This is a genomic window from Pseudomonas turukhanskensis, from assembly GCF_027922365.1.
Lineage (GTDB): Bacteria > Pseudomonadota > Gammaproteobacteria > Pseudomonadales > Pseudomonadaceae > Aquipseudomonas > Aquipseudomonas turukhanskensis.
In genome coordinates this window covers 1-56,466 of sequence record NZ_BSFN01000022.1, presented here as the reverse complement: position 1 = coordinate 56,466, position 56,466 = coordinate 1, and the positions used below count along the sequence as shown (strand labels likewise).

Here is a 56,466-nt window from a genome sequence, read left to right as displayed (position 1 = left end):
AGTCGCGCTGCAAAGCGCCGAGGCCAATTTGGCCCGCACCGTGCGCCAGGTCCGCGGCTTATACAGCAACGTCGATGGCCAGAAAGCCCAGGTGGTTGCGCAGAAAGCTGCCGTGCAAAAGGCACAGGAAAACTTCAACCGGCGCAAAACTCTGGCCGCCAGCGGCGCGATTTCCCAGGAAGAGCTGTCCCACGCCCGTGATGACCTGACCGCCGCCCAAGGCTCGCTGAACGATGCCTTGCAACGCCTGAACACCAGCAGCGCGCTGGTGGATGACACCAGCGTCGCTTCCCATCCGGATGTGCAATCGGCCGCCGCGCAACTGCGCCAGGCGTACCTGGAAAACGCGCGCACCACGCTGATTGCGCCGGTCACCGGCTACGTGGCCAAACGTACCGTGCAACTGGGCCAACGTGTGCAGCCAGGCACCGCGCTGATGGCCGTGATTCCGTTGGACCAGCTGTGGATCGACGCCAACTTCAAGGAAACCCAACTCAGCGAAGTGCGCATCGGCCAGGCCGTGGAGATTACCTCCGACCTCTACGGCGACGACGTCAAGTTCAGCGGCACCATCGACAGCCTCGGTGCCGGTACCGGCAGTGCATTCGCCTTGCTGCCTGCGCAGAACGCCACGGGTAACTGGATCAAGATCGTCCAGCGGGTGCCAGTGCGTGTGGTGCTCAACAGCGAGGAGCTGAGCAAGCACCCGCTGCGTATCGGACTGTCGACTCAGGTGGATGTCGACCTGCACGACCAGAGCGGCCCGGTGTTGGCACAAAAGCCGCCGCAAAAGCCGACGCTGGAAACCAATGTGTATCAGCAGCAGCTGGCCCAGGCCGATGCGCTGATCCAGCAGTTGATTGAGCAAAACAGTGCCGTGGCTAAAACCGCTCAGCGTTAAGCGCTGAGCTTTACCCCGCAGGACGTGCCATGGATACCAAAGCGTCATTCACGCCGCCCAGCCTGGTGCTCGCCACCATTGGCCTGTCGCTGGCAACCTTTATGCAGGTGCTGGACACCACCATCGCCAACGTGGCGTTGCCGACCATTTCCGGCAACCTCGGGGTGAGCTCGGAGCAGGGCACCTGGGTCATCACCTCGTTTGCCGTGAGCAACGCCATCGCCTTGCCGCTGACCGGCTGGTTCAGCCGCCGCTTCGGCGAGGTAAAGCTGTTTTTGTGGGCCACGCTGCTGTTTGTGCTGGCCTCGTTTCTGTGCGGTATTTCCCGTTCCATGCCGGAGCTGGTGGGTTTTCGCGTATTGCAGGGCGTGGTCGCCGGGCCGCTGTACCCGATGGCGCAAACGTTGTTGATCGCCATCTATCCGCCGGCGAAACGGGGGATGGCCATCGCCTTGTTGGCGATGGTGACGGTTGTGGCGCCCATTGCCGGGCCGATTCTCGGCGGCACCATTACCGACAGCTACAGCTGGCCGTGGATATTCTTTATCAACGTGCCCATCGGCTTGTTCGCCGCCTTTGTGGTGCGTCAGCAGTTGGCCGAGCGGCCGGTGGTGACCAGCCGCCAACCCATGGACTACGTGGGGCTGATGGCGTTGATTGTAGGCGTCGGTGCGTTGCAGATCGTGCTCGACAAGGGCAACGACGCGGACTGGTTCGAGTCCAACTTCATCATCATCGGCACGGCAATTTCGGTGGTGGCATTGGCCTTCTTCGTCATCTGGGAAATGACCGATGCTCACCCGGTGGTGAACCTGCGGCTGTTTGCCTACCGCAACTTCCGTTACGGCACCCTGGTGCTGGTGTTGGGCTATGCCGGCTTTTTCGGCATCAACCTGATTCTGCCGCAATGGCTGCAAACCCGGCTGGGCTACACCGCCACCTGGGCCGGTTTTGCCGCAGCGCCGCTGGGGATTTTGCCGGTGCTGATGTCGCCGTTCATTGGCAAGTACGCCCCGCGCTTCGACCTGCGCGTGCTGGCGGGCCTGGCGTTTCTGGCCATGGGCCTGAGCTGCTTTATGCGCGCCGGCTTCACCACCGATGTGGACTACCAGCACATTGCCCTGGTGCAACTGTTTATGGGCATCGGCGTGGCGCTGTTCTTTATGCCGACGCTGACCATTCTGCTGTCCGACCTGCCGCCGAATCAGATTGCCGAGGGCTCGGGCCTGGCAACCTTTCTGCGCACGTTGGGCGGCAGCTTCGCCGCCTCGCTCACCACCTGGATCTGGATACGCCGCGCTGATCAGCACCACGCCTATATGATCGAGAGCATCAACGTCTACGACCCGGCCACCCAGCAAGCGCTGCATAACTTGGGCGGGGCCAGTGCACAGGCATATACGCAGCTGGATCAGATGGTCACCAGTCAGGCGTATATGTTGTCGACGGTGGACTACTTCACCTTGCTCGGCTGGATGTTTATGTCACTGATTCTGATCGTCTGGCTGGCCAAACCACCGTTCACCGCCAAGGCCGGGCCGCAGGCGAGCGCGGGGCATTGATCGCTGCCCCTCTTGCGTCGTCCCCGCGCAGGCGGGGACCCAGATTAGTGAGCTGTGCGCAGTACCGAGCAAGACACGAGACTCTGGATTCCCGCCTGCGCGGGAACGACGGTGATTTGAAGGATAGTGGTCGCGCCTATTGTCATGATTCATACATCAAAAATTAATTCCTCCGTCACGGAACTCGGGCAGTTTGCAAGCCTGCGTTTACCCATGAGGAGTTGCCATGTTGTTTACCCCGTCGCGTTACATCAAACCCGTTGCCATTGCTCTGCTGGCCGCTGCTGTCAGCGCCTGCGCAAGTACGGCGCAGACGCCTGCCAAGCCCAAGGCACCGGACGTAGCGCTGAACAACACTGATTGGTATCAGGTGCGTACCCAGGACCAAGTGGTTGTGTTCGACGACTACGCCGTCTTTACCCAGTACCTGCAAACTGGCCAGGCGCCTGTGCTCAAGCCGCTGGACAAGAAAGACAACTTCGGTCGCACCCTCATCCTCGGCCTGAAAGCCGAAGACCAGAACCTGGCCCTGAAAGACATCGCGGCTGCTCGTTTCCTGGAAGTGAGCCTGGTGCCTGGCAACCCGTTCTACGGTGAGATTCGCAAAGACGGCGTGATCTACGTGTTCGCTCGTTACGGCGACATGATGGACATGTACAAAACCGGCGAGCCAACCTTCAGCTACACCGAAATCGGCGGTGGCCCAAAAGGCGAGCGCGTGGTGTACGGCCTGATGAAAGAAGAGAAAAAACCAGAAAAACAAATTGCGCTGTTCCACCAGAAGTACCCGCACTAAAAGCGCGGCCTTCTTGCTCTGGAAAGGCGACCTGCGGGTCGCCTTTTTTATGCCTGCCAATCAGGCTTCTGTTCTTGGCACCCTTGTTGCAATCCCCTGGTTACCCACCGCATTGCGTCAAAAAACTGCGGTCACCGGAGAAGTGTCATGAGTCAGGGTGTCGAGTTCAATCGCCTAATGTTGGAAATGCGCTCCATGCAAATGGAAGCCATGGCCCGTCCAAAAGTTGCGCCAGCGCCGGCAGAGATCGGTGCGCCGAGCTTTTCCGACATGCTCGGCCAGGCGGTCAACAAGGTTAACGAAACCCAGCAAGCCGCAGGCCAACTGGCCGAAGCCTTTGAAATTGGCAAGAGTGGCGTGGACATCACTGACGTGATGATTGCGTCGCAGAAGGCCAGCGTTTCGTTCCAGGCGGTGACGCAGGTACGCAACAAGCTCGTTCAGGCATACCAAGACATAATGCAAATGCCGGTTTAATTCCCCGCCCAACCCCGCGAAAACACGCAGGCCTGGACCTGGAATAGTGAGAGTGAGTTAAGAAATGGCAGAAGCAGCGATCAGCAACGTACCCGCAAAGACAGGCTCCGACGAACCGAAAAAGCCGCTGTTTGGCCTGACGTTCCTCGACAACCTGTCGCAGATGACCATGCTTCGGCAAATCGGCCTGTTGGTCGGTTTGGCCGCCAGCGTGGCCATTGGTTTTGCCGTGGTGCTGTGGTCGCAGCAGCCGGACTACCGTCCGCTTTATGGCAGCCTGGAAGGGATGGACGCCAAACAAGTGACGGAAACCCTGACTGCCGCCAATATTCCGTACACCATGGAGCCGAACTCTGGCGCGCTGCTGGTCAAGGCCAGCGACGTGTCCCGTGCCCGTCTGCAACTGGCCCAAGCCGGTGTGGCGCCGCGTGATGCCAACGTTGGCTTTGAAATTCTCGATGGCGACCAGGGGCTGGGCACCAGCCAGTTCATGGAAGCCACCCGTTATCGCCGTGGCCTGGAAGGCGAGTTGGCGCGCACCGTGTCCAGCCTCAACAACGTAAAAGCGGCCCGTGTGCACCTGGCTATTCCGAAAAGCTCAGTGTTCGTTCGTGACGACCGCAAGCCCAGCGCTTCGGTGCTGGTAGAGCTGTATCCAGGCCGTGCGCTGGAGCCAAGTCAGGTGATGGCAATCGTCAATTTGATCGCCACCAGCGTTCCTGAATTGAGTAAATCGCAAATTACGGTGGTCGATCAGAAAGGCAACCTGCTTTCCGACCAGCAAGAACTCTCCGAGTTGACCATGGCCGGCAAGCAGTTCGACTACAGCCGGCGCATGGAAGGCATGTTCAGCCAACGCGTGGACAGCATTCTGCAACCGGTGCTCGGCGCCGGCCGCTACAAGGCCGAAGTGTCGGCAGACGTGGATTTCAGTGCGGTTGAATCGACCTCGGAAATGTTCAACCCCGACCAGCCGGCACTGCGCAGCGAACAGAAAGTAAATGAAGAGCGCTCCAGCGCAGCCGGCTCCCAAGGCATTCCCGGCGCGGTGAGCAATCAGCCACCTGGCCCGACCACCACGCCGCAGACCGCTGCCGCAGGTGCTCCGGCGCCAGCCGGCCCGATTGCCGCTGGGCAACCGCTGCTCGATGCCAATGGCACGCAGATCGTCGACCCGGCCACTGGCCAGCCTAAACTTGCGCCATACCCGGCCGACAAACGCGAGCAAGCCACCCGTAACTATGAGCTGGACCGCTCCATCAGCCACACCAAGCAGCAACAGGGCCGTCTGCGTCGCCTATCGGTAGCCGTGGTGGTTGATGACCAGGCCAAGATCAATGCACAGACCGGCGAAGTGACCCATGTGCCGTGGAGTGCCGCCGACCTGGCGCGCTTTACCCGCCTGGTGCAGGACTCGGTTGGTTTTGATGCGGCCCGTGGCGACAGCGTCAGCGTGATCAACTCGGCATTCACCGCCACCCAGGGCGAAGAGATCGAGTCGATTCCGTTCTACACCCAGCCCTGGTTCTGGGACGTGGTGAAACAGGTACTGGGCGTGTTGTTTATCCTGGTACTGGTATTTGGCGTGCTGCGTCCGGTGCTGAACAACATTACCGGTGGCGGCAAAGGCAGCAACGCCCTGGGCCACGACGGCCGCGACGGCGACGTCGAGCTGGGCGCCATGGGCGGTCTGGACGGCGAGCTGTCCGCTGATCGTGTAAGCCTCGGTGGCCCGGCCAGCATCATGCTGCCGAGCCCGTCCGAGGGGTATGATGCACAACTGAATGCGATCAAGGGTCTGGTGGCCGAAGACCCGGGTCGCGTAGCACAAGTGGTTAAAGAGTGGATTAATGCCGATGAGTGAGAACCGCGCACCTGCAGGCAAGCTGAGCAAGGTCGATAAGGCCGCGATTCTGTTGCTCTCTCTGGGCGAAACCGACGCTGCGCAGGTGCTGCGGCACCTGGGCCCGAAAGAAGTGCAAAAGGTCGGCGTGGCCATGGCGCATATGCGCAACGTGCAGAAAGAGCAGGTTGAGCAGGTGATGGGCGAGTTCGTCGAAACCGTGGGCGACCAGACCAGCGTGGGCGTCGGCGCCGATAGCTACATCCGCAAAATGCTCACTCAAGCCCTGGGCGAAGACAAAGCCGGCAGCCTGATCGACCGTATTCTGCTGGGCGGCAGTACCAGCGGCCTGGACAGCCTGAAATGGATGGAACCCCGCGCCGTTGCCGACGTGATCCGTTACGAGCACCCGCAAATTCAAGCCATCGTGGTGGCCTACCTTGACCCCGATCAGGCTGGCGAAGTGCTCGGCCACTTCGACCACAAGGTGCGCCTGGACATCGTGTTGCGCGTCTCCTCGCTCAACACCGTGCAGCCGGCGGCGCTCAAAGAACTCAACCTGATTCTCGAGAAGCAATTCTCCGGCAGCGCCAACACCTCGCGCGCCACCATGGGCGGCGTGAAGCGCGCGGCCGACATCATGAACTTCCTCGACAGCTCGGTAGAAGGGCAGTTGATGGATTCCATCCGCGAAGTGGACGAAGACCTGTCCTCGCAGATCGAAGACCTTATGTTCGTGTTCGATAACCTGGCCGATGTCGACGACCGTGGTATCCAGGCGCTGCTGCGCGAAGTATCGTCCGACGTGCTGGTACTGGCGCTCAAGGGCGCCGACGAAGCGATCAAAGAAAAGGTCTTCAAGAACATGTCCAAACGGGCGGCCGAACTACTGCGTGACGACCTTGAGGCCCGAGGCCCGGTGCGCGTCAGCGATGTCGAAGGCGCCCAGAAAGAAATTCTCACCATCGCCCGCCGCATGGCCGAAGCCGGGGAAATCGTCCTCGGTGGTAAAGGCGGCGAAGAAATGGTTTAAGGCAAAACATGAGCAACAAGGAAGGTCCAAGCGAGCTGATTCGCGCCAAGGATGTCAGTGGCCTGGCCCGCTGGGCGTTGCCCAGTTTCGACCCCGAAGGCGAGGCACCAGCCGAAGAATTGACGCCGGCCGCGACCGAGCACAGCGCGCCCGCCGCACCTGAGCCGGAAGTAAACGCTCAGGGCGAAGAGGTGCAGCTCGAAGATGTCAAACCCTTGACGCTCGATGAGCTGGAGGTCATTCGCCAGGAGGCCTACAACGAAGGGTTTTCCACCGGCGAAAAAGACGGTTTGCGTTCCGGCCAGGTAAAAGCCAAGCAGGAGGCTGACGCCGCCCTGGCCGACAAGCTGGCCAGCCTTGAACGGCTGATGACGCAATTGATGGAACCCATTGCCGAACAAGATCAGCAACTGGAAGTGGCATTGGTGCAGCTGGTCAGCAATATGACCAAGCAGGTGGTGCAGCGCGAGCTGACCACCGACTCCACCCAGATCCGCCAGGTGCTGCGCGAAGCCCTCAAGCTGCTGCCCATGGGCGCGGCCAATGTACGCATTCATATTCACCCGCAGGACTTCGAGCTGATCAAGGCCCTGCGTGATCGCCACGAAGAAACCTGGCGCCTGCTCGAAGATGAAACCCTGCAGCCCGGCGGTTGCCGCGTGGAGTCCGAGCAATCGCAAATCGACGCCACCATCGAGACCCGCCTGGCGCAGATGCTCAAGCAGCTGTTCGAACAACAGCGCGAGCAAGCCACATCGCCGGCCGAGCCGGACATCCAGATCGATCTGGACAAGCCCGAGGTCATTCATGCGACTTAACCGGCTCAGCTTCGCCAAACGCATGGCGGGCTATAACGAGGCGGTCGAGTTGCCGGCACAACCCATTGTCGAAGGCCGCCTGTTGCGCATGGTGGGCCTGACGCTGGAAGCCGAAGGCCTGCGTGCTGCCCTGGGCAGCCGTTGCCTGGTGATCAACAACGGCAGCTACCACCCGGTGCAGGTGGAAGCCGAAGTAATGGGCTTTGGTGACGGCAAAATCTTCCTGATGCCAGTCGGCAGCCTGGCCGGCATTGCCCCGGGCGCGCGGGTAGTGCCGTTGCCGGACAGCGGCCGCTTGCCGATGGGCATGACCATGCTCGGTCGTGTACTGGACGGCACCGGTCGCGCGTTGGACGGCAAGGGCGGCATGAAGGCTGAAGACTGGGTGCCGCTGGACGGCCCCACCATTAACCCGCTGAACCGCCACCCCATTGATACCCCGCTGGACGTCGGCATACGCAGCATCAACGGCCTGCTGACTGTGGGGCGTGGCCAGCGTCTGGGCCTGTTTGCCGGTACCGGCGTGGGCAAGAGCGTGCTGCTGGGCATGATGACCCGCTTTACCAACGCCGACATCATCGTGGTGGGGCTGATCGGGGAGCGCGGTCGTGAGGTGAAGGAGTTCATCGAGCACATCCTCGGCGAGGAGGGCATCAAGCGTTCGGTGGTGGTGGCATCGCCTGCCGATGACGCGCCGCTGATGCGTCTGCGCGCCGCCATGTATTGCACCCGTATTGCCGAGTACTTTCGCGACAAGGGCAAAAACGTCTTGCTGCTGATGGACTCGCTCACTCGTTTCGCCCAGGCACAACGGGAAATCGCCCTGGCCATCGGCGAGCCACCAGCCACCAAAGGGTATCCGCCGTCGGTATTTGCCAAGCTGCCCAAGCTGGTGGAGCGGGCCGGTAATGCCGAAGCTGGTGGTGGCTCCATCACCGCCTTCTACACTGTGTTATCAGAAGGCGACGATCAGCAGGACCCCATCGCCGACTCGGCGCGGGGCGTGCTTGATGGTCACTTTGTATTGTCCCGGCGCCTGGCCGAAGAAGGCCATTACCCGGCCATCGATATCGAAGCCTCCATCAGCCGGGTGATGCCGGCGGTGGTGGACGCCGAACATATGCGCAATGCGCAACGCTTCAAGCAACTGTGGTCGCGCTACCAGCAAAGCCGCGATTTGATCAGCGTCGGCGCTTATGTGCCCGGCGGCGACCCGGAAACCGACTTGGCCATTTCCCGCCACGCCGCAATGGTCAGTTACCTGCGTCAGGGGCTCAACGACAATGAAAGCCTGCAGAAAAGCAAAGAAGCCCTCGCCGCGGTGTTTGGTCCCGCGCCGCCGCCCCGTTGATAGGCTGCCAAGGATTACGCGTTAAATGGCTTTGCCCAGTCGAGCTTCACGCCTGGCCCCGGTGGTGGACATGGCCGAACGCGAAGAGCGTGATGCCGCGCGCAACCTTGGCCAATGCCAGACCCAGGTCAACCAGGCCGAAGGCAAACTCCAAGACCTGCACCGCTACCTGGGCGACTACCAGCAGCAGTGGATTACCGAGGGCAAGAACGGGGTTTCCGGGCAGTGGATGATGAACTACCAGCGCTTTTTGTCGCAGCTGGAAACCGCCATCAAACAGCAGAACCAGAGCGTGGAATGGCACCGCAACAACCTCCATCAGGCGCGGGAACTGTGGCAGCAGAAATACGCAAGGCTTGAGGGCCTGCGCAAGCTGGTGCAGAAGTACATGGACGAAGCCCGTGTGGCCGCCGACAAGCGCGAACAGAAATTGCTCGACGAGTTATCACAGCGGCTGTTGCAACGTGAGCGCAATTGATTTCTGCTGCTAGAGTGTTTGAAGCTACAAGCGTTTGTGTTGTCAGGCTTTTTCGCGTTATCACTCACTTGGTTTTTTTTGGGGTAGAGGAGCTTCCATGGCCATCACTTCATTGCCGTCCAGCGACGGGCAAGAGCTGACCATTCGCATTCAGGGACGTTTCGATTTCGGCGCCCACCAAGCATTTCGCGATTCCTACGAGCGCATCAATTTCACGCCCAAGCGCTATGTGGTCGACCTCGATCACACCACCTACCTGGACAGCTCGGCGCTGGGCATGCTGCTGCTTCTACGTGACCACGCCGGCGGTGACCATGCGCAGATCAGCCTGGTGAACTGCAACGCCGACGTGCGCAAGATCCTCGCCATTTCCAACTTCGAACAATTGTTCAAGATCATCTGAGTTCCGTTGAGCATGGACGCACGTCTGTCCATCCTGATCGCCGAAGATAACGCCGCCGACCGCATGCTGCTGTCGAGCATCATCAGCCGTCAGGGCCATCGAGTGCTCACCGCCAGCAACGGGCTGGAGGCGGTGGCCATGTTCGACCAGGAGCAGCCGGACCTGGTGTTGATGGACGCCCTGATGCCGGTGATGGACGGCTTCGAAGCGGCGCGGCGCATCAAGCTCAAGGCAGGCGAAGCGCTGGTGCCGATCATTTTTCTCACCTCGCTCACCGAAGGCGAAGCCTTGGTGCGTTGCCTGGAAGCCGGCGGTGACGACTTTCTCGCCAAGCCTTACAACCGGGTGATTCTCGACGCCAAGATCAAGGCCATGGACCGCCTGCGCCGCCTGCAGGCCACGGTGCTTGAACAGCGCGACCTGATCGCCCGGCACAACGAGCACCTGCTCAACGAGCAGCGGGTAGCCAAGGCGGTGTTCGACAAAGTGGCCCATTCGGGCTGCCTGAATGCGCCCAATATCCGCTACCTGCAATCGCCGTTTGCCGTATTCAACGGCGACCTGCTGCTGGCTGCCTTCAAACCTTCCGGTGGAATGCACGTGCTGCTAGGCGACTTCACCGGCCACGGTCTGCCGGCGGCGATTGGCGCCATGCCGCTGGCCGAAGTGTTTTATGGCATGACGGCCAAGGGCTATTCGCTGTCGGAAATTCTTCGCGAGGTGAACGCCAAGCTCAAACGCATTCTGCCGGTGGGCGTGTTCTGCTGCGCCACGCTGCTTAACCTGAGCTTTCAGCGCCGTATCGTCGAGGTGTGGAACGGTGGCCTGCCCGATGGTTACGTGCACCGTATCGCCACTGGCGAGCGTTTGCCGCTGGTGTCGCGGCATTTGCCATTGGGCGTGTTGGAGCCGTCGGACTTCAACGACGCCTGCGAGATTTACCCGATGGAGTTGGGCGATCGGGTGTTTCTGCTCTCCGATGGTGTGCTGGAAACCAGCAACCCGGCCGAGCAGCTGTTTGGTGAGTCGCGCCTGCTGAATGTATTTGCTGCCAATCGCCAACCCGATTTGCTCTTCGATGAAATCCAACAGGCGCTCAGCGCCTTTCGCGGCAAGGCGCAAGACGATGTGAGCATGGTCCAGGTGTGCCTGGTGGAGGCCGAGTCCCTGCCACGTCCACCGCTGGCCTTTGCCGATAGCGGCCAGAGCAGCCCATTGGATTGGGCCGCCAGCTTCGAATTTCGCGCGCAGACCCTCAAACGCTTCAACCCGCTGCCGTTTCTGTTGCAGCTGCTGCTGGAAGTGCAGGGCCTGCGTCTGCAAGGCGGGGCGCTGTACAGCGTGCTGGCCGAGCTGTACTCCAATGCCCTGGAACATGGGGTGCTGGGGCTGGACTCGCAACTCAAATGCGATGCCCCAGGCTTTGCCCATTACTACCGCGAGCGCACGCGACGCCTGGCCGAGCTGGACCAGGGCTATGTGCGGTTTCACCTGCAACTGCTGCCCGAAGCGAGCGGCGGGCGGCTGGTGATCAAGGTTGAGGACAGCGGCACGGGCTTTGATGTGCAACAGGTGTTGGAACGCCAGCGCACGGCGCAGAGTCTATCGGGACGGGGTCTGGGTCTGATCCGCCGACTAACCGAGCGCTCTACCTGGGCCGCAGACGGACGTGGCGTGAGCGTGGAGTTCTCGTGGAACGATCAGGCATAATCGCTCGCGTGTTGCTCAGGGAGAGATCCGGTGGCTGATATTCATCTCGACAGCGCCGTACTGGCGGGTTTGCAAGACATCATGGAAGCCGAGTACCCGCTCTTGCTCGATACCTTTATCGCCGATTCCGAAGAGCGTCTGCGCCTGCTGCACGAAGCCCTGGCCAACAGCGACGCCCACGAGCTGCGCCTGGCCGCCCACAGCTTCAAAGGAAGTTGCAGCAATATGGGTGCGCCGGCCCTGGCGCTTTTGTGCAAGCAACTGGAAGACGACTCGCGCAACGCCGATGTACTGGTCGAGGCGCCAGCGGTGCTTGAGCAGATCGAACGCGAATTCGCCATTGTGCGCATCCTCCTCAAGTCCGAACGCCAGCGTTTTTCTTCGCTCTGAATTGAATTAGAAAACGTAGCGAGCGAAGGCCAGGCAAGGCAAAAGCAGACGAGTAAGCGGAGTTGGCTGTAGCCGATGAGCATTGCGAGTCTGTTTTTAACGCCGCATGGCCGAGCGCAGTAGTTTTCAAGGCTGATACAGAGTTGGCCCAAGGCTTGCTACCTCTCCTGCACGACCCATCCGCACGGAGAGAGTGCTAAATGTCCGTTGCCTCAGATCCACTCCTGAATTCCGCCCCGGTGGCCAAGCCACAGGCAGCGTCTGCCAAACCTCAGCCCAAACAGGCCGAGCCCAGCAAGGACGATGCTTCCAGCTTTGCCAACGTGTACGCCAAGGAACGTCAGGACAAGGCTGTCGACCGCCATGAAGCGGCGACCAAGGCCAAGAATTCCAAGGCCAATGACAAGGCTGACGATAAAGAACCGGCCGCCGAAACACCGGCAGCGGCAACCACTGCAGAGCCGGCAGTTGCCGATAGCGGCAATCCCTTGCCGACTGACCAGGCGCCGGCCGATCCGGTGATCGACCCGATGATTCTCCTGGCCATGGCCGGGCAGCAAATGCAGCAGCCGACCACCGAAGACAGCGCCTTGCCGACCACGGGCGAAGGCGATGCGGCGCTTGAGATTCCGCTGTCGCTCACAGGCCTGGCTACGCCCCAGATCACCCAGACTGAAGACAACGGCCACGACCCGCAGGTGGACGCCATGAGCGAGCTACCGGGTGTCGATCTGGTTTTGGACCTGGCAGCTAAAGCGCAAGCCGCCGTGCAGAAGGCTGGCACCAACCCGTCGGCGGCCCAGGCGGGGCAGACCGGGGGGCAGGACTTCGCTGCAGCCATGGCGCAGCTAACAGCCAACCCCGAAGGCGGGGAGAGCAAGGTGACTGATGAGCTGGCCCTGTTTGAACAAGGCAAAGACGGCATCGAGGCGTTGAAAGACAGCAATGCCGATCTGCATATCGACGCCTCCGCCAGCAAGCTCAATGCCCTCAACCAGGCGATAAACCAGCAGGTCACCCAGGCTCAGCGTACGCCGCTGGTGCCGGGCGCGCCGGTGTCCATGCAGCAAGGCGTATGGACCGACGAGGTGGTGGACAAGGTGATGTGGATGTCCAGCCAGAACCTTAAGTCGGCTGACATCGCCCTCGATCCGCCAGACCTCGGCCGCCTCGAGGTGCGCATCAACATGGCTCAGGACGCGGCCACTCAGGTGACCTTCGCCAGCCCCCATATGGCTGTGCGCGATGCGGTGACTGAATCGATGCAACGCCTGCGCGACATGTTCACCCAGCAAGGCATGACCATGGACGTCAACGTCTCCGACCAGTCGCTGAACCGCGGCTGGAACGGCCAGAACGGCAACGACGGGCAGCAGAGCCGGGGCGATTCGGGCCGTAACAGCTTTGGAGGGGGAGATGAGGACATCAGCATTGGTACCAGCGAAATCCGCAGCAGCGGTTCGGTGGCCGGTGGTCGCGGTCTGGTCGACTATTACGCCTGACCCTCGCCGCACCGGGGTGAACTAGACTGACAACGCCCGCTTGCCGTACTGGCAAGCGGGCGTTCTTGTTTCTGCGCCCCCAGCAAGCGCTGCGCTAGAAAAAAGGCCGGACGGAAAACCGGCGCAGGGCAAAGTTGCTGGTATATTCCCCGGCAATGTTGGTGGTATCCACTGGGGCGCAATTGTCGTGCAAAACAGCTTGTTAGCCAGCGTGCCTGGCAAGCTGGCATAACACTTGCTCCTAACCCTTTGAACACGGATAGAATTCCGATCAGTGACGGATTATTGGCATGGCTAAGAAAGAGAAAGCAGCACCACCGGCCGATGGCGCCGCGCCGGCGCCCGGCAAGGGCAAGCTGAAGCTGATCATTCTGATCGTGGTGGGTCTGCTGATTGCCATTGGTGGCTCCGTGGGCGCTACCTGGTTTTTCCTGCACAAGAGCGCACCGCCTGCAGCTGAAGTCGGCAAGGAAGGTGAACAAGCCGAGGGTGAAGAGGGTAAAGGCCCGGACGGCAAACCCCTCAAGAAAGAAGCGATTTACGAGGTGCTGGCCCCGGCCTTTATCGTCAACTTCAACGTTAATGGTCGTCAGCGCTATATGCAGGTCAGCGTCGCCCTGATGGCCCGCGATCAGGCCAAGCTCGATGCGCTCAAGGCCCATATGCCTGTGCTGCGCAACAACCTGGTGTTGCTGTTCTCCGGGCAAAGTTTTGACAACCTGGCAACGCCTGTCGGCAAGGAAATGCTGCGTCAGCTGGCCACCGCCAGCGTGCAGGAGTTGGCCAAGAAAGAAGTCGGCGACACCACCGTCGAGCAAGTGCTGTTCACTAACATCGTTCTTCAATAATCCCGTTTCCAAAAAACTGTCAGTAGGTAACTCACATGGCCGTCCAAGACCTGTTGTCCCAGGATGAAATCGATGCCCTGTTGCATGGTGTCGACGACGGCGCGGTGGAAACCGAAGACGCCGCCATCCCCGGCAGCGTCAAGAGTTACGACCTCTCCAGCCAGGACCGCATCGTGCGCGGGCGCATGCCCACCCTGGAAATGATCAACGAGCGGTTCGCCCGTTACACCCGCATCAGCATGTTCAACCTGCTGCGCCGCTCCGCCGACGTGGCGGTAGGCGGTGTGCAGGTGATGAAGTTCGGCGAATACGTGCACTCGCTGTACGTGCCCACCAGCCTCAACCTGGTGAAGATGAAGCCGCTGCGCGGCACCGGCCTGTTTATTCTCGACGCCAAGCTGGTGTTCAAGCTGGTGGACAACTTCTTCGGCGGTGACGGCCGCCACGCCAAGATCGAAGGCCGTGAGTTCACCCCCACGGAACTGCGCGTTGTGCGCATGGTGCTCGACCAGGCGTTTATCGACCTGAAAGAAGCCTGGCACGCGGTGCTGGATGTGAACTTCGAGTACATGAACTCGGAAGTGAACCCGGCGCTGGCCAACATCGTCAGCCCCAGCGAAGTGGTGGTGGTGTCGACCTTCCATATCGAACTGGACGGCGGTGGCGGCGACCTGCACGTGACCATGCCGTATTCGATGATCGAACCGATCCGCGACATGCTCGACGCCGGCTTTCAGTCCGACGTGGACGACCAGGACGAGCGCTGGGTCAAGGCCCTGCGCGAAGACATCCTCGACGTCAGTGTGCCCCTGGGCGCCACCATTGCCCGTCGTCAGCTCAAGCTGCGCGACATTCTGCATATGCAGCCGGGCGATGTGATTCCCGTGGACATGCCCGAAGAAATGATCATGCGCGCCAGCGGCGTACCGGCCTTCAAGGTCAAGCTTGGCGCGCACAAAGGTAACCTGGCTTTCCAGGTGCTGGAACCCATTGAACGCTGATTGCAGCACCCCTTTATTTAGCACCGCACCGGTTAAGGCAAGGCGAGGAACACATGGCAGACGAAGAAGAAACCTCCCCCGAAGAGCAGGCCCTGGCAGACGAATGGGCTGCTGCGCTCTCCGAGGCTGGCGACGCGAACCAGGACGACATTGACGCGATGCTCAACCAGAGCGCCGGCGCCTCCAATTCCGCGCCGCGTGCGCCGATGGAAGAGTTCGGCAGCGCGCCGAAGAACAACCTGCCGGTGAGCATGGAAGGGCCGAACCTGGATGTGATTCTGGACATTCCGGTTTCTATTTCCATGGAAGTGGGCAACACCGAAATCACCATTCGCAATCTGCTGCAGCTTAATCAGGGCTCGGTGATCGAGCTCGACCGCCTGGCCGGCGAGCCGCTGGATGTGCTGGTCAATGGCACCCTGATTGCCCACGGCGAAGTGGTGGTGGTGAACGAGAAGTTCGGCATCCGCCTGACCGACGTGATCAGCCCAAGCGAACGAATCAAGAAGCTGCGCTAACCCATGACCACTCTGTATTCACGTTTGCCGATGGCGCTGTTGGCCTCGGCACTGCCGCTGCTGGCGCAGGCCGCCGAGCCCGGCAAACCCATCGCCACGCCGATGGCCGAAGGGCATATGGGCGGCCAGCTGGTGCAGGTGCTGCTGGGCCTTTTGCTGGTGATCGGCATGATTTTCGTGCTGGCCTGGCTGCTGCGCCGGGTGCAGCAGATCGGCCCGCGTGGCGGCCAGGTGATCAAGCTGGTGGCCAGTCAAGCGCTAGGCCCGCGTGATCGGCTGGTGTTGGTGCAGGTGGGCAGTGAACAGATTTTGCTCGGCCTGAGTGCCGGTCGCATTACCCCGTTGCACACCCTGAAAGAGCCGGTGCACGTCGCCGATACCGAAGCGGCCACGCCAGAGTTCGCCCAGCGCCTGATGGAGCTGTTGGGCAAGGACCAGAAGGACAAACCTTGATGAGTGCGTTGCGTCTGCTGCTGGCCATTGGATTGAGCCTGGCGGCACCGATGGTATTGGCCGCCGACCCGTTGACCATGCCGGCCATCACCATGACCACCAACCCGGCAGGGCAGCAGGAATATTCGGTCAGCCTGCAGATTCTGCTGATCATGACGGCGCTGACGTTTATCCCGGCGTTCGTCATGCTGATGACCAGCTTTACCCGCATCATCATTGTGTTCTCGATTTTGCGTCAGGCCCTGGGCTTGCAGCAGACGCCGTCCAACCAGATCCTCACCGGCATGGCGCTGTTTCTCACCATGTTCATCATGGCGCCGGTGTTCGACCAGGTGAACAGGGACGCCTTGCAGCCGTACCTGAACCAGCAGATGACCGCACCGGAAGCGATTGCCAAGGCCGAAGTGCCGGTGAAGAACTTTATGCTGTCGCAGACGCGCTCCTCGGACCTGGAGCTGTTTATGCGCCTGTCCAAGCGCACCGATATTCCTTCGGCTGACCAGGCGCCGTTGACCATTCTGGTGCCGGCATTCGTGACCTCGGAGCTGAAGACCGCCTTCCAGATCGGTTTCATGATCTTTATTCCGTTTCTGATCATCGACCTGGTGGTCGCCAGTATCCTGATGGCGATGGGCATGATGATGCTGTCGCCGCTGATCATTTCCCTGCCGTTCAAGATCATGCTGTTCGTTCTGATCGATGGCTGGGCCCTTATCATCGGCACCTTGGCGAGCAGCTTTGGCGGCACGTAGCCGGCCCGAGCCAGGAGAACGCACATGACTCCCGAAGTAGCGGTAGACCTGTTCCGCGAAGCGCTGTGGCTAACCGCCGTGATGGTGGCCATTCTGGTGGTGCCGAGCCTGGTGGTGGGCCTGATAGTGGCGATGTTCCAGGCGGCCACGCAGATCAACGAACAAACCCTGAGCTTTCTGCCGCGCCTGCTGGTGATGCTGGTAACCCTGATCTGGGCAGGCCCCTGGCTGATCCGCTCGTTCATGGAATACATCACCAACCTGTACACCAACATTCCTTACGTCATCGGCTAGGCCATGTTCGAGCTGAGCAGTGAGCAAATCGGCGGCTGGGTGGGCGGTTTTATTCTGCCGTTCTTCCGTATCGCCGGCCTGCTGATGACCATGCCCATCATTGGTACCCAACTGGTGCCGATGCGCGTGCGTATCTACCTGTCGCTGGCCTTTACCCTGGTGATCTACCCCAACCTGCCGGCGGCCCAGCCGCTGGATGCTATCAACGTGGGCGCGGTGTTTCTGATCGCCAAGGAAATCCTTATCGGCGTGATGCTCGGCTTTGTGTTGCAGCTGTTTTTCCACGCGTTCGTGATTGCCGGGCAGATTCTGGCCACGCAGATGGGCTTTGGTTTTGCCTCGATGGTGGACCCCACCAACGGCGTGTCGGTGGCAGTCATCGGCCAGTTTTACACCATGATGGTGACCTTGCTGTTTCTGGCCATGAACGGCCACCTGGTGACCTTCGAAATCATGGCCGAAAGCTTTGTGACCATGCCCGTTGGCACCGGGCTTACCACCAACCATTTCTGGAATATCGCCACCAGCCTGGGCTGGGTGCTGGCCGCCGGCTTGTTGCTGGTGCTGCCGGCCATTACCGCGCTCTTGGTGGTGAACATCGCCTTCGGCGTGATGACCCGTGCGGCGCCGCAGCTGAATATTTTCTCCATCGGTTTTCCGCTCACCCTGGTGATGGGCTTTGTGATCATCTGGATCAGCCTGTCGGACTTTCTCTCTCACTATCAGGCGATGGTCACCGACTGTCTGCAGCTGCTACGTGAACTGGTACAGGCGAAATAAGCCATGGCCGAAAACGAGAATGGCGCGGAGAAGAGTGAAGAGCCCACGGACAAGCGACGCCGCGAGTCGCGAGAGAAGGGCCAGATTGCGCGTTCGCGCGAGCTCAATACCTTTGCCGTGCTGGTAGCAGGCGTTGGCGGGCTGATGAGTTATGGCGGCGCCATTGGCAACGCCATGATCGACATCATGAAAGACAACTTCACCTTGAGCCGCGAACTGCTGATGAACGACGGCAGCATGGCGCTGCAATTCGAAAACGCCGTATACATCGCCCTGATGGCGTTGTTTCCGTTGTTTATCGTGCTGCTGGTGGCTTCCATCCTCGGGCCCATCGCTCTGGGCGGCTGGTTGTTCTCGGCGCAATCGATGGCGCCCAACTTCGGCCGCATGAACCCGCTGCCGGGCCTCAAACGGATGTTCTCGGCCAAGGCTGGCCTGGAGCTGCTCAAAGCGCTGGCCAAGTTCGTGCTGGTGCTGATCGTGGCATTGGTGGTGCTCAAGGCCGATACCCGCGACTTGCTGGCCCTGGCCAATGAGCCGTTGGAGTCGGCGATTCTGCACAGCATCACGGTGGTGGGGCGCAGCGCCATGTGGATGGCGTGGGGGCTGCTGTTTATCGTCGCCGTCGATGTGCCGTTCCAGCTCTACGACAATCGGCAAAAAATGCTGATGACCAAGCAGGAAGTGCGCGACGAGTACAAAGACAGCGAAGGCAAGCCCGAGGTTAAACAGCGTATCCGCCAAATGCAGCGCGAGATGGCCGAACGCCGCATGATGGCCGCCGTGCCGCAGGCCGACGTGGTAATCACCAACCCGACGCACTTTGCCGTGGCGCTCAAGTACGACCCCTTGACCGGCGGTGCGCCGGTGCTTCTGGCCAAGGGCGGCGACTTTATGGCCCTGAAAATTCGCGAGATTGCCAACGAGCACAAGGTGATGGTGCTGGAATCGCCAGGCCTGGCGCGGGCGATTTTCCACTCCACGGAACTGGATCGGGAGATTCCCGCCGGGTTGTACCTGGCCGTGGCGCAGGTGCTCGCGTACGTGTATCAGCTTCGCCAATTCCGTTCTGGCAAGGGCAAGCGCCCCGATCCATTGAAAGACCTCCCCATCCCGCCAGATCTTCGTCGCGATGAGTAACTAACCGATTGGCTGCGCGTCGGCGGGGCTGCGTTAAACACACTTTTTGAATGCTCATTGGCTACAGCCAACTGCGCTTAAAAAACTGTTTTTGCCTTGCCCCGCTCTAGCTCGCTCAATCTCGATTTGCAGTGATTTTCCCGCTACCGCTGGATGCGCACAGCACACCCTGCGAAATCAAAAAAGTTACGGCGCCAAAGTTGGACGACTTCTTGCAAAAGCCCCGCTATCGACGCGTTTGCGTCAAAAGTTTGAATGGCGAGGAAAGGGCTTGTGGCAATAGATCGCACACAACTGATCGGTGATGTGAAGACCAACCTGGCGGGTTTGCGCCACGGCAACATCGGTATTCCGTTGTTGCTGATGGTGATGCTCGGCATGGTCATGTTGCCGGTGCCGCCGTTTTTGCTGGACGTGTTGTTTACCTTCAGCCTGGCCTTGGCCATCGTCGTGCTGCTGGTGGCGATCTACGCCTTGCGACCACTGGACTTCGCCGTATTCCCGACCATTCTGCTGGCCGCCACCTTGCTGCGCCTGGGGCTTAACGTAGCCTCCACGCGGGTGGTACTGCTGCACGGTCAGGAAGGCCACGACGCGGCCGGTAAGGTGATTCAGGCCTTCGGTGAGGTGGTGATCGGCGGTAACTACGTGGTCGGTATCGTGGTGTTCGCCATCTTGATGATCATCAACTTCGTGGTGGTCACCAAGGGTGCCGGGCGTATTTCCGAGGTAAGCGCACGTTTCACCCTGGACGCCATGCCCGGTAAGCAAATGGCCATCGACGCCGACCTCAACGCTGGCCTGATCGATCAGGTACAAGCCAAGCTGCGCCGAAGTGAAGTGGCGCAGGAAGCCGACTTCTACGGCTCCATGGATGGTGCGAGCAAGTTCGTACGCGGTGACGCCGTTGCCGGCTTGCTGATTCTGTTTATCAACCTGATCGGTGGTATGGCCATCGGTATCGTTCAGCACGACCTGAGTTTTGGCGATGCGGGCCGTATCTACACCCTGCTGACCATCGGTGACGGTCTGGTGGCGCAGATTCCGTCGCTGCTGCTATCGACCGCTGCTGCGATCATGGTGACCCGTGTTTCCAGCTCCGAAGACATGGGCCAGCAGGTCACCCGGCAGATGTTCGCTTCACCCAAAGCGCTGGGCGTTGCGGCCGGGCTGATCATCGTCATGGGCCTGGTGCCCGGCATGCCGCATTTCTCGTTTCTGAGCCTGGGCCTGATCGCCGCCGCTGGCGCCTACTGGATCGCCAACAAGCAGCGCAAAGTCAAAGTGGCTGAAGTGGCCGAGGTGCAACGCCAACAGGAGTTGCTGCCGGCCCAGCGTGCCCAGGAAGTCAAAGAACTGGGCTGGGATGACGTAACGCCGGTGGATATGGTCGGCCTGGAAGTGGGCTATCGCCTGATTCCGCTGGTGGACCGCAACCAGGGCGGCCAGTTGCTGGCGCGGATCAAGGGCGTACGCAAAAAGCTCTCGCAAGAGATGGGTTTTCTAATGCCCTCGGTGCATATCCGCGACAACCTCGACCTGCAGCCTAACGCCTACCGCCTGACGCTGATGGGCGTGAGCCTGGCTGAAGCCGAGATCTACCCGGACCGCGAGCTGGCCATCAACCCTGGCCAGGTATTCGGCACCTTGAATGGCGTGGCCGCCAAAGATCCGGCGTTCGGGCTGGAGGCAGTGTGGATCGACCAGTTTCAGCGCGATCAGGCGCAATCGCTCGGCTACACGGTGGTGGATGCCAGCACCGTGGTTGCTACCCACCTCAACCAGGTGCTGCATAAACACGCCCACGAGCTGTTGGGCCACGAGGAAGTGCAGCAGTTGCTGCAACTGCTGGCCAAGGCCTCGCCGAAGCTGGCTGAAGAGCTGGTGCCGGGTGCGGTGTCGTTGTCAACGCTGCTGAAGGTATTGCAGTCGCTGTTGCAAGAGCAGGTACCGGTGCGGGATATCCGTTCCATCGCCGAGGCGATCACCAATGTGAAGAGTCAAGATCCCGCCGCGATGGTGGCGGCGGTACGCGTCGCGCTGTCACGCTCAATCGTGCAAAGCATTGTGGGACTAGAGCCGGAGCTGCCTGTGATCACCCTTGAACCCAGGTTGGAACAGATATTGCTCAATAGCCTACAGAAGGCTGGGCAAGGCTCCGAGGATGGCATTCTCCTGGAGCCAAGCATGGCCGAGAAGCTGCAGCGTTCCCTGGTGGACGCTGCGCAACGTCAGGAAATGCTCGGCAAGCCAGCCATCCTGCTGGTAGCCGGTCCGGTTCGGGCGATGCTCTCGCGGTTCGCACGGTTGGCAGTACCGACCATGCACGTGTTGGCTTACCAGGAAATCCCAGACAACAAGCAGGTCACCATCGTTGCCACGGTGGGTCAGAACTGAACTGAGGCTTAGGTCATGCAAGTTAAACGCTTTTTCGCCGCCGATATGCGTCAAGTCATGAAATTGGTTCGCGATGAGCTGGGCGCCGATGCGTCCATCATCGGCACTCGCCGGGTAGCCGGGGGCGTGGAATTGACCGCCGCCCTGGACTACCAGGCGCCGGTGATGCCTGCGCGTCAGCCCAACCCTGAGCTTGAGGTGGAGCTGCGTCGTACGCAGTCGATGCTGGTGTCGGCCCACGCTGACCTGGCCACCCGTGTGTCTGGCGAAAAAATGAAAGACGGCCAGCTGTTTGCCAATGAGTCCATCGTGGCACCTGAGCTGCCGGCATCCTTTGTCCGTCCGGAGCGGCCAAAGCCTGCCGCTGCGCCGGCACCGGCACCGGCACCGGCACCTGCAATGGCGGTGGCAACCGACCAGCGCAGCCTGGATGCCGTGCGTTTCGAATTGAACGGCCTGCGTGAGCTGATTGAAGTGCAACTGGGCTCCATGGCCTGGGGTCAGATGCAAAGTCGCCGTCCGCAACAGGCTGCGCTGTGGCGCCGCCTGCAGCGCATGGGCCTGCCAGCCGAGCTGTCGCGCGTGCTGCTGGAGCGGGTGAGCAAGGTGCCGGAGCAGCGTCAAGCCTGGCGCATGATCCTCGCTCACCTGGCCCACGCGATCAAAACGCCCAAGGTCGAGCCATTGGAGGAGGGCGGTGTGATTGCCCTGGTGGGCCCGGCTGGTATGGGTAAAACCACTACACTGGCAAAAATGGCTGCCCGTTATGTACTGAAGTACGGCGCCCAGCACGTGGCACTGGTAAGCATGGACAGCTACCGCATTGGCGCTCAGGAGCAGTTGAAAACCTTGGGCCGCATTCTGAATGTGTCGGTGACTCAGGTAGACCCGGGCCAGTCGCTGACCCAGGCGCTGGAGCCCTTGGCGCGCAAGCGTGTGGTGTTGATCGACACCGCCGGCCTGCCTGGCAATGACCCGGCGCTGCACATGCAGTTGGAAACCTTGGCCGGTCGTGGGGTCAAATCGAGAAATTATCTGGTTTTGGCAGCTACCAGCCAGAGCCAAGTGCTCAAGGCCGCCTACCATAGCTATAAGCGTTGCGGTCTGACTGGCTGTATCCTTACCAAGGCCGATGAAGCGACCAGCCTGGGTGAAGTTATAAGTCTGGCTATAAGCCAGCATCTACCGGTAGCCTATCTGGCAGATGGCCCGCGGATTCCGGATGATTTGCACGTAGCGCGCAGTCACCAGTTGGTAAGCCGTGCAGTGAGCCTGCAAGCGCCGCAGGAACCGAGTGAAGATGCAATGGCCGACATGTTCGCCGGCCTGTATCAGAACCCGGCACGCCGGGCAGGTTGAACGCGCTTGTTGGCGCGTTGGTAATAAAGTTTTAAACCGTTCGGGTCGCCCTTTAAGGGCACCGGGGCGTAATCAGCCAAGTGGCCCCAGTCGAAGCTAGACAAGGTGTGTGGATAACATGGGTATGCATCCCGTACAGGTGATCGCGGTGACCGGCGGCAAAGGTGGCGTCGGCAAGACCAATGTATCGGTCAATCTCTCCCTGGCCCTGGCCGACCTCGGTCGGCGGGTGATGCTGATGGATGCCGACCTGGGCTTGGCCAACGTGGACGTGCTGCTGGGCCTGTCGGCCAAGCGCACGCTGGCAGATGTCATCAGCGGCGAGTGCGAATTGCGCGATGTGCTGCTGCAAGGCCCGGGCGGTATTCGCATCGTGCCGGCAGCCTCCGGTACACAAAGCATGGTGCAGCTCACGCCCATGCAGCACGCTGGCCTGATCCAGGCGTTCAGCGATATCAGCGATAACCTCGATGTATTGGTGATCGACACCGCCGCCGGTATCGGCGATGCGGTCGTGAGCTTTGTGCGCGCGGCCCAGGAGGTGATTGTGGTGGTGTGCGATGAGCCCACGTCCATCACCGACGCCTACGCCCTGATCAAGCTGCTGAACCGCGACCACGGCATGAGCCGTTTCCGCGTATTGGCCAACATGGCCCATAGCCCGCAGGAAGGTCGCAACCTGTTTGCTAAGCTGACTAAGGTGACTGACCGTTTTCTCGATGTCGCCCTGCAGTACGTCGGCGCTGTGCCTTACGACGAATCGGTACGCAAGGCAGTGCAGAAGCAGCGTGCAGTTTATGAGGCCTTCCCTCGTTCCAAGTGCGCACTGGCATTCAAGGCCATCGCGCAGAAGGTCGATACCTGGCCGTTACCAGCCAACCCACGCGGGCATCTGGAGTTTTTCGTGGAGCGTTTGGTACAGCAACCGCTAGCTGATACGGCCGTATGACATCAGGCAATGGGCTCCGTATGTATAGCAAGGCACAGGCGCAGGACTCCCAGCACCAGTTGATCGAGCGTTACGCCCCACTGGTCAAACGCATCGCCTACCACTTGCTGGCACGTTTGCCGGCAAGCGTGCAGGTGGAAGATCTGATTCAGGCCGGCATGATCGGCCTGCTCGAAGCCTCGAAAAAATACGACTCCAGCAAAGGCGCCAGTTTTGAAACTTTCGCCGGCATTCGCATACGCGGATCTATGCTGGATGAAGTGCGCAAGGGCGATTGGGCACCTCGTTCGGTGCACCGCAACAGTCGCATGGTCAGTGACGCAATCCGAAAAATTGAAGCCAGAACGGGTAGAGACGCTAAAGATCAAGAAGTTGCGGCCGAACTCCAATTGAGTCTCGAGGATTACTACGGCATTCTTGGCGACACTTTGGGCAGTCGCCTGTTCAGTTTCGACGACCTTCTTCAGGACGGCGAGCACACGGGTCTGCGTGAAGACGCTGGCATTACCCACTTCGAGCCTTCGCGCGATCTGGAAGATGAACGTTTCCAATCAGCATTGGCAGCGGCCATTTCCGGGCTGCCGGAGCGCGAACAGTTGGTGTTGTCGCTGTATTACGACGAAGAACTGAATCTCAAGGAAATTGGCGAAGTGCTGGGGGTCAGCGAATCGCGGGTCAGCCAGTTGCATAGCCAGTGTGCCGCTCGTTTGCGTGCACGCTTGAGCGAGTGGCGCGCTAGCTGAGCGGTACTGCCAGTTTCTCGATTCAACGCGCATCCAGGTGCTGGGTGCGTTTAGGACTGTACGGAGGTCGACTTGGACAAAAACATGAAAATCCTCATCGTTGACGACTTCTCAACGATGCGACGGATCATCAAGAACCTCTTGCGCGACTTGGGATTCACCAACACCGCTGAGGCAGATGACGGAACAACGGCTCTACCCATGCTGCATAGCGGCAGCTTCGACTTTCTCGTGACTGACTGGAACATGCCGGGTATGACCGGTATCGACCTCTTGCGCGCGGTTCGCGCCGATGACCGTCTCAAGCACCTGCCGGTGCTGATGGTGACCGCCGAAGCCAAGCGCGACCAGATTATCGAAGCGGCGCAAGCCGGGGTGAACGGGTATGTAGTCAAACCGTTCACGGCGCAGGTTCTGAAAGAGAAGATCGAAAAAATCTTCGAGCGTGTTAACGGCTGATCCCGGCCGTGGGGGCAATATGGCGCACGACGATATACCCATGGGCGACCTCGAGTCGTCCCTAAAAACCAATGCCCGAGAGCTCGTTGAGAGCCTTGAAAAAGGTAATTTTGGCGACGCGGTTCAGCTTATCCATGAGCTCAATAAAGTCCGTGACCGTGGGCTTTACCACGAGGTTGGCAAACTGACGCGTGAGCTGCACAACGCCATCGTCAATTTTCAGCTCGACCCTCGCGTGCCGCACGCCAAGGAAGTGTCGCAAATCACCGACGCCACCGAACGCCTGAACTATGTTGTGACGATGACCGAGAAAGCGGCCAATCGCACCATGGATCTGGTGGAGCAGAGTGCGCCGCTGGTGAACGACCTCAATGACGATGCCACCGCACTGAGCGCCGACTGGGGCCGTTTCATGCGCCGCGAGCTGGGCGCCGAAGCCTTCCGCGAGCTGGCCAAGCGCATCGAGCTGTTTCTGGCCCGTAGCGAACGCGACAGCAGCAAGTTGTCGGGCCACCTCAACGACATTCTGCTGGCGCAGGACTACCAGGACCTTACCGGTCAGGTGATCAAGCGCGTTACGCAACTGGTAACCGAAGTCGAAGCCAACCTGCTGAAACTGGTGCTTATGGCCAGCCAGGTAGACCGTTTCGCCGGCATTGAGCACGACCATTCCGTGCTACGCGCCGAGCAAGAACAACAAAAAGAGCCTTCTCGTGGTGAAGGTCCGCAGATTCATGCCGATAAGCGTGAGGATGTCGCCTCTAATCAGGATGACGTCGACGATCTGCTATCCAGTCTAGGGTTCTAGGGAGCACACCAATGAGCTTCGGCGCCGATGAAGAAATCCTCCAGGACTTCCTGGTAGAGGCCGGCGAAATTCTTGAGCAGTTATCGGAACAGTTGGTCGAGCTGGAAAGCCGACCGGATGACTCCAACCTGCTCAATGCTATTTTCCGTGGTTTCCACACCGTCAAAGGTGGCGCCGGGTTCCTCCAGCTCAATGAGCTGGTGGAGTGCTGCCACATCGCCGAAAACGTGTTCGACATCCTGCGCAAGGGTGAGCGTCGCGTTGACTCGGAGCTGATGGACGTTGTCCTCGAAGCATTGGACGCCGTTAACGGCATGTTTTCCGAAGTGCGCGAGCGCACCACGCCCACGCCGGCATCGCCGGAGTTGTTGGCCGCGTTGTCGCGTCTGGCTGAGCCGCAAAGCGCAGATGAGCTGGCCGGTGCTGCGGCCGAGCCTGCTGCCGCCGAGCCCGAACCTGAGGTGCCAGAGGCGCCTGCCGCCGCAACTGGCGACATTACCGACAGCGAATTCGAGCAGTTGCTCGATGCCCTGCATGACGAACCCAAAGCGCCTGCTGCTGCCAGCAGCAGCGACGAAATTACCGACGACGAATTCGAATCCCTGCTCGACCAGTTGCACGGCAAAGGCCAGTTCGCTGCGCCGTCGGCGCCTGCCGCACCGGCCGCTGCGGTCAGTGCTCCTGCTGCCAGCGAGGCTCCGGCGGCTGCCGGTGGTGGTGATGAAATCACCGATGACGAATTCGAAGCCCTGCTGGATCAGTTGCACGGCAAAGGCAAATTTGTCGAGCCCGCTGCTGCTGCGCCTGCAAAAGCGGAACCGGCGCCTGTAGAGGCGGCATCACCGGCTGCCAGTGGTGGTGGCGATAACATTACCGACGACGAATTCGAAGCCTTGCTGGACCAGTTGCATGGTCAGGGCAAATTTGTCGAACCGGCTGCTCAGGCACCATTGCCTGCGGCCGTTGCGCCGGCCAAACCTGCCGCGCCAGCAGCCAAGCCTGCGGCAAAAGCCGAACCGGCCAAGCCGGCTGCGGCCAAACCTGCGGCGCCTGCACCGGCGCCTGCTGCTGCGGCCGCCACCGCCGACAAAGCCGGGCCTGCTACCGAAGCGGAAACCACCGTGCGGGTCGATACCGCGCGCCTCGACGAGATCATGAATATGGTCGGCGAGCTGGTGCTGGTGCGTAACCGTCTGGTGCGCCTGGGCTTGAATAGCGGCGACGAGAATATGTCCAAGGCCGTTTCCAACCTCGATGTGGTAACGGCTGATCTGCAGACTGCGGTGATGAAAACCCGCATGCAGCCGATCAAGAAAGTCTTCGGCCGTTTCCCACGGTTGGTTCGCGATCTGGCGCGCAGCCTGAAAAAAGAAATCAACCTGGAACTGGTAGGGGAAGAAACCGACCTCGACAAGAACCTGGTGGAGGCCCTGGCCGACCCGTTGGTGCACTTGGTGCGCAACTCGGTGGACCACGGCATCGAATCGCCGGAAAAACGCGAAGCTGCCGGCAAGAGCCGCGGCGGCAAGATCGTATTGTCGGCGCAGCAAGAGGGTGACCATATCCTGCTGTCGATTTCTGACGACGGTAACGGCATGGACCCCGACGTGTTGCGCGCCAAGGCGGTAGAGAAGGGCGTGCTCGACAAAGACGCCGCCGACCGTCTCAGCGAAGCCGAATGCTACAACCTGATTTTTGCCCCGGGCTTCTCGACCAAAACCGAGATTTCCGATGTGTCCGGTCGTGGCGTGGGCATGGATGTGGTGAAAACCAAGATTTCCCAGCTCAACGGCATCATCAACATCTACTCGGCCAAGGGCCAGGGCACCAAAATTGTCATCAAGGTGCCGTTGACGCTGGCGATCATGCCGACCCTGATGGTGATGCTCGGCAACCAGGCGTTTGCCTTCCCGCTGGTGAATGTGAACGAAATCTTCCACCTCGACCTGTCGCGTACCAACGTGGTCGACGGCCAGGAAGTGGTGATCGTGCGGGACAAGGCGCTGCCGCTGTTCTACCTCAAGCGCTGGTTGGTCAGCAGTGCCCAGCATGAGGAACAGCACGAAGGCCATGTGGTGATTCTGTCGGTGGGCACCCAACGGATCGGCTTTGTGGTCGATCAACTGGTCGGCCAGGAAGAGGTGGTAATCAAGCCGCTGGGCAAAATGCTGCAGGGCACTCCGGGTATGTCCGGGGCGACCATCACCGGCGACGGGCGCATTGCCCTGATTCTGGATGTGCCGAGCATGCTCAAGCGTTACGCGCGCCGTATCTGATTGCGGCGTGTTCGAGACTAAGCGTGACAGCAGGGGGCGTGGCATTTACTCGGAGTAAATAAGCGCTTCGCCTGCTCGCGCAGCACCAAGCACGAAGGCCTTCCAGGGCCTCGGGCGGGTTCAAAGGAGCGGTTATGGCAGTTAAGGTTCTGGTAGTGGACGATTCCGGCTTTTTTCGCCGGCGTGTCTCGGAGATTCTCTCCGCCGATTCGAATATCCAAGTCGTCGGCACTGCCACCAATGGTCGTGAAGCGATCGATCAGGCTCTGGCGCTCAAGCCTGACGTGATCACCATGGACTACGAAATGCCGATGATGGATGGCATTACCGCCGTACGTCATATCATGCAGCGTTGCCCAACCCCGGTTCTGATGTTCTCTTCGCTCACCCACGAAGGCGCGCGTGTAACGCTCGACGCGCTGGACGCCGGTGCCGTGGATTTTTTACCCAAGAACTTCGAAGACATCTCGCGCAACCCCGAGAAGGTCAAACAACTGCTGTGCGAGAAGGTACATACCATCGCCCGCAGTAACCGCCGGTACAGCAGTTTTTCCAGCGCCCCGGCAGCGCCTGCACCGACGCCAGCCCCAGCCCCAGCCCCTGCACACACGCCGACCACCACCAGCACTGCGCCCGCACGCCCGGCACCCGCAGCCCCGCGGCCAACCGCTGCGCCAGCGCCGGCGGCATCGACCAGTGCCGCGCCCAAGCGCAAGGCGTACAAACTGCTGGCCATCGGCACCTCTACCGGCGGCCCCGTGGCGCTGCAACGCGTGCTGACCCAACTGCCTGCCAACTTTCCCGCGCCTATCGTGCTGATTCAGCATATGCCGGCGGCCTTTACCAAGGCCTTTGCCGAGCGCCTGGACAAGCTATGCCGCATCAGCGTGAAAGAAGCCGAAGACGGCGACCAGCTGCGCCCAGGCTTGGCCCTGCTGGCCCCTGGCGGCAAGCAGATGATGGTCGATGGTCGCGGTACGGTGAAAATTCTGCCGGGCGATGAGCGCCTGAATTATCGGCCTTGTGTGGATATCACCTTTGGCTCGGCCTCCAAGGCCTACGGCGACAAAGTATTGGCCGTGGTGCTTACCGGTATGGGCGCCGACGGCCGCGAAGGCGCGCGCCTGCTCAAGCAGGGCGGCAGCCAGGTATGGGCTCAGGACGAGGCCAGCTGCGTGATTTACGGCATGCCCATGGCCATCGTCAAAGCCAACCTGGCAGACGCGGTCTACAGCCTTGATGACATCGGTCGGCACCTGGTGGAGGCCTGTGTCTGATGGATGTACTCAGCCTTATTGGGGTGATCCTGGCGTTGGTCGCCATTCTGGGGGGCAACTACCTGGAAGGCGGTCACGTCGGTGCGCTGCTCAATGGGCCGGCGTTTCTGATTGTGGTGGGCGGCACGCTAGGTGCAGCCTTCCTGCAAACCCCGATGGCGGTGTTCAAACGCTCGCTGGTTACCGTGCGCTGGATTATTTTTCCGCCCCGTATCGATCTGGCTGGCGGCATCAACCGCGTGGTGGGCTGGAGCCAGACGGCACGCAAGGAAGGCTTGCTGGGCTTGGAGGCGGTGGCGGATGTCGAGCCCGACCCCTACGCGCGCAAGGGCCTGCAATTGCTGGTCGATGGTGCTGAGCCTGAAGCCATTCGCAGCATTCTGGAAGTGGACCTGTACACCCAGGAAGGCCGCGATATCCAGGCTGCCAAGGTATTCGACAGCATGGGTGGCTATTCGCCCACTATCGGCATTATCGGCGCGGTGATGGGGCTTATTCATGTGATGGGCAACCTGGCGGACCCGAGCATGCTCGGCAGCGGCATCGCGGTCGCCTTTGTCGCCACGATTTACGGTGTGGCGTTTGCCAACCTGCTGCTGTTGCCGGTGGGTAACAAGCTCAAGGCCATAGCCCTGCGTCAGTCGCGCTACCGGGAAATGTTGCTGGAAGGAATTCTCTCCATTGCCGAAGGGGAAAATCCGCGCTCGATCGAGCTCAAGCTGCAAGGCTTCATGGACTAAAAGGTTCGGCTGAATATGGCCCGTCGGCGGCATCACGAAGAGCACGAAAATCACGAACGTTGGCTGGTGTCCTACGCGGACTTCATCACCTTGCTGTTCGCGTTCTTCGTGGTGATGTATTCGATTTCGTCGATCAACGAGGGCAAGTACAAGATTCTTTCCGACAGCCTGGTCGGTGCGTTCAATCAGCCCGACCGTTCTATAAAGCCGATTCCGGTCGGTGATGAAAGGCCGCTGACCACCGAGCCGGAACGGCCCCTGGACCAGGACACCCCAGCCGGTGACGACCCGACCAAGGCCCTGCAGGAAATCAGTGACGCGGTGAAGGCCGCCTTTGGCGACCTGATCAAGAGTGACCAGTTGACCGTGCGTGGCAACGAACTGTGGATTGAAATCGAGCTGAATTCGAGCCTGTTGTTCCCCAGCGGCGATGCGATTCCCAACGACACGGCCTTCACCATTATCGAAAAGGTTGCCAAAATTCTGGCGCCTTACGAGAATCCCATTCATGTGGAAGGGTTCACAGATAATCTTCCGATCAATACCGCGCAGTTTCCCACGAACTGGGAGCTGTCTACGGCGCGGGCAGCTAGCATTGTAAGAATGATGGCCATGGATGGCGTGAACGCCGGGCGCCTGGCGGCGGTCGGTTATGGAGAGTTTCAGCCCATCGCGGATAACGCGACGGCAGAGGGAAGAGCGCGCAATCGCCGGGTAGTGCTGGTGGTGTCACGCAACTTGGATGTGCGACGCAGTGTTAGTGGTGTAGGAAGTGGTCATGCCAAGCCCGATGCGGCATTAGAGCGGGCTGGCACACAACCTGCACCATCGCCAGATGTGCAGCCGCCTGAGGGCGGCGCTGTCAATTCCCCGTCGCCGACCCCGTAGGGCGGCACTTGTTCTCGGTAAGCCCTTGGTGCGCCGGGAGGATAACGAACATGAGAGTCTGGGCAGTAGCCAATCAAAAAGGTGGGGTAGGCAAGACCACCACGAGCATCGCACTGGCGGGCCTGTTGGCCGACGCTGGCAAGCGCGTGGTTGTGGTCGATCTTGATCCACATGGCTCCATGACGAGCTATTTCGGGCACGACCCCGATTCCCTGGAACACAGCGCCTTCGACCTGTTCCAGCACCAGGGCAGCGTGCCGCAAGGGCTGCCGGGCCAACTGCTGCTGCCGACCAGCCATCCTTCCATTGCGCTGCTGCCCTCGAGCACCGCGCTGGCCACCCTGGAGCGTCAATCGCCGGGGCAGAGCGGCCTGGGGCTGGTGATCGCCAAAAGCCTGGCGCAGCTGTGGGACGATTTCGACCACGCCATTATCGACAGCCCGCCCTTGCTCGGAGTGCTGATGGTCAACGCGCTGGCGGCCAGCCAGCAGCTGGCGATTCCGGTGCAAACCGAGTTCTTGGCGGTAAAAGGCCTGGAACGCATGGTCAGCACCCTGGCGATGATCAACCGCTCGCGCAAACAGGCGCTGCCGTACACCATCGTGCCGACCCTGTTCGACCGCCGTACGCAAGCCTCGCTGAGTACGTTGCGCACGCTGCGCAACGCCTACCCGGATCATTTGTGGCCGGCCTATATCCCGGTCGACACCCGTTTGCGTGACGCCAGCCGCGCGGGGCAGACGCCCTCGCAGTTCGACGACAAGAGCCGCGGCGTGCTGGCCTACCGAGCGCTGCTCAAGCATTTGCTCAGCAACGAACTGGCCGCGCAGGTCGCCTGAATATGGCCATTTTTGCTATCAAGGCTGGCTCAAGTCGCAGGCCCTTGCTGCCGATATATGAGTCAGTCCATTTAGTCGGGTTTTGTCTATGAGCCGTCCTACCGCAACCGCTTCGCGCCCGCAGCTGGCTTTGCAGTCCTATTTGGACGGCCTGCTACAGGAAGCGGCTGCCGAACTGGCCGATGTCATTGCGCCAATTGCCGCGCCCGTCGTGGCAGCGGCGCCGGTTCGTCCGGTCCCCGTGCCTGCACCCGTGGCCAAGGCTGCACCGGCGCCGGTTGACGACGACGCCATTTCCCTCGATGAATTCGAAGCCGCGGTGCTGGAAGAGCAGGTGCGTGATGCCCGTCTGCAAGCGCCGCCTGCCGCCGCCAGACCCGCGGCGGTGAAACTGGAACGCCCGACGCTGGTATTGCCTACCCTGGAAATGGCCAAGCCGGTGCTGATGCCGACGCTGTTGGTCGAGCAGCCGGCGCCGGTCGTTGAAAAGCCGGTCGCGGAAAAACCGGTGGTGCTCACGCCTCCTGTTGCTGAAGCTCCCGTGGTCGCTTCCGTGGTGGAACGGCAGATCCACGCCGATATGTCGCCAACCCCGCCGCCGTTGCAACTGAGCGGCCAGCCGAGCTGGGGTGAAGAGCCGTTTGAATGCCTGTTATTCGATGTCGCCGGCCTGACGCTGGCGGTGCCGCTGGTGTGCCTGGGCTCGATCTACCCGCTGGTGGGCCAGGAGCTGACGCCATTATTTGGCCAGCCGGACTGGTTCCTCGGTATCCTGCCGTGCCAGGCTGGCAACCTGCGGGTGCTGGACACCGCGCGTTGGGTGATGCCTGATCGCTACCGTGATGATTTTCGCCAGGGCTTGCAGTATGTGATTTCCGTGCAAGGCTACGAATGGGGCCTGGCGGTTCACCAGGTCAGCCGCTCGATTCGCCTGGACCCCAAAGAGGTCAAGTGGCGCAGTCAGCGCAGCCAGCGGCCGTGGTTGGCTGGCACCGTAATCGAACATATGTGCGCACTGGTGGATGTGGCCGTGCTGGCCGAACTGATCGCCAGCGGCGCCGCCAAGCGTCTGACCAGCGATGGTCGCGTGCATTGATGATTGAACAGCCCTGCCAGTGCGGGGCTTTACCGTAAACGGCGGGGCACACCCGTACGCTGCATTGGCAGCATTGATGAGGGTAGGGATATGAAGAAAACGTCCGCACAAGGTTCCGAAGATCCCATTCTGCAGTGGGTGACTTTCCGCCTGGATAACGAAACCTACGGCATCAATGTGATGCAGGTGCAGGAAGTCCTGCGCTATACCGAAATTGCCCCGGTGCCGGGTGCGCCAAGCTACGTGCTGGGCATCATCAACCTGCGCGGCAACGTGGTGACCGTGATCGACACCCGCCAGCGCTTCGGCCTGGACTCCGGTTCGGTCACCGACAACACCCGTATCGTTATCATTGAAGCCGACAAGCAAGTGGTCGGCATCATGGTCGACAGCGTGGCCGAGGTGGTTTATCTGCGCCAATCGGAAGTGGAAACCGCGCCTAACGTCGGCAACGACGAGTCGGCCAAGTTTATCCAGGGCGTGTGCAACAAGAACGGCGAGCTGCTGATTCTGGTTGAGCTGGACAAAATGATGTCTGAAGAAGAATGGTCCGAACTGGAGAGCATCTAACCCATGCTCGACGTCGTGCTGTTGGTGCTGGCCCTGGCCTGTGTAGGGCTGGGCGGCACCTGCATCTGGCTGGCAGGCCGGCAGCGCGAGTTCGTCCGTCAGTTTGAATTCCAGGCCCAGCGCGACGCGTTGCGCGACCAGGCCATCAAAGAACTGAAAAAACGCCTGGATACCTACCTCACCGGCAGTATCCGCATGGGCGAAGAACTGTACGAGCTGCGCCGCACTGTGGCGCCGATTCCGGACAAGCTCAGCCAGATCGAGCAGCGCGACCCCAGCAATCTCTCCTTTACCCAGGCGGCGCGGCTGGTCGGCCTGGGCGCCAGCGTCGATGACCTGACGCAGTCGTGCGGCTTGAGCCGCGCCGAAGCCGAACTGGTTAGCAAGCTTCACCAAGCCAAACGCTGATCTGGTGTTTGTAGGACCCAGCTTGCTGGCGAACCCTGCAAGCACCGGTCGCGATCACCTTTTTCAGGATTCGCGACCAAGGTCGCTCTTACAGGCTCAGTCCAGCAATGGCCGTGGCGTATGTGGGGTGACATCTTTCTCGCCACCATCATCCGGCACAAACCCTTCCGGGCACTTGCCTTTCAAATACCAGGCAAAGGCGATGATCTCGGCGATGCTTTTGTACAGCTCTTCGGGAATCGAGTCGCCCAACTCCATGCGCGCCAGCAGGCGCACCAGCTCGGCGTTTTCGTAGATGGGCACTTCGTATTCACGGGCAATCGCCAGAATGGCTTCGGCCAGTTCGTCATCGCCTTTGGCAGACAGGTTCGGCGCGCTTTTGCCGTCGTAGGTGAGGGCAATGGCCTGGCGGGGGGCTTCGGGGTTCATGCTTTGTCGTCGATCCAGCGTTGTTCGAGGGTGGTGCGCGGGCCTTGCGGAGGAAAGCCTTGCTGGCATTCCAGCTCGCCGACATTGAGGCCGGCGGCAGTCAGGCGGTCACGCAGGGTGCCCAGTTCGTTGTCGATGAGTTGCACGGTGCTGAGTTTTTCTGCCCACAGCTGGCTGGTAAGGCTGCCGCGGGCAATCTGGGCCTGCACCTGTAATGGGCCGAGCGGGGCGATATCGAAAGCCAGTTCGACGCGCCAGACCGGCTCTTGCTGCTGACCTTTCTTGCCGCCTTTGCCGTTCTGTTTTTCTTCCTGCGCGTCTTCACGTTGCATCTTCAATTGCAGCGGCACCAGGTCTTGCTGGTTGCGCATGGGGATTTCCATCTGCCAGGTGGTCAGCAGGTTGCCTTCGGGTGTCAGCTGGCTTTGCGCCAGGCTCGACAGCTGGTGGGTCTGCAGGCGGGAAACAGCAGCGGCGGCGAGCTTTAGCAGGCTTTCCAGATCGCCTTCCTTTTCCATTTCCTTCTGCAGCTTGCTTGGCAGGGGAAAAGTCAGGCCTGGTTGTTTGACGCCAGTTTGCCCCAGCGCGCCGAGGGCATTACGCAGAAACACCGGCAGCGCCTGGCCGAGATTGCCGCCAATGGTGTTCGGGTTGATGGCGGTGCCGTTGGGCAAGGCCGGGAGAATCTGCGCAATCAGGCGCAGCAGGTTGGCTTTCATGTCCTGGGACAGGCCGGACGCGTTGCCGCTGAGCAGCTTGGCCTCGAGAAACATGCCGCTTTTTTCCAAGGCCTGCGACAGGCCTTTGGAGTCGCTCAATTGAGCGCCGTCGGGCAGGGCGCCGAGCAGTTTGTCGATGCTGGTGCGCAGGCCTTCAGGCAAGCCTTCCTTGCCGCTCAAGCCTTGCAAGGACTTCAGCAAGCCCTCCAGCGAGCCCTGACGCGCCTGCTGGCTGCCAAGCTGTTGCGCCAGTTCCAATTGGTCCAGACGCCCGCTCAGCGGCAAAAAGGCCAGGGATTGGTTGCTTTGCACCTGGGCGGTCAGCAGGCTGCCGACCGGCAGACTCAACGGCGTTTCCAGCGCCAGCTTGCTGCCAGCCATGGAAGTGTTGAGCAGGCTCATCACCACTTTGTTCAGCACTTGCTGGGTTTGCGGCTGCACGAAGACCTGGGTGGACTCCACCTTGCCCTGAATCACCGTGCCGGTGGGCATGGCATCGCCGTCAAGACTGGTCAGTGGATTGCCGCCAGCGGCGATCTGCATCACCACGGACAAGCGGGTATCGGACACAGCGGTAACGCCCACCGTGCTGCCCGGCACCAATGGCTGATTGGTGGTGGCTTGCACGGTGGCTTGCTGGCCGCCGCTGAGGGTCAGCTTGAGCAACACTTGCTGGAAGTTCTGCGCGAGGTCTTTGACGCTCACCACTTCGGCGGTGGTGCTGTCGCCGACGGCCATCAGGTCGCCCAGCGGCTGCAGCAGTTTCACCGCCGCATCCGCCACCGAGGGAGCAGGGCGGGTGGTCGGCGTGATCGCGGGGAGTGGGCGAGTGCTACTGATTTCGCTCATCGGCGGTTTACAACCTGTCGAAAAAGCCAGCTTCGAGGGGCGGGCATGACATGTATAATGCCGCCCCGTCCGGGTCGGCCGTGCTGTTGGCTTGCCTGAGTATAGCGGCCAAGCTTGCCTGGACTTGATAGCAAATGCAGGGCAAAAACCTGCCTCCCCGGATTTTTTCTCCGGCCCCTAGCCCGAAGGTCAGCCTATCCTTGAATAGCCCCTTACTCGAAGCTGTGGCGCTCGCCTGCGAGCGGGACTGGCGCATGCTCTTCGAGCGCCTGGAGCTGCGCCTGGCGGCCGGAGAAATGCTGCAAATCAGCGGCCCCAACGGCAGCGGCAAAACCAGCCTGCTGCGCCTGCTCGCCGGCTTGATGCAGCCGACTGCCGGTGACGTGCTGCTCAACGGCCAACCGCTGGCCAAACAACGCGCCGAACTTGCCCGCAACCTGCTGTGGATCGGCCACGCCGCTGGCATCAAGGGCCTGCTGACTGCCGAAGAAAACCTCATCTGGCTCTGCGCCTTGCACCAACCGGCCAGCCGCGATGCCATCTGGCAGGCGCTGGAACAGGTAGGCCTGCGCGGGTTTGAAGATGTGCCGTGTCACACGCTGTCGGCCGGCCAGCAACGCCGCGTGGCCCTGGCGCGGTTGTACCTGGCGGCGCCGCCGCTGTGGATTCTCGATGAGCCGTTTACCGCGTTGGATAAAGCAGGTGTTGCACAGTTGGAGCGTCACCTGGCCCAGCACTGCGAAAACGGCGGCATGGTGGTGCTCACCACCCACCACACATTGGCCAACACCCCCGACGGTTACCGCGAACTGGACTTGGGGCAGCAACAACCATGAGCAACGTATTCACCTTGTTGGTCGCCCGTGAGGCACGCTTGCTCTTTCGCCGCCCGGCCGAGCTGGCCAACCCGTTGGTGTTCTTTGCCATCGTCATCGCCCTGTTTCCGTTGGCCGTTGGCCCGGAAAGCCAACTGCTGCAAACGCTCTCGCCGGGGCTGATCTGGGTCGCGGCGTTGCTGGCGGTATTGCTCTCGTTGGATGGAATGTTTCGTAGTGACTTTGAGGACGGTTCGCTCGAGCAGTGGGTCCTTTCGTCGCACCCTTTGGCTCTTCTGGTATTGGCCAAGGTGCTGGCACACTGGCTGTTTTCCGGCCTGGCCCTGGTCTTGCTAGCACCCTTGCTGGCGCTGATGCTCGGCCTGCCTGGCCACTGTATTCCTGTGCTGTTGATGACCTTGCTCTTGGGAACCCCGGTACTCAGCCTGTTGGGCGCCGTGGGTGCGGCACTGACCGTCGGCCTGAAACGTGGCGGCCTATTGTTGGCGCTGCTGATTCTGCCGCTGTATATCCCCGTGCTGATCCTCGGCAGCGGGGCACTGCAGGCCTCGTTGCAGGGGCTACCAGTAGTCGGTTACTTGCTGTGGATGGCCAGCCTTGCTGCCTTGGCCGTTACCCTGACACCTTTTGCGACCGCCGCAGGCCTGGCCATTAGCGTCGGCGAATAATAACTACGTGGTTACCCTGATGAATTGGACTTGGTTTCACAAATGGGGCTCGCCCAAATGGTTCTATCAGATCAGCGGCCGCTGGCTGCCCTGGTTGAGCGCGGCGGCCGTGCTGCTGATTGCCACCGGTGTAGTCTGGGGCCTGGCGTTCGCGCCGCCGGATTACCAGCAGGGCAATAGCTTTCGCATCATCTATATCCACGTGCCGGCGGCCATGCTGGCGCAGTCCTGCTACGTGCTGCTGGCGGTCGCCGGCTTGGTGGGGCTGGTGTGGAAGATGAAAATCGCCGACGTCGCCTTGCAATCTGCCGCGCCCATCGGCGCCTGGATGACCGCTATCGCGCTGCTCACCGGTGCCATCTGGGGCAAGCCGACCTGGGGGTCGTGGTGGGTGTGGGATGCGCGACTAACGTCGATGTTGATTCTGCTGTTCCTGTACTTCGGTGTTATTGCGCTGGGCAATGCCATCAGCAATCGTGACAGCGCCGCCAAGGCGTGTGCGGTACTGGCGCTGGTGGGCGTGGTGAATATTCCGATCATCAAATATTCGGTGGAGTGGTGGAATACCCTGCACCAAGGCGCCACCTTCAAAATCACCGAACGCCCGGCCATGCCGGCAGAAATGTGGCTACCGCTGCTGCTGATGGTGCTGGGTTTCTACTGCTTCTTCGGCGCCGTGCTGCTGATGCGCATGCGCCTGGAAGTGCTCAAGCGCGAAGCGCGCGCCAGTTGGGTCAAAGAAGAAGTGGCAAAACAGATTGAACAAGGAGGCGTGCGATGAGCTTTGCCTCGTTCAGTGAATTCCTGGCCATGGGTCACCATGGTTTGTATGTCTGGACCGCTTATGGCATCAGCCTGGCGGTGCTGGCACTCAACGTCGCCCTGCCGCTTTTGTCGCGTCGCCGTTACCTGCAAGAAGAGGCGCGTCGTTTGCGCCGGGAGAGTCAGAAGTGAACCCGCTGCGTAAAAAACGCCTGCTTATCATCCTCGCCATTGTCGCCGGTGTCGGCATTGCCGTGGGCCTGGCGCTCAGCGCCCTGCAGCAGAACATCAACCTGTTCTACACCCCCACCCAGATCGCCAACGGCGAAGTGCCTCATGACACGCGCATTCGCGCCGGCGGCATGGTGGAAAAAGGTTCGCTGGTACGCAGCGGCGATTCGCTCGACGTGCAGTTCGTGGTTACCGATTTCGCCAAGAGCGTGACCATCCGTTACCGCGGCATTCTTCCGGACCTGTTCCGCGAAGGGCAGGGCATCGTCGCCCTCGGCAAGCTGAATGCCGACGGCGTGCTGATTGCCGATGAAGTGCTGGCCAAGCACGACGAAAAATACATGCCGCCGGAGGTCACCAAGGCCCTCAAAGACAGCGGCCAGTCCGCTCCCCAGGCCGGCGCGGCCTATGCCCCGGCGACCGAGGAGAAACAACCATGATGGCGGCCCTGATCGTTCCGGAAATCGGCCACCTGGCGATGATTCTCGCCCTTTGCATGGCCCTGGTGCAGGCCACGCTGCCGATGATCGGCGCCTGGCGCGGCGACCGCCAATGGATGGGCCTGGCCCAGCCGGCGGCCTGGGGCCAGTTCAGCTTTCTGATGTTGGCGTTCGGCTGCCTGACCTGGGCGTTTATGAACGACGACTTTTCGGTCGCCTATGTCGCCAACAACTCCAACAGTGCCTTGCCCTGGTACTACAAATTCAGTGCCGTGTGGGGCGCTCACGAAGGTTCCTTGCTGCTCTGGGCTTTGATTCTTGGCGGCTGGACCTTCGCCGTGTCGGTGTTCTCGCGCCAGTTGCCACAAGTGATGCTGGCCCGCGTGCTGGGCGTGATGGGCATGATCAGCATCGGCTTTCTGCTGTTTCTGATCATCACCTCCAACCCCTTCGAGCGCCTGCTGCCACAAAGCCCAGTGGACGGCCGCGACCTTAATCCGCTGCTGCAAGACATCGGCCTGATCGTGCACCCGCCGATGCTGTACATGGGGTATGTCGGTTTCTCCGTCGCCTTCTCCTTTGCCATCGCTGCCTTGCTTGGCGGTCGCCTGGATGCCGCCTGGGCGCGCTGGTCGCGGCCGTGGACCATCGTCGCCTGGGCCTTCCTCGGTATCGGTATAACCCTCGGTTCGTGGTGGGCGTACTACGAACTCGGCTGGGGCGGCTGGTGGTTCTGGGACCCGGTGGAAAACGCCTCTTTCATGCCCTGGCTGGTGGGTACGGCACTGATCCATTCCCTGGCAGTTACGGAAAAACGCGGCGTGTTCAAAAGCTGGACCGTGCTGCTGGCCATCGCCGCTTTTTCCCTTAGCCTGCTCGGTACCTTCCTGGTGCGTTCCGGCGTGCTGACCTCGGTGCATGCGTTTGCCTCCGACCCGGAGCGCGGCGTATTTATTCTGGCGTTCCTGCTGGTGGTGGTCGGCGGCTCGCTGACCCTGTTCGCCCTGCGCGCGCCGGTGGTAAAAAGCCAGGTGGGCTTTGCCCCGTGGTCGCGAGAAATGCTGCTGCTGGGTAACAACCTGGTGTTGGTGGTTGCCGCCTCGATGATTCTGCTCGGCACCCTGTACCCGCTTGTACTCGATGCCCTGACCGGCGCCAAGCTGTCGGTCGGCCCGCCGTACTTCAACGCGCTGTTCGTGCCGCTGATGAGCCTGCTGATGGTAGTGATGGCGGTCGGCGTGATCGTGCGCTGGAAAGACACCCCGGTGAAATGGCTGCTGAGCATGCTCAGCCCCGTGCTGGTCGCCAGCGTGGTGCTCGGCGGCGTGGCCTCGATGGTGCTCGGCGACTTCAACTGGGCCGTGCTCGCCGTCTGCCTGCTGGCCGCCTGGGTGTTGCTGGCTGGCGTTCGCGACCTGCTGGATAAAACCCGCAACACCGGCCTGGTCAAAGGTGTAGGCAAGCTCACCCGCAGTTACTGGGGCATGCAGATCGCTCACCTGGGCATCGCCGTGTGCGCCCTCGGCGTGGTGTTGTCGAGCCAGAACAGCGCCCAGCGCGATATGCGCATGGAGCGCGGTGAGTCCACCGACTTGGGCGGCTACCACTTTATTTTCGACGGCGCCGAACACTTCCAGGGCCCGAACTTCACCTCCGACCGTGGCACGGTGCGAGTGATTGAAGACGGCAAGGAAGTGGCGGTGCTGCACCCGGAAAAACGCCTGTATACCGTGCAGCAGTCGGTGATGACCGAGGCCGGCATCGATGCCGGTTTTACCCGCGATATCTACATCGCCCTCGGCGAGCCGCTGGATAACGGCGCGTGGGCCGTGCGTATTCATGTCAAACCGTTTGTGCGCTGGATCTGGTTCGGTGGTTTGCTCACCGGTTTCGGTGGGTTACTGGCAGCGCTGGACCGGCGCTACCGCGTCAAAGTCAAAACCCGAGTGCGTGAAGCCTTGGGCCTCGGTGGAGCACAGGCATGAAGCGGGCGTTGTTGCTGCTGCCCTTGGCGGTATTTCTGGTGGGCGCGGTGTTTTTGTACCGCGGCCTGTTTCTCGACCCGTCCGAGCTGCCGTCGGCGCTGATCGGCAAACCGGTTCCGGAGTTCTCACTGCCGGCGGTGGAGGGGCATAAAACCCTGACCCGCGCCGACCTGCTTGGCAAACCGGCGCTGCTCAACGTATGGGCCACCTGGTGCATTTCCTGCCGCGTGGAACACCCGGTGCTGAACAAGCTGGCCCAGCAAGGTGTGCGTGTTTACGGGGTGAACTACAAAGACGAAAACGCCGCCGCATTGAAATGGCTGAAGGAGTTCCACAACCCCTATCAGCTCAATATCAACGACGCCGAAGGCAGCCTGGGGCTGAACCTGGGCGTGTACGGCGCACCGGAAACCTTCCTGATCGACAGCAAGGGCATCATCCGCCACAAGTTCGTTGGTGTGATCGACGAGGTGGTGTGGCGTGAGCAGTTGGCCGGTCTGTATCAGGCACTGGTCGACGAGGCAGCGCAATGAAGCGTTGGCTTGCCGCACTGGCCCTGGGGTTGAGCTTGGTCGGCGTGGCCCAGGCGGCCATCGATACCTATGAATTTGCCAATGAAGCCGAGCGGGAGCGCTTTCGCGAGCTGACCCTGGAACTGCGCTGCCCTAAATGCCAGAACCAGGATATCGCCGACTCCAACGCGCCGATTGCCGCCGACCTGCGTAAGGAAATTTTCCGCATGCTGGGCGAGGGCAAGAGCAACGAGCAGATCGTCGACTTTATGGTCGACCGCTACGGCGAGTTCGTACGCTACAAACCGGCCGTTACCGCCCGCACCTGGCTGCTCTGGTTTGGCCCGGCCGCGGCGCTGGGTACCGGTTTTCTGGTGATGGTGGTGATTGGCGTGCGCCGTCGTAAAACGGTGGCCGGCCCGGACACCACCCTGTCGGGCGATGAGCAAGCGCGCCTTGATGCGCTGCTCAGCGCCGAGCAAAACCCTAATTCTGTGCCTGCGGACAAACTTTCCCAATGATCGAATTCTGGCTCTCTGCCGGCCTGCTGTTGCTGGTGGCCTTGGCATTTCTGTTGATTCCCGTATTGCGCGGCCGCCGTGCCCAGCGCGAAGAAGACCGCACCGCTCTGAACGTGGCGCTGTACCAGGAGCGCGTGGCCGAGCTTTCAGCCCAGCAACAGGCCGGCACCCTGAGTGACGAGCAGTGGCAAGCCGCCAAAGCCGAAGCCGCACGCGAGCTGCTAGCCGATACCGAAGGCGCAGACCTGGGCCGTACCTCCAAGCTGGGCAAGTGGGTGCCGGTGGCCGCCGCCGTGCTGGTGCCGGTGCTGGCGTTGGGCATGTATTGGCAGTGGGGTTCGTTGGCCAAGGTTGAACTGGCACAGGAAGAAACCCAGGCGCCGCGTACCATCGAAGAGATGACCGCTCGCCTAGAACAAGCGGTAAAGGCTCAGCCGGAATCCGCCGAAGCCTGGTACTACCTCGGTCGCGCCTATATGAGCCAGGAGCGTCCGGGCGACGGCGCCAGCGCCTTCGAACGCGCCATCAGCCTTGCCGGCCGCCAGCCCGAATTGCTCGGCCAACTGGCCCAGGCCCGCTACTTCGCCAACGACAAGAAATGGTCGCCGGACCTTCAGGCCCTGACCGACGAAGCCCTGAAGGGCAACCCTGAAGAAGTCACCAGCCTCGGTCTGCTCGGTATCGCCGCGTTCGAAGACAAGCGCTTCCAGGACGCGGTGACGTACTGGGGTCGCCTGGTGGCCCTGATGCCGGCCGATGATCCATCGCGCGCCGCCATCGAAGGCGGTATCGAGCGCGCCCGCAGCAATCTGCCGGCCGACCAGCAAACCGCCGAGCAGCCCGCCGTTGCCGCCGCCACCGGTTCAGTCTTGAAGGTGCGTGTGCAACTGTCGCCCGAGGTGCAGGCCAAGGTGCAGCCAGGCGACAGCGTGTTTGTCTTCGCCCGTGCCGCCAGCGGCCCGCCGATGCCACTGGCGGTAAAACGCCTGACCGTCGCCGACCTGCCGGCCGAGGTCAGCCTGGCCGACAGCGACGCGATGATGCCGCAACTGAAACTCTCCAACTTCCCTCAGGTCATACTGCAAGCTCGCATCTCGCGGGCAGGCAATGCCAAGGCGGGCGAGTGGATCGGTCGCAGTCAGCCTTTGGCCAGTAGCAGCACGGATCAGCAACAGCTGACCATCGACTCGGCAGACGGACAGGCACAATGACAATTCAGATGGGTGTAAATGCAGCGCGTTGCGCTGCTGCGGTATTGCTTGCGCTGCTCGCTGGCTGTAGCGCACCACCCATTTCGACAGAGACGCAGCCCCAGCCTTTTCCGCTGCCGCCAAGTACCACGCCCGACACCCCGCAACGTTCCACCCAGCAGCCCAAAAGCGCGCCGCTGCCGACGCAAACCCCGGCCAGCACCCGCATGAAAGCCCATCCGCACTTCGCCCCGCCGCCAGGTGTAAGCAGCTACTGGGATACGCAATTGGGTGTGTATGTGCTGGATCAGGTGCCGAACCTGTACTACCGCGAACGCACCTACTACCGTTGGAACAACGGTTGGAGCTGGGCGACGTACGCCAACGGGCCGTGGAAAAACACCGACAGCAGCGAAATTCCGCCGGGCCTCAATCGCCTGCATCCGTAAGCGCTTTTGCGCTCGTCGGGTGTGTTGTGCGCACCCGGCGATCTCCCGGTTATCGCAACGGTGCGCGAAGCACACCCTACAGAAGCGGTTTCGCGCTGGCCTTGGCCATAACCGCGTAACCGATCACTGCCGCAAAAAACGACCCGGCCAGAATGCCGATCCGGTCCATTCCCGCCAGCGGACTTACCCCCGGTTCAAACGCCAGCGAGCCCACAAACAGGCTCATGGTGAAACCAATCCCGCACAGTACCGCCACGCCTAGCACCTGGCCCCAGTTGGCGCCTTCGGGCAGCTTGGCTATGCCCACCGCAATCGCCAGCCATGCCAGGCCGAACACCCCCACGGTCTTGCCCACCAGCAAACCGGTGGCAATGCCCAGCGGCACTGAGTGCAGAAAACTGTCCAGCCCCAGGCCCGTCAGCGGTACGCCGGCATTGGCAAAGGCGAACAACGGCAATATTCCGTAAATCACCCACGGGTGCAGGGTGTGCTCCAGGGCGCGGGCCGGGGAGGGCACGCCCTCGCGGGTGCGCAGCGGGATGGTAAAGGCCAAGGTGACCCCGGCGAGCGTGGCGTGCACGCCGCTTTTCAGCACGCACACCCATAAAATCAGGCCCACCACCATAAAGGGGCTGAGTTTCTGCACGCCGGCGCGATTCATCGCGATCAGTATCACAATGCAGGTGGCCGCCATCAGCAGCGAGCGGGTGGACAAGTCGGCGGAATAGAACAGCGCGATCACAATGATCGCCCCCAGGTCGTCGATGATTGCCAACGTCATCAGAAACAGCTTGAGCGTCAGCGGCACGCGGGCGCCGAGCAGTGCCAGTACACCCAGGGCAAAGGCGATGTCGGTGGCCATGGGAATCGCCCAGCCGCCGATGGCCTCTGGGTGGTGGCGGTTGATCGCCCAATACACCAGCGCCGGCACCAGCATGCCGCCGATGGCCGCCATGCCCGGCAGCACAATCTGCGAGGGATGGGACAGGTGCCCCTCCAGCACTTCGCGTTTCACTTCCAGGCCAATGGTGAGAAAGAACAGCGCCATCAACCCATCGTTGATCCACAGAAGTAACGGTTTGGCGATTTCCAGCGCGCCGACCTGCACCGCCACCGGGGTGGTCAACAGGCCGTTATAGAGAAATGCCAGGGGCGAATTATTGATGGTCAGCGCCAGCACGGCGGCGGCAATCAGCAGCAGACCGCTGGCGGCTTCGAGGCGAAAGAAGCGGGTCAGGACATTACGAAAAGACAAGGCAGTGCTCCTGCAGTGCGGACCATAAAACAGTTGCGCAGAGGATAGCTGCTCCACTGTAACTGGGCGGCGCCAGGTACGGTTTCTATACTGCAGGTCAATAAATTGGAGGTGGTTGTGCAGCGAAGTGAAGGTCAGGCGCTTGCCTGGGGGTGTCTGGTAATTGCCATGGCTTTGTGGGGAAGCTCGTTTATCGCCTTGAAGCTGGCGTTCAGTGAAATACCGCCCATGTGGGTGATTTTCGGCCGTATGGCCCTGGGCAGCCTGGTGTTTCTGCTGGCCTGGCGCTGGCGTGGGCGCATCGAATACCGCCCCGGCGATTGGAAATATCTGTTGGGCCTGGCCGCCTGCGAGCCGTGTTTGTACTTCATCTTCGAAGCGCTGGCGCTGCAACGCACCAGCGCCTCCCAGGCCGGCATGATCACTGCCTTACTGCCGCTGCTGGTGGCCGTCGGTGCCTTTCTCACTGTGCGCGAGCGCATCACCCGCACCACCCTGGCCGGCTTTCTGCTGGCGGTTGTAGGGGCCGTGTGGCTTAGCGTGGCGGGGGAGGCCGATGTGCATGCCCCGGCGCCACTGGTGGGTAACTTCTTCGAGTTTCTGGCCATGCTCTGTGCCACCGGCTACACCCTGTTGCTCAAGCACCTTTCCAGCCGCTACTCGGCGTTTGCGCTAACGGCGTTGCAGGCGTTTGTCGGCTCAGTGTTCTTTCTGCCGCTGGCCCTGTTCAACGCCGAGCTGCCCAGCCATATCAGCGCGCAAGGCTGGGGCGCAGTGGTGTACCTGGGCATTGTGGTGACCGTGGGCGCCTATGGCCTGTACAACTTTGGCGTGGGCCGGCTGCCGGCCAGCCAGGCCTCCGGTTTTACAAATCTGATACCGGTGTTCACCTTGCTGATGGCCGCATTGTTTTTGGGCGAGCGCCTGAATGCGTGGCAACTGTTGGCCGTGGGCCTGGTCTTTATTGGCGTGGGGCTGAGCCAGTGGCGCCAGAACCCGAACGTGCCGACGCCAGCTGGCATTCTTGATTGAAGGTGATGCATGAGCAATTCCAGCTCTATTGGTTCCAGAGCGTGGGCCCGCGAGGCTATCCGCATCATCGAGGCGGATTTCCAGCGCAGCGCCGATACCCACCTTATTCCCCTGAGCGTGCCGGGCCTGCCGGGCATCGAGCTGTATTTCAAGGATGAGTCCAGCCATCCCACCGGCAGCCTCAAACACCGCCTGGCGCGTTCGCTGTTTCTCTATGCGCTGTGCAACGGCTGGTTGAAACCGGGGGCGCCGGTGATTGAAGCCTCCAGCGGCTCCACCGCCATTTCCGAAGCCTACTTCGCCCGCCTCCTGGGGCTGCCGTTTATAGCCGTAATGCCGGCGACCACCTCGAAAGAGAAGATCGCCCAGATCGAGTTCTACGGCGGCCAGAGTCACCTGGTCAAAGACCCGACGCAGATCTACGCCGAGTCCGAGCGCCTGGCGCGAGAGAGCGGTGGTCATTTTATGGACCAGTTCACCTACGCCGAGCGTGCCACCGACTGGCGCGCCAACAACAACATCGCCGAGTCCATCTTCCAGCAGATGCGCTTCGAGCACTTCCCCGAGCCGAGCTGGCTGGTGTCCAGCCCCGGAACCGGCGGCACGCTGGCAACACTGGGCCGCTATGTGCGGTACCGGCGCCATGACACCCGCATTCTGTGTGCCGACGCCGAGCGTTCGGTGTTCTTCGACTACTACCGCACGGGCGATGCCAGCCTGCGCCTGGACTGTGGTTCGGGCATCGAAGGCATCGGCCGGCCGCGGGTGGAAGCCTCATTTTTGCCGGCGGTGATCGATGCCATGTGCAAGGTGCCCGATGCCCTGTCGCTGGCCGCCATGCACTACCTGGCGCGGCGCCTGGACCGGCATGTTGGCGGCTCCAGCGGCACCAACCTGATTGGCGCGCTGCTGGTGGCGCAACGCATGGTTGCCGCCGGCGAGCGCGGCTCGATTGTGGCGGTGCTGTGCGATGGCGGCGAACGCTACGCCACCCGTTATTACAACCCTGAGTGGCTGAGAGCCCAGGGCTACCAATTGGACCCACTGATCGAACGGGTGGCCGCCTGCGCCGAACGGGGCGAGGCGCTGCCTGATTTGCCTACTGCAGGAATCTGACGCCATGAGTGACGCTGCCCCAACGATTCGCGCCGCCCAACCGCAAGACATTGCCGAACTCACCGCACTGCTGCTTGAGCACGGTCCCAACCCCTGGAACTACCTGCCTGAAGACGGCATACGCGAGCACCTCAATGCCATCGCCGATGGTTCGGTAGAGGCCGTGGTGGCCGAGCAAGGCGAGCGAATCGTGGGGTTTGTGAGTTACATCCAGACCCGCCAGTTTGCCGATCAACAACCGGCGGCGCGGCGCGACGATGCCCAAGGCTATATCTGCGAAGCGGTGGTGCATCGGGATATGGCGGGGAAGGGGCTGGGTTCGACCTTGCTTGAGCAAGCCGTTGCCCGGCTTGGAGCGAAAGGACTGGTCGATATCTACATCGACCGCCACGAAGAAAACATCGCCTCGGCCGGCATGATGCGCAAAGCCGGCTTCAGCGAACTGCATACCTATGCCGATCCACAGCGCCGGCCCAATGGCTCGCGGCGCACTACCGTGTGCTATCAGCGGTACAGCGGTTGATCCGACATTCTGGATCCCCGCCTTCGCGGGGATGACGGTGAGCGTTTGGCTTACTCTGTCATCCCCGCGCAGGCGGGGATCCAGGTACGTTGATTTCCTGCTTGGCGCAACTTACGCCGCAAACCCACCATCAATCGTCAGGTTGGCACCGGTGATATAGCCGGCTTCCGGGCCTGCGAGGTAGCTGACAAAGCTGGCGATCTCTTCCACTTTGCCGTAACGGCCCAGCGCCATGCCCTGTTTCAGGGTGTCGGCGAAGTCGCCGCTGTCCGGGTTCATGTCGGTGTCTACCGGGCCTGGCTGTACGTTGTTCACGGTGATGCCGCGACCGCCCAAGTCGCGCGACAGGCCTTTGGTAAAGCCGACGATGGCCGATTTACTCAAGGCGTAGATCGAGCCGCCCGCGAAAGGAATACGGTCGGCGTTGGTGCTGCCGATGGTGATGATTCGGCCGTTGTCACGCAGATGGCGGGCGGCTTCCTGGCTGGCGATCACCACGCTGCGCACGTTGATCGACAGGGTACGGTCGATGTCTTCCATGCTCAGTTGTTCAATGGGAGCCACGGCCAGCACGCCGGCGTTGTTCACCAGAATGTCCAGCCCGCCGAAGGTTTCCACGGCCTGGCTGATGGCGCCGCGAATGGCTTGCTCGCTGGCGCTGTCGGCACGAATGGCCAGGGCTTTGCCGCCGGCGGCAACGATCTCGGCCACCAGGCCTTCGGATTGCTGGGCGCTCTGGCTGTAGGTGAAGGCAACGGCAGCGCCGTCACGGGCCAGGCGTTTGACGATGGCCGCGCCGATACCGCGGGAACCGCCTTGTACGAATGCGACCTTGCCGTTGAGTGCGGTGCCGTTCAGGGATGCTTGAGTAGTCATGGTGTTCTCCAAAGTTCGTTAGGGGGGAAGCGTTAAGGGTGTGTCGTTTGGTGTTGGGGCTAGTATCCGCAGCTAATTACCCTGCGAATAGCTGGTAATACGGATATGCTTTCGATCCAAACGGTATGGAATCGACCATGGACACGCTCAACTGCATCGAGTGTTTTATTCGGAGTGCCGAGGCCGGCAGCTTTGCCCAGGCCGCGCGGCGCCTAGGGTTGACCCCGGCGGCGGTGGGCAAGAACGTCGCCCGGCTGGAAGACAGCCTGGATGTGCGGCTGTTCCAGCGTAGTACCCGCAAGCTCAGCCTGACGGAGGCCGGTGAATATTTTCTGGCCGAAGCCGCGGGCGGCTTAAGCACCCTGCAACTGGCGATGGGCAATCTGACCAGCCTTAAAAGCCAGCCGGCCGGCACCTTGAAGGTGAGCATGGGGCTGTCGTTCGGCCGCGAATATATGGTGCCGCTGCTGGGTGAGTTTCTTAAACGCTACCCGCGCGTAGTGCCCGACTGGCATTTCGATAACCGCCCGGTGGACTTGATTGCCGATGGCTTCGATGCGGCGGTGGGCGGTGGTTTCGATTTGCCGCTGGGCGTGGTGGCGCGCGAGCTGGCACCGGCGCACCGGGTGCTGTTGGCCTCCAAGGCCTACCTGGAAACTGCCCCGAGGTTGAACTCGCCGGCCGACCTGGCCGCCCATGCCGGCATTCTTATCCGCTCCCCGCAAACCGGTCGGGTGCGGCCCTGGACGCTACGCAATCGCGACGGCCTGCTGGCGCCTATCGATATCCAGCCGCGCATGACCCTGAGCGACCCCGAGGCTGCCTGCGCGGCGGCACAGATCGGCCTGGGCATCGCCCTGGTCAGCGTGGCCCATGCGTTGCCGTATCTGGAGAGGGGGACGGTGCAGCGCGTGCTGCCGGATTGGTATGTGGATACCGGCGCCACCACGTTGTACTTCGCCGGGCAAAAACTGCTGCCGCAGAAGACCCGGGTATTTGTGGATTTTGTGGTGGAGCGGTTCAAGGCGTTGGGGCTGGAGAAGCGATTGTCGGCGTTGGTGGGACCGGCTTCGTAGGGCAAATACCCGCCGTGGGTATCCGCCATTATGCGTTGGCGCGAACGCCGCCACGGCGGATACCTGCGGTATTCGCCCTACGCCTCCTGAATTCCAAGAATATCCCGCGCTACCGCCTCGGCAATGCGAATGCCGTCGACCCCGGCGGAGAGAATGCCACCGGCATAGCCGGCGCCTTCACCGGCCGGGAACAAGCCGCGCACGTTCAGGCTTTGCAGGTCATCGCCACGGGTAATGCGCAGCGGCGATGAAGTGCGGGTTTCGATGCCGGTGAGCACCGCGTCGTGCATGGCAAAGCCCTTGATCTGCTTGTCGAACGCCGGCAGTGCTTCACGGATGGCTTCGATGGCGAAGGCGGGCAGGGCGTCGGCCAGGTCCATGAGGTTGATGCCGGGCTTGTACGACGGCTCGACGCTGCCCAGGGCGGTGGTCGGCTTGCCAGCAATAAAGTCACCGACCAATTGCCCCGGCGCGTTGTAGTTGCGCCCGCCCATCACATAGGCGTGCGACTCCAAACGCTCCTGCAACTCTACGCCGGCCAACGGGCCGCCGGGGTAATCCACCTCCGGGGTAATGCCGACCACGATGCCGGAGTTGGCATTGCGCTCGTTACGCGAGTATTGGCTCATGCCGTTGGTGACCACGCGCTCCGGCTCGGAGGTGGCGGCCACCACGGTGCCGCCCGGGCACATGCAGAAGCTGTACACCGAACGGCCGTTCTTGGCGTGGTGCACCAGCTTGTAGTCGGCGGCGCCGATTTTCGGGTGGCCGGCGAAACGGCCGAGGCGCGCCTGGTCGATCAATGACTGTGGATGCTCGATACGGAAACCCACCGAGAAGGGCTTGGCTTCCATAAATACGTCGCGGCTGTGCAGCATGCGGAAGGTGTCACGGGCGCTGTGGCCGAGGGCCAGAATCACGTGGCGACTGTGGATTTGCTCGCCGCTGGCCAGGGTGACGCCGGTGAGCTGGCCGTCTTCGATCTGCACATCGGTCACGCGCTGCTCGAAGCGCACTTCACCGCCGAGGGCAATGATCTGCTCGCGCATATCGGCCACTACGCCGGTGAGGCGGAAGGTGCCGATATGGGGTTTGTTGACGTACTGAATCTCTTCCGGCGCGCCGGCCTTGACGAACTCGTGCAGCACTTTGCGGCCGAGGAATTTAGGGTCTTTGATCTGGCTGTAGAGCTTGCCGTCGGAGAAGGTACCCGCGCCGCCTTCACCAAACTGCACGTTGGACTCGGGGTTGAGCACGCTTTTGCGCCACAGGCCCCAAGTGTCTTTGGTGCGCTGGCGTACTTCTTTACCGCGTTCCAGCACGATGGGCTTGAATCCCATCTGCGCCAGCAGCAAGGCGGCGAAGATGCCGCACGGGCCGAAGCCGACCACTAACGGGCGCTCGGCCAATTGCTCAGGAGCCTGGCCGACGAATTTGTACGAGGTATCCGGGGCGACGCTGATATGGCGGTCGTCGCTGAATTTTTTCAGCAGCGCGGCTTCATCGGCGACAGCGAAATCGATGGTGTAGATAAAGCACAGTTCGGCGGATTTTTTCCGCGCGTCGTAGCTGCGCTTGAACAGGGTGAAGTCCAGCAGTTCGCTATCGGCAAGGCCCAGGCGTTGAACCAGGGCAGGGCGCAGGGCCTCGTCGCTGTGGTCGATAGGCAGCTTGAATTCGGTGATTCGTAACATGGGGCGTTCCAGTATCAGGGCCGGAGGTAACCCGGCAGCTTTTTCACGAGGCGGCGATTATAGCCCCATCAATAATGCCCCGTGGGATGTAGGGCGAAATCGCCATGGGCGATATCCGCCGTGGCGCATGACACCAGATTGCAATGGCGGATATCCGCGAGCGGATATTCGCCCTACGCCGGCACGCGCCGGCCGGTCTGGAGGATATAAACGCCACCCAGAATCGCCGCCACCGCGATCAGGTCCTGAGCCTTTACCGGCTCATGGGCCAGAAATACGCCGATCAACAGCGCAATCACCGGTGGAATATAGGTCACCGCCGAGGCTTTTACCGCGCCCAGCTTCTGCACGATGAAGTAATAGAGGATATACGCCACGCCGGTGCCGAGTAGCCCAAGGCCCAACGACAAACCGAGCATGGCGCGGGTGTCGGTGGTGATGCGACCGATGCCGTCGAGGTGCGTGACCAGCGCGATCAACACCAGCGCCGTGCCGATCTGGTAGGTGCACAGCGCCAACGGCGTAATGGGCAGGCCGGTAAGAAAACGCTTGGCATACACAAACGAGCAGCCCACACACAACGAGCCCGCCACCATATACAACACGCCATCGATATTCAGCCCGGCTGCTTGCCACGGCCGGGCGATCATCAATACGCCGGCAAAGCCGAATAACACGCCCAGCGCCGTGTGCCGGTTCAGCGGCTCCTCACGCAGAAACACAAACGCACAGGCAAAGGTGAACAACGGAATCGCCCCGCTCAGCATACCGGCCACGCTCGATAGCAACAGCGATGCGCCCTTGGCATAGGCGTAGTAGTAGAGCGCGGTGGCCATCAGTGCCATGGCCAGAAAGTGGTGGGCGTAACGCAGGTGCGCCCAACTCAGGGCGCGCCGCGCCAGCGCCACAATCAGCAGTGGCACAAAGCCGAACAGCACCCGCAGCAACACGATCTGCTCGGCGCTGATCAGGGCCGAGGCCCATTTGGTGAAGATAAAGTTGGTCCCCCAGATCAGCCCCAGCAGAGCAAAGGCGACGTAGGCGATGTGTTTGCTGAGGAACTTCATGGCGAGGGTGTCCGGGTAAGCGAGGTGGCGCAATTGTCTGGGCTCCCAGCGCCGTGCTACAACCGATTAAGAATCCGCCTTGCAAGAGAAAAACTTCACCATGAGCCAGATGCCGCCGCTAAAGGCCTTGCATTACTTCGATATTGCCATGCGCGAGAATAGTTTTTCTCTTGCCGCCGAGGAGCTGAACGTGACGCCCGGCGCCGTCGGCCAGCAAATTCGCAAGCTCGAAGAATGGCTGGGCATCAGCCTGTTCACCCGCCATATTCGCCAGTTGCAGCCCACTGCCGATGGCTTGGCGTATTGGGCGCGCATCCAGCCGGCGCTGGCGCAGATCAGCAGCGCCAGCCGGTTACTGCGTGACAGCCGCAGCAATGGCGTATGGGTCAATATGCCGCCCAGCTTTGCCGCGCGCTGGTTTGCTCGGCGCATGTCCGGTTTTGTCGCGCATAACCCCGAGGTGGCGCTGCACCTCAATTCATCTGCGGCCGTGGTGGACTTCAATGTCGAGCCGGTGGACCTGGCCGTGCGCTATTTCGATGGCAATGACTCGACGCTTGAGGCGCACTTGCTCTGTATGGACGATGCGCGCGTCTACTGCAGCCCGCAGTACGCCGAGCGCCTGAACCTGCGCACCAGCGCCGACATCAGCAAAACCACGCTGCTGCACAACACCCTGCACCCGCATTGGGAAAACTGGCTGCAGCGTTTCAGCGGCTTGTCGCCCAACGGGCAAGCAGCCATCCCGGGGTTGTATTTCGATCAGTCGCTGGTGGCGATCGAAGCTGCGAGCCGGCACCAGGGGGTGCTGCTCACCAGTTCGTTGCTGACCGAAGAGGAGGTCGCGGACGGTAGCCTGATAGAGCCATTCAGCGACCGCTTGCACCTGAGCAAAGGCTATTACGTGGTGCACCCGCAAGGCGCCACGCTGCGCCCGGCGGTGCAGGCGCTCAAGCAGTGGTTGATAGCCGAAGCAGCGAAATAGGGCGGTGGCGGGGCTTACCGGGTGGTGTTGCTGTTATTTATGTTGGTGTTGCGCTCGCGTTCCTGCCGCTGCCGATATTCTTCCTGACGCTGCTGGTTCTCTTTCTTGCGCAGGTCCTGGTCGTACATATCTTTCTTGTGCTGCTCTGCTTCTTCGCGCATCAGCGTGCGTTTCTGCTCGCGGCTGGCTTCTTCGCTGTCTTCGATCACGGTGATGCCGGTGACAGTGGGGGCTTGCGGGGCTTCGTCGGTGGTCTCGGCGGAAGCGTCTGCGTTCTCGGTTGTCGAGTCTGCGCTTGCAGGTGGCGCGAGTGCCGGAATATTCAGCACGCCGCTAGGCGGTACCGGTTCGATGATGCGGGTGGTTTCGCCGCTGCCGGCTGGGCAGGGCACGGTGGCGTAGCTGGTGCTGCCGTCGCTGGCGACGCATTTGTACACCTGGGCCTGGGCACATGCAGGCAAGAGAATCAGAACGATGGCGGCCAGTTTCAAAGTGCTTCCCTCACTTTGTGGTTCGAAGCGTCAAGGCTAGCAGGCATTGAGGGGCAGATGTTGGGCTGCGCTGCGCAAGATGTGCAGCGCAACAAAAAAGGGGCGAACCGTCCATAAGCCGGTTCGCCCCGTGGCCGAATGACACCGCCTACCCAGCGGTCATTCGCACCTCACAGACCAATCAGATGTGCATCAGAAGTGCACTTTCACCAGCAGGCTGGCGGTGTTCTGGTTGGTGCCGTCGAGGATCTCGTCGCCCAGGAAGCTGTCGTTGTCGATGCCGTACTTGTCTTTCCAGTAGTCGTATTCGATACCGACGTACAACTGTTTGGCGCCCCAGTTCAACGCTTTACCCAAGTCGTATTTGATCTGCGGGTTGAAGTGCAGGTTGGCGTGGTACGTGCCACGGGCGTTTTCGTCGTTGTCCACGACCCAGTCCATAAAGCCGTCGATCAGGATGTCGGAATCGCCCACTGGAATGGTGTAGCTCCAGGCCGGGGTGATTTGCCACACGTCGTCGCCTGGGCGGTTGCCATCGGTTTGACGGTTGTAGAAGTTGATCTGGAAGAAGTCGAAGCCCGGAATGGCCAGGTCGAAGCCCGGACCGATCAGATAGGACTCCACATCGCCTTCACCAAACTCATAGGTCATGGCCAGCAATACGTCGGTGACCGGGCCGAACGCGATTTTTTCGCCGGTGATCTTGCCTAGCGACAGACGCGGGCTGAATTCGCCGTAGTAGGTGTTGTTGCCAACGCCTGGGTCGGCTTTGCCGTTGTAGAAAATCTTGTCGATGAAAAGGAAGTTATCGCCGTATTTCCAGCCGTCAGCGTGCTCGAAGGTTACGGTTTGCTGGATTTCAGGGTTGACCTTGAAATCCTGGCCATACAGGTAGGTCAGGCTGTTGTTCTGCCATTGCAGCAGGTCATCCGCCAACGCAGCCTGGCTACCAGTGAACAGACCGGCAGTCAGAGCGAGGCAGTGCGGCAAATGCTTCAGGTTCATTGGGTTTTCCTTGTTGTTGTGGTGGTTACAGCGCTTTCCAGCTCGCGCCCCTACAGCGCCCGAAACCAGGCAGTTTGGGGCGCGTTGCGGTACGAGAGTTGAAGGGGCGGCCGGCGTATCAGCGTTGCAGGCTGACTTTGCCGGCGCGGGCCAGGTCGTTGGCGATGTCTTCGCTGCTTGGGTTTTGCATCACTTCAACGATCGAGGCTTCCGGGTCGAATTCGTCTTCTTCGATGGCATCCAGGTATTCCTCCGGCAGGAAGATATTCAGCAGGATGGCCGCAAACGCCCCGACGGTGATCGGCGACTCGAAGATGTTGTGCAGGGCACTTGGCAGTTCGCGCAGTACTTCCGGTACGGCGGCGACGCCCAGGCCCAGGCCCAGGGATATCGACACGATCAACATATTGCGCCGGTGCAGGCCAGCCTCGGAGAGGATCTTGATGCCGGCCACAGCCACTGTGCCGAACATAATCAAGGTGGCGCCGCCCAATACCGGTTTGGGCATCAGTTGCAGCACCGCGCCCACCATCGGGAACAGGCCCAGCAACACCAGCAGCACGGCAATGAAATACGCCACATAGCGGCTGGCCACGCCGGTCAGCTGAATCACGCCGTTGTTCTGCGCAAAGGTCACCATCGGCATGCTGCTGAACAACGCTGCCATCGCCGAGTTGAGGCCGTCGGCCAACAGGCCCGACTTGATCCGGCGGATATACACCGGGCCGCGCACCGGCTGCTGCGAAATCATCGAGTTGGCCGTGAGGTCACCAGCGGCTTCCAGCGGCGTGATCAGAAACACCACCGCCACCGGAATAAAGGCATACCAGTCGAACGAGAAACCGTACTTGAACGGCACCGGAATGCTGACGGCGGGCACGTCCGGCATGGCCGCGAAGTCCACTTTGCCCATGGCCCAGGCCACCACAAAGCCGATACCCAGGCCGATGATGATGGCGGCCAGACGCAGAATCGGAATATCGAAACGGTTCAGCACCACGATGATGCCCAGCACCAGAAAGGCCAGGCCCAGGTTGCTCATGGCGCCCAGGTCCGGCGCGCCGAAGCCGCCGGCCATATCGGTAACCGCCACCTTGATCAGCGACAGGCCCATCAGGGTGATGATGGTGCCGGTCACCACTGGGGTGATCAGCTTGCGCAGCTTGCCAATGAATTGGCTGAGGGCCACTTCGATAAAGGCAGCAAAAAAGCACACACCAAAAATCGTCGAGAGAATTTCATCAGTTCCGCCGCCACGCGACTTCACCAGAAACCCGGCGCTGAGAATCACGCTGATAAAGGCAAAGCTGGTGCCTTGCAGGCACAACAGGCCCGAGCCGATGGGGCCGAAACGGCGTGCCTGAATAAACGTACCCAGGCCCGACACGAACAGCGCCATGCTGATCAGGTACGGCACTTCACTTTGCAGGCCCAGGGCGCCGCCGATGATCAGGGTGGGGGTGATGATGCCAACAAAACTGGCCAGTACGTGTTGCAGAGCGGCAAAGAGCGCGGCGCTGAAGTGCGGGCGGTCGTCCAGGCCGTAGATGAGGTCCGAGCGGGTGGAGCTATCGGGGGTTGTCATAGTTAGCCTGCCAATTGTTTTTATTCGGTCATGGGCTCAGAGGGCCGCGTGTTGCCCTCTTGATCCGCCAGGCTTGAAAGCTGTCTACCTGGTCAGAATGTGCCGATCATAATCACTTGTGGACACTATGTGGAACAATTTTATTTTGGATTGTGCACAAAATTGATAGGCGGCCGAGTGGCGCCAAACGAAGGTAGGGGAGAGAGGGGAGGCCGGTAGATACCGTCTTGCCCATCAGTGGGCAAGCGCCTTTTGCACATCGAAGGGTTGTCCCGATTTGAGTACACCATAGGCGATGTGCAGCAGCTTGC

59 protein-coding genes (1 of these 59 only partly in view) are annotated in these 56,466 nt (G+C 61.1%); 50 read left to right on the top strand and 9 right to left on the bottom strand.

Features of this window, described 5'->3' with window-relative positions:
* From PKE98_RS23480 to PKE98_RS23310, 35 genes are all read left to right on the top strand, one after another.
* On the top strand, positions 1-901 hold the 3' portion of the coding sequence (locus tag PKE98_RS23480; protein ID WP_271197843.1) for an HlyD family secretion protein. The gene continues 302 nt to the left of window position 1, outside the view; 901 of the gene's 1,203 nt are visible here — the last part of the coding sequence; its start codon lies beyond the left edge, outside the window; it ends in the stop codon at positions 899-901.
* Positions 902-930: 29 nt separating this feature from the next.
* Complete coding sequence (locus PKE98_RS23475; RefSeq protein WP_271197842.1) at positions 931-2,463, top strand: DHA2 family efflux MFS transporter permease subunit; 1,533 nt, start codon at positions 931-933, stop codon at positions 2,461-2,463.
* Positions 2,464-2,689: 226 nt separating this feature from the next.
* Positions 2,690-3,259: a hypothetical protein gene (locus PKE98_RS23470; protein WP_271197841.1), complete on the top strand. Its 570-nt coding sequence runs from the start codon at positions 2,690-2,692 to the stop codon at positions 3,257-3,259.
* A 147-nt stretch (positions 3,260-3,406) separates the two neighbouring features.
* The gene (gene fliE / locus PKE98_RS23465; RefSeq protein ID WP_271197840.1) at positions 3,407-3,736 is read left to right on the top strand and encodes a flagellar hook-basal body complex protein FliE; all 330 of its coding nucleotides are present in this window, start codon (positions 3,407-3,409) and stop codon (positions 3,734-3,736) included.
* Between the two features lie 64 nt (positions 3,737-3,800).
* Complete coding sequence (gene fliF / locus PKE98_RS23460) at positions 3,801-5,600, top strand: flagellar basal-body MS-ring/collar protein FliF (protein ID WP_271197839.1); 1,800 nt, start codon at positions 3,801-3,803, stop codon at positions 5,598-5,600.
* Complete coding sequence (gene fliG / locus PKE98_RS23455) at positions 5,593-6,612, top strand: flagellar motor switch protein FliG (RefSeq protein ID WP_271197838.1); 1,020 nt, start codon at positions 5,593-5,595, stop codon at positions 6,610-6,612. Before fliF ends, fliG begins: the two co-directional genes overlap by 8 nt.
* Positions 6,613-6,620: 8 nt before the next feature.
* The gene (gene fliH / locus PKE98_RS23450) at positions 6,621-7,430 is read left to right on the top strand and encodes a flagellar assembly protein FliH (protein WP_271197837.1); all 810 of its coding nucleotides are present in this window, start codon (positions 6,621-6,623) and stop codon (positions 7,428-7,430) included.
* Positions 7,420-8,781, top strand: coding sequence for a flagellar protein export ATPase FliI (gene fliI / locus PKE98_RS23445; protein ID WP_271197836.1), 1,362 nt, complete (start codon positions 7,420-7,422; stop codon positions 8,779-8,781). The genes fliH and fliI overlap by 11 nt, the downstream gene beginning before the upstream one ends.
* Before the next feature lie 25 nt (positions 8,782-8,806).
* Positions 8,807-9,259, top strand: coding sequence for a flagellar export protein FliJ (gene fliJ, locus PKE98_RS23440; protein ID WP_271197835.1), 453 nt, complete (start codon positions 8,807-8,809; stop codon positions 9,257-9,259).
* A gap of 97 nt (positions 9,260-9,356) precedes the next feature.
* Positions 9,357-9,662 carry an STAS domain-containing protein gene (locus PKE98_RS23435; RefSeq protein ID WP_271197834.1) on the top strand — a complete coding sequence of 102 codons (306 nt, stop codon included), beginning with the start codon at positions 9,357-9,359 and terminating at the stop codon, positions 9,660-9,662.
* Positions 9,663-9,674: 12 nt separating this feature from the next.
* A complete protein-coding gene (locus PKE98_RS23430) occupies positions 9,675-11,372 on the top strand; it encodes an ATP-binding SpoIIE family protein phosphatase (protein WP_271197833.1) in 1,698 nt (565 codons plus the stop codon).
* Positions 11,373-11,402: 30 nt separating this feature from the next.
* On the top strand, positions 11,403-11,762 hold the full coding sequence (locus tag PKE98_RS23425) for an Hpt domain-containing protein (protein WP_271197832.1): 360 nt from the start codon (positions 11,403-11,405) through the stop codon (positions 11,760-11,762).
* A gap of 200 nt (positions 11,763-11,962) precedes the next feature.
* A complete protein-coding gene (locus PKE98_RS23420; protein ID WP_271197831.1) occupies positions 11,963-13,264 on the top strand; it encodes a flagellar hook-length control protein FliK in 1,302 nt (433 codons plus the stop codon).
* A gap of 290 nt (positions 13,265-13,554) precedes the next feature.
* Positions 13,555-14,112 carry a flagellar basal body-associated protein FliL gene (gene fliL, locus PKE98_RS23415; RefSeq protein ID WP_271197830.1) on the top strand — a complete coding sequence of 186 codons (558 nt, stop codon included), beginning with the start codon at positions 13,555-13,557 and terminating at the stop codon, positions 14,110-14,112.
* A gap of 35 nt (positions 14,113-14,147) precedes the next feature.
* Positions 14,148-15,113 carry a flagellar motor switch protein FliM gene (fliM, locus tag PKE98_RS23410; protein ID WP_271197828.1) on the top strand — a complete coding sequence of 322 codons (966 nt, stop codon included), beginning with the start codon at positions 14,148-14,150 and terminating at the stop codon, positions 15,111-15,113.
* Between the two features lie 53 nt (positions 15,114-15,166).
* Positions 15,167-15,631 carry a flagellar motor switch protein FliN gene (gene fliN / locus PKE98_RS23405; RefSeq protein WP_271197827.1) on the top strand — a complete coding sequence of 155 codons (465 nt, stop codon included), beginning with the start codon at positions 15,167-15,169 and terminating at the stop codon, positions 15,629-15,631.
* 3 nt (positions 15,632-15,634) lie between these two features.
* Positions 15,635-16,084 (top strand): flagellar biosynthetic protein FliO, encoded by a 450-nt coding sequence (gene fliO, locus PKE98_RS23400; RefSeq protein ID WP_271197825.1) that lies wholly within the window; start codon positions 15,635-15,637, stop codon positions 16,082-16,084.
* The gene (gene fliP / locus PKE98_RS23395) at positions 16,084-16,836 is read left to right on the top strand and encodes a flagellar type III secretion system pore protein FliP (protein WP_271197824.1); all 753 of its coding nucleotides are present in this window, start codon (positions 16,084-16,086) and stop codon (positions 16,834-16,836) included. The genes fliO and fliP overlap by 1 nt, the downstream gene beginning before the upstream one ends.
* Positions 16,837-16,860: 24 nt before the next feature.
* Positions 16,861-17,130, top strand: a complete 270-nt coding sequence (fliQ, locus tag PKE98_RS23390; RefSeq protein ID WP_108097033.1) for a flagellar biosynthesis protein FliQ — start codon at positions 16,861-16,863, stop codon at positions 17,128-17,130.
* A gap of 3 nt (positions 17,131-17,133) precedes the next feature.
* Complete coding sequence (gene fliR / locus PKE98_RS23385; RefSeq protein WP_271197823.1) at positions 17,134-17,910, top strand: flagellar biosynthetic protein FliR; 777 nt, start codon at positions 17,134-17,136, stop codon at positions 17,908-17,910.
* Positions 17,911-17,913: 3 nt separating this feature from the next.
* The gene (gene flhB / locus PKE98_RS23380) at positions 17,914-19,050 is read left to right on the top strand and encodes a flagellar biosynthesis protein FlhB (RefSeq protein WP_271197822.1); all 1,137 of its coding nucleotides are present in this window, start codon (positions 17,914-17,916) and stop codon (positions 19,048-19,050) included.
* A gap of 279 nt (positions 19,051-19,329) precedes the next feature.
* A complete protein-coding gene (flhA, locus tag PKE98_RS23375) occupies positions 19,330-21,447 on the top strand; it encodes a flagellar biosynthesis protein FlhA (RefSeq protein ID WP_271197863.1) in 2,118 nt (705 codons plus the stop codon).
* A gap of 15 nt (positions 21,448-21,462) precedes the next feature.
* Positions 21,463-22,806 carry a flagellar biosynthesis GTPase FlhF gene (gene flhF / locus PKE98_RS23370; protein ID WP_271197821.1) on the top strand — a complete coding sequence of 448 codons (1,344 nt, stop codon included), beginning with the start codon at positions 21,463-21,465 and terminating at the stop codon, positions 22,804-22,806.
* Between the two features lie 109 nt (positions 22,807-22,915).
* Positions 22,916-23,755: a flagellar synthesis regulator FleN gene (gene fleN / locus PKE98_RS23365; protein WP_178086456.1), complete on the top strand. Its 840-nt coding sequence runs from the start codon at positions 22,916-22,918 to the stop codon at positions 23,753-23,755.
* Positions 23,752-24,498 (top strand): RNA polymerase sigma factor FliA, encoded by a 747-nt coding sequence (gene fliA / locus PKE98_RS23360; protein ID WP_162998629.1) that lies wholly within the window; start codon positions 23,752-23,754, stop codon positions 24,496-24,498. The genes fleN and fliA overlap by 4 nt, the downstream gene beginning before the upstream one ends.
* 84 nt (positions 24,499-24,582) lie before the next feature.
* The gene (locus PKE98_RS23355) at positions 24,583-24,957 is read left to right on the top strand and encodes a chemotaxis response regulator CheY (protein ID WP_172147048.1); all 375 of its coding nucleotides are present in this window, start codon (positions 24,583-24,585) and stop codon (positions 24,955-24,957) included.
* Positions 24,958-24,976: 19 nt separating this feature from the next.
* A complete protein-coding gene (locus PKE98_RS23350) occupies positions 24,977-25,765 on the top strand; it encodes a protein phosphatase CheZ (RefSeq protein WP_271197820.1) in 789 nt (262 codons plus the stop codon).
* A gap of 11 nt (positions 25,766-25,776) precedes the next feature.
* The gene (locus tag PKE98_RS23345; protein ID WP_271197819.1) at positions 25,777-28,041 is read left to right on the top strand and encodes a chemotaxis protein CheA; all 2,265 of its coding nucleotides are present in this window, start codon (positions 25,777-25,779) and stop codon (positions 28,039-28,041) included.
* Between the two features lie 134 nt (positions 28,042-28,175).
* Positions 28,176-29,318, top strand: a complete 1,143-nt coding sequence (locus tag PKE98_RS23340; RefSeq protein WP_271197818.1) for a protein-glutamate methylesterase/protein-glutamine glutaminase — start codon at positions 28,176-28,178, stop codon at positions 29,316-29,318.
* The gene (locus PKE98_RS23335; protein WP_271197817.1) at positions 29,318-30,058 is read left to right on the top strand and encodes a flagellar motor protein; all 741 of its coding nucleotides are present in this window, start codon (positions 29,318-29,320) and stop codon (positions 30,056-30,058) included. Before PKE98_RS23340 ends, PKE98_RS23335 begins: the two co-directional genes overlap by 1 nt.
* A gap of 15 nt (positions 30,059-30,073) precedes the next feature.
* Positions 30,074-30,946, top strand: a complete 873-nt coding sequence (motD, locus tag PKE98_RS23330; protein WP_271197816.1) for a flagellar motor protein MotD — start codon at positions 30,074-30,076, stop codon at positions 30,944-30,946.
* Between the two features lie 50 nt (positions 30,947-30,996).
* Positions 30,997-31,785, top strand: coding sequence for a ParA family protein (locus PKE98_RS23325; RefSeq protein ID WP_271197815.1), 789 nt, complete (start codon positions 30,997-30,999; stop codon positions 31,783-31,785).
* A gap of 88 nt (positions 31,786-31,873) precedes the next feature.
* The gene (locus PKE98_RS23320; protein ID WP_271197814.1) at positions 31,874-32,881 is read left to right on the top strand and encodes a CheW domain-containing protein; all 1,008 of its coding nucleotides are present in this window, start codon (positions 31,874-31,876) and stop codon (positions 32,879-32,881) included.
* Between the two features lie 90 nt (positions 32,882-32,971).
* Complete coding sequence (locus tag PKE98_RS23315) at positions 32,972-33,451, top strand: chemotaxis protein CheW (protein WP_122451109.1); 480 nt, start codon at positions 32,972-32,974, stop codon at positions 33,449-33,451.
* Between the two features lie 3 nt (positions 33,452-33,454).
* On the top strand, positions 33,455-33,859 hold the full coding sequence (locus PKE98_RS23310) for a DUF2802 domain-containing protein (protein WP_271197813.1): 405 nt from the start codon (positions 33,455-33,457) through the stop codon (positions 33,857-33,859).
* A 96-nt stretch (positions 33,860-33,955) separates the two neighbouring features.
* Here the strand turns inward: PKE98_RS23310 and PKE98_RS23305 are convergent, their stop codons facing one another.
* Both PKE98_RS23305 and fliK read right to left on the bottom strand, forming a co-directional pair.
* The gene (locus tag PKE98_RS23305; RefSeq protein ID WP_373877908.1) at positions 33,956-34,288 is read right to left on the bottom strand and encodes an EscU/YscU/HrcU family type III secretion system export apparatus switch protein; all 333 of its coding nucleotides are present in this window, start codon (positions 34,286-34,288) and stop codon (positions 33,956-33,958) included.
* The gene (gene fliK, locus PKE98_RS23300) at positions 34,285-35,856 is read right to left on the bottom strand and encodes a flagellar hook-length control protein FliK (RefSeq protein ID WP_271197812.1); all 1,572 of its coding nucleotides are present in this window, start codon (positions 35,854-35,856) and stop codon (positions 34,285-34,287) included. Before fliK ends, PKE98_RS23305 begins: the two co-directional genes overlap by 4 nt.
* 200 nt (positions 35,857-36,056) lie before the next feature.
* Between fliK and ccmA the strand changes: the two genes are divergently transcribed.
* From ccmA to PKE98_RS23250, 10 genes are read left to right on the top strand one after another with little or no spacing between them, the layout of a single operon-like run.
* A complete protein-coding gene (gene ccmA / locus PKE98_RS23295; protein ID WP_271197811.1) occupies positions 36,057-36,692 on the top strand; it encodes a cytochrome c biogenesis heme-transporting ATPase CcmA in 636 nt (211 codons plus the stop codon).
* The gene (ccmB, locus tag PKE98_RS23290; RefSeq protein WP_271197810.1) at positions 36,689-37,360 is read left to right on the top strand and encodes a heme exporter protein CcmB; all 672 of its coding nucleotides are present in this window, start codon (positions 36,689-36,691) and stop codon (positions 37,358-37,360) included. The genes ccmA and ccmB overlap by 4 nt, the downstream gene beginning before the upstream one ends.
* Before the next feature lie 16 nt (positions 37,361-37,376).
* Complete coding sequence (locus PKE98_RS23285; RefSeq protein WP_271197861.1) at positions 37,377-38,141, top strand: heme ABC transporter permease; 765 nt, start codon at positions 37,377-37,379, stop codon at positions 38,139-38,141.
* Entirely contained in the window at positions 38,138-38,314 is a 177-nt protein-coding gene (ccmD, locus tag PKE98_RS23280) for a heme exporter protein CcmD (protein WP_271197809.1), read from the top strand. Before PKE98_RS23285 ends, ccmD begins: the two co-directional genes overlap by 4 nt.
* A complete protein-coding gene (gene ccmE / locus PKE98_RS23275; RefSeq protein WP_271197808.1) occupies positions 38,311-38,793 on the top strand; it encodes a cytochrome c maturation protein CcmE in 483 nt (160 codons plus the stop codon). The genes ccmD and ccmE overlap by 4 nt, the downstream gene beginning before the upstream one ends.
* An 11-nt stretch (positions 38,794-38,804) precedes the next feature.
* Entirely contained in the window at positions 38,805-40,778 is a 1,974-nt protein-coding gene (locus PKE98_RS23270; RefSeq protein ID WP_271197860.1) for a heme lyase CcmF/NrfE family subunit, read from the top strand.
* Positions 40,775-41,311 carry a DsbE family thiol:disulfide interchange protein gene (locus tag PKE98_RS23265; RefSeq protein WP_271197807.1) on the top strand — a complete coding sequence of 179 codons (537 nt, stop codon included), beginning with the start codon at positions 40,775-40,777 and terminating at the stop codon, positions 41,309-41,311. Before PKE98_RS23270 ends, PKE98_RS23265 begins: the two co-directional genes overlap by 4 nt.
* Complete coding sequence (locus tag PKE98_RS23260; protein ID WP_271197806.1) at positions 41,308-41,811, top strand: cytochrome c-type biogenesis protein; 504 nt, start codon at positions 41,308-41,310, stop codon at positions 41,809-41,811. Before PKE98_RS23265 ends, PKE98_RS23260 begins: the two co-directional genes overlap by 4 nt.
* Entirely contained in the window at positions 41,808-43,022 is a 1,215-nt protein-coding gene (ccmI, locus tag PKE98_RS23255; RefSeq protein WP_271197805.1) for a c-type cytochrome biogenesis protein CcmI, read from the top strand. Before PKE98_RS23260 ends, ccmI begins: the two co-directional genes overlap by 4 nt.
* Entirely contained in the window at positions 43,019-43,450 is a 432-nt protein-coding gene (locus PKE98_RS23250) for a hypothetical protein (RefSeq protein ID WP_271197804.1), read from the top strand. The genes ccmI and PKE98_RS23250 overlap by 4 nt, the downstream gene beginning before the upstream one ends.
* Positions 43,451-43,526: 76 nt before the next feature.
* Here PKE98_RS23250 and nhaA read toward each other — a convergent pair whose 3' ends face one another.
* Positions 43,527-44,705, bottom strand: coding sequence for a Na+/H+ antiporter NhaA (gene nhaA, locus PKE98_RS23245; protein ID WP_271197803.1), 1,179 nt, complete (start codon positions 44,703-44,705; stop codon positions 43,527-43,529).
* Positions 44,706-44,873: 168 nt separating this feature from the next.
* Between nhaA and PKE98_RS23240 the strand changes: the two genes are divergently transcribed.
* Genes PKE98_RS23240 through PKE98_RS23230 form a run of 3 tightly spaced genes read left to right on the top strand, consistent with a single transcriptional unit; the run spans position 44,874 to position 47,376 of the window.
* Positions 44,874-45,737, top strand: a complete 864-nt coding sequence (locus PKE98_RS23240; RefSeq protein WP_445009282.1) for a DMT family transporter — start codon at positions 44,874-44,876, stop codon at positions 45,735-45,737.
* Between the two features lie 9 nt (positions 45,738-45,746).
* Positions 45,747-46,853: a PLP-dependent cysteine synthase family protein gene (locus PKE98_RS23235; RefSeq protein WP_271197801.1), complete on the top strand. Its 1,107-nt coding sequence runs from the start codon at positions 45,747-45,749 to the stop codon at positions 46,851-46,853.
* A 4-nt stretch (positions 46,854-46,857) separates the two neighbouring features.
* A complete protein-coding gene (locus PKE98_RS23230) occupies positions 46,858-47,376 on the top strand; it encodes a GNAT family N-acetyltransferase (RefSeq protein WP_271197800.1) in 519 nt (172 codons plus the stop codon).
* 111 nt (positions 47,377-47,487) lie between these two features.
* On the opposite strand, the gene PKE98_RS23225 is transcribed toward PKE98_RS23230, so the two are convergent.
* Positions 47,488-48,252, bottom strand: a complete 765-nt coding sequence (locus PKE98_RS23225) for a 3-oxoacyl-ACP reductase family protein (protein WP_271197798.1) — start codon at positions 48,250-48,252, stop codon at positions 47,488-47,490.
* Positions 48,253-48,389: 137 nt separating this feature from the next.
* On the opposite strand from PKE98_RS23225, the gene PKE98_RS23220 reads away from it, so the two are divergent.
* Positions 48,390-49,328, top strand: a complete 939-nt coding sequence (locus PKE98_RS23220; protein WP_271197797.1) for a LysR family transcriptional regulator — start codon at positions 48,390-48,392, stop codon at positions 49,326-49,328.
* Positions 49,329-49,405: 77 nt separating this feature from the next.
* Here the strand turns inward: PKE98_RS23220 and PKE98_RS23215 are convergent, their stop codons facing one another.
* Complete coding sequence (locus tag PKE98_RS23215; protein WP_271197796.1) at positions 49,406-51,022, bottom strand: NAD(P)/FAD-dependent oxidoreductase; 1,617 nt, start codon at positions 51,020-51,022, stop codon at positions 49,406-49,408.
* A 173-nt stretch (positions 51,023-51,195) separates the two neighbouring features.
* On the bottom strand, positions 51,196-52,122 hold the full coding sequence (locus PKE98_RS23210) for a DMT family transporter (protein ID WP_271197795.1): 927 nt from the start codon (positions 52,120-52,122) through the stop codon (positions 51,196-51,198).
* A 46-nt stretch (positions 52,123-52,168) separates the two neighbouring features.
* Here PKE98_RS23210 and PKE98_RS23205 point away from each other — a divergent pair, with 46 nt between their 5' ends.
* A complete protein-coding gene (locus PKE98_RS23205) occupies positions 52,169-53,074 on the top strand; it encodes a LysR substrate-binding domain-containing protein (protein ID WP_271197794.1) in 906 nt (301 codons plus the stop codon).
* Between the two features lie 14 nt (positions 53,075-53,088).
* On the opposite strand, the gene PKE98_RS23200 is transcribed toward PKE98_RS23205, so the two are convergent.
* From PKE98_RS23200 to PKE98_RS23190, 3 genes are all read right to left on the bottom strand, one after another.
* Positions 53,089-53,565, bottom strand: a complete 477-nt coding sequence (locus PKE98_RS23200; RefSeq protein WP_271197793.1) for a DUF4124 domain-containing protein — start codon at positions 53,563-53,565, stop codon at positions 53,089-53,091.
* Positions 53,566-53,757: 192 nt separating this feature from the next.
* Entirely contained in the window at positions 53,758-54,570 is an 813-nt protein-coding gene (locus PKE98_RS23195; RefSeq protein ID WP_271197792.1) for an outer membrane protein OmpK, read from the bottom strand.
* A 118-nt stretch (positions 54,571-54,688) separates the two neighbouring features.
* Positions 54,689-56,155 (bottom strand): nucleobase:cation symporter-2 family protein, encoded by a 1,467-nt coding sequence (locus tag PKE98_RS23190; RefSeq protein WP_271197791.1) that lies wholly within the window; start codon positions 56,153-56,155, stop codon positions 54,689-54,691.
* Between the last annotated feature and the right edge of the window lie 311 nt (positions 56,156-56,466).

Coding starts and splice junctions, on each gene's coding strand:
- PKE98_RS23475 (WP_271197842.1), top strand. CDS start 931: ATGGATACCAAAGCGTCATTCACGCCGCCCAGCCTGGTGCTCGCCACC.
- PKE98_RS23470 (WP_271197841.1), top strand. CDS start 2,690: ATGTTGTTTACCCCGTCGCGTTACATCAAACCCGTTGCCATTGCTCTG.
- fliE (WP_271197840.1), top strand. CDS start 3,407: ATGAGTCAGGGTGTCGAGTTCAATCGCCTAATGTTGGAAATGCGCTCC.
- fliF (WP_271197839.1), top strand. CDS start 3,801: ATGGCAGAAGCAGCGATCAGCAACGTACCCGCAAAGACAGGCTCCGAC.
- fliG (WP_271197838.1), top strand. CDS start 5,593: ATGAGTGAGAACCGCGCACCTGCAGGCAAGCTGAGCAAGGTCGATAAG.
- fliH (WP_271197837.1), top strand. CDS start 6,621: ATGAGCAACAAGGAAGGTCCAAGCGAGCTGATTCGCGCCAAGGATGTC.
- fliI (WP_271197836.1), top strand. CDS start 7,420: ATGCGACTTAACCGGCTCAGCTTCGCCAAACGCATGGCGGGCTATAAC.
- fliJ (WP_271197835.1), top strand. CDS start 8,807: ATGGCTTTGCCCAGTCGAGCTTCACGCCTGGCCCCGGTGGTGGACATG.
- PKE98_RS23435 (WP_271197834.1), top strand. CDS start 9,357: ATGGCCATCACTTCATTGCCGTCCAGCGACGGGCAAGAGCTGACCATT.
- PKE98_RS23430 (WP_271197833.1), top strand. CDS start 9,675: ATGGACGCACGTCTGTCCATCCTGATCGCCGAAGATAACGCCGCCGAC.
- PKE98_RS23420 (WP_271197831.1), top strand. CDS start 11,963: ATGTCCGTTGCCTCAGATCCACTCCTGAATTCCGCCCCGGTGGCCAAG.
- fliL (WP_271197830.1), top strand. CDS start 13,555: ATGGCTAAGAAAGAGAAAGCAGCACCACCGGCCGATGGCGCCGCGCCG.
- fliM (WP_271197828.1), top strand. CDS start 14,148: ATGGCCGTCCAAGACCTGTTGTCCCAGGATGAAATCGATGCCCTGTTG.
- fliN (WP_271197827.1), top strand. CDS start 15,167: ATGGCAGACGAAGAAGAAACCTCCCCCGAAGAGCAGGCCCTGGCAGAC.
- fliO (WP_271197825.1), top strand. CDS start 15,635: ATGACCACTCTGTATTCACGTTTGCCGATGGCGCTGTTGGCCTCGGCA.
- fliP (WP_271197824.1), top strand. CDS start 16,084: ATGAGTGCGTTGCGTCTGCTGCTGGCCATTGGATTGAGCCTGGCGGCA.
- fliQ (WP_108097033.1), top strand. CDS start 16,861: ATGACTCCCGAAGTAGCGGTAGACCTGTTCCGCGAAGCGCTGTGGCTA.
- fliR (WP_271197823.1), top strand. CDS start 17,134: ATGTTCGAGCTGAGCAGTGAGCAAATCGGCGGCTGGGTGGGCGGTTTT.
- flhB (WP_271197822.1), top strand. CDS start 17,914: ATGGCCGAAAACGAGAATGGCGCGGAGAAGAGTGAAGAGCCCACGGAC.
- flhF (WP_271197821.1), top strand. CDS start 21,463: ATGCAAGTTAAACGCTTTTTCGCCGCCGATATGCGTCAAGTCATGAAA.
- fliA (WP_162998629.1), top strand. CDS start 23,752: ATGACATCAGGCAATGGGCTCCGTATGTATAGCAAGGCACAGGCGCAG.
- PKE98_RS23355 (WP_172147048.1), top strand. CDS start 24,583: ATGAAAATCCTCATCGTTGACGACTTCTCAACGATGCGACGGATCATC.
- PKE98_RS23350 (WP_271197820.1), top strand. CDS start 24,977: ATGGCGCACGACGATATACCCATGGGCGACCTCGAGTCGTCCCTAAAA.
- PKE98_RS23345 (WP_271197819.1), top strand. CDS start 25,777: ATGAGCTTCGGCGCCGATGAAGAAATCCTCCAGGACTTCCTGGTAGAG.
- PKE98_RS23340 (WP_271197818.1), top strand. CDS start 28,176: ATGGCAGTTAAGGTTCTGGTAGTGGACGATTCCGGCTTTTTTCGCCGG.
- PKE98_RS23335 (WP_271197817.1), top strand. CDS start 29,318: ATGGATGTACTCAGCCTTATTGGGGTGATCCTGGCGTTGGTCGCCATT.
- motD (WP_271197816.1), top strand. CDS start 30,074: ATGGCCCGTCGGCGGCATCACGAAGAGCACGAAAATCACGAACGTTGG.
- PKE98_RS23325 (WP_271197815.1), top strand. CDS start 30,997: ATGAGAGTCTGGGCAGTAGCCAATCAAAAAGGTGGGGTAGGCAAGACC.
- PKE98_RS23320 (WP_271197814.1), top strand. CDS start 31,874: ATGAGCCGTCCTACCGCAACCGCTTCGCGCCCGCAGCTGGCTTTGCAG.
- PKE98_RS23315 (WP_122451109.1), top strand. CDS start 32,972: ATGAAGAAAACGTCCGCACAAGGTTCCGAAGATCCCATTCTGCAGTGG.
- PKE98_RS23310 (WP_271197813.1), top strand. CDS start 33,455: ATGCTCGACGTCGTGCTGTTGGTGCTGGCCCTGGCCTGTGTAGGGCTG.
- PKE98_RS23305 (WP_373877908.1), bottom strand. CDS start 34,288: ATGAACCCCGAAGCCCCCCGCCAGGCCATTGCCCTCACCTACGACGGC.
- fliK (WP_271197812.1), bottom strand. CDS start 35,856: ATGAGCGAAATCAGTAGCACTCGCCCACTCCCCGCGATCACGCCGACC.
- ccmB (WP_271197810.1), top strand. CDS start 36,689: ATGAGCAACGTATTCACCTTGTTGGTCGCCCGTGAGGCACGCTTGCTC.
- ccmD (WP_271197809.1), top strand. CDS start 38,138: ATGAGCTTTGCCTCGTTCAGTGAATTCCTGGCCATGGGTCACCATGGT.
- PKE98_RS23265 (WP_271197807.1), top strand. CDS start 40,775: ATGAAGCGGGCGTTGTTGCTGCTGCCCTTGGCGGTATTTCTGGTGGGC.
- PKE98_RS23260 (WP_271197806.1), top strand. CDS start 41,308: ATGAAGCGTTGGCTTGCCGCACTGGCCCTGGGGTTGAGCTTGGTCGGC.
- ccmI (WP_271197805.1), top strand. CDS start 41,808: ATGATCGAATTCTGGCTCTCTGCCGGCCTGCTGTTGCTGGTGGCCTTG.
- PKE98_RS23250 (WP_271197804.1), top strand. CDS start 43,019: ATGACAATTCAGATGGGTGTAAATGCAGCGCGTTGCGCTGCTGCGGTA.
- PKE98_RS23240 (WP_445009282.1), top strand. CDS start 44,874: ATGGCTTTGTGGGGAAGCTCGTTTATCGCCTTGAAGCTGGCGTTCAGT.
- PKE98_RS23235 (WP_271197801.1), top strand. CDS start 45,747: ATGAGCAATTCCAGCTCTATTGGTTCCAGAGCGTGGGCCCGCGAGGCT.
- PKE98_RS23230 (WP_271197800.1), top strand. CDS start 46,858: ATGAGTGACGCTGCCCCAACGATTCGCGCCGCCCAACCGCAAGACATT.
- PKE98_RS23225 (WP_271197798.1), bottom strand. CDS start 48,252: ATGACTACTCAAGCATCCCTGAACGGCACCGCACTCAACGGCAAGGTC.
- PKE98_RS23220 (WP_271197797.1), top strand. CDS start 48,390: ATGGACACGCTCAACTGCATCGAGTGTTTTATTCGGAGTGCCGAGGCC.
- PKE98_RS23215 (WP_271197796.1), bottom strand. CDS start 51,022: ATGTTACGAATCACCGAATTCAAGCTGCCTATCGACCACAGCGACGAG.
- PKE98_RS23195 (WP_271197792.1), bottom strand. CDS start 54,570: ATGAACCTGAAGCATTTGCCGCACTGCCTCGCTCTGACTGCCGGTCTG.
- PKE98_RS23190 (WP_271197791.1), bottom strand. CDS start 56,155: ATGACAACCCCCGATAGCTCCACCCGCTCGGACCTCATCTACGGCCTG.